Origin of the sequence: Tumebacillus amylolyticus (assembly GCF_016722965.1) — a bacterium.
Classification (GTDB): domain Bacteria; phylum Bacillota; class Bacilli; order Tumebacillales; family Tumebacillaceae; genus Tumebacillus; species Tumebacillus amylolyticus.
The window spans coordinates 57,672-114,760 of sequence record NZ_JAEQNB010000007.1; the positions used below are offsets into that span (position 1 = coordinate 57,672).

56 protein-coding genes, 1 pseudogene and 1 riboswitch (2 of these 58 cut by a window edge) are annotated in these 57,089 nt (G+C 56.4%); of the genes and pseudogenes, 44 read left to right on the forward strand and 13 right to left on the reverse strand.

The features are described from left to right. The 6 genes from JJB07_RS19520 to JJB07_RS19545 form a co-directional block, all read left to right on the forward strand. On the forward strand, positions 1 to 881 hold the 3' portion of the coding sequence (locus JJB07_RS19520) for a hypothetical protein (RefSeq protein WP_201637785.1). Its footprint begins 799 nt before the window's first position; 881 of the gene's 1,680 nt are visible here — the last part of the coding sequence; its start codon lies beyond the left edge, outside the window; the stop codon is at positions 879 to 881. Positions 882 to 898: 17 nt separating this feature from the next. Continuing rightward, positions 899 to 1,876 (forward strand): AAA family ATPase, encoded by a 978-nt coding sequence (locus JJB07_RS19525; RefSeq protein ID WP_201637787.1) that lies wholly within the window; start codon positions 899 to 901, stop codon positions 1,874 to 1,876. Beyond that, positions 1,873 to 2,754 carry a DUF58 domain-containing protein gene (locus JJB07_RS19530; protein WP_201637789.1) on the forward strand — a complete coding sequence of 294 codons (882 nt, stop codon included), beginning with the start codon at positions 1,873 to 1,875 and terminating at the stop codon, positions 2,752 to 2,754. Before JJB07_RS19525 ends, JJB07_RS19530 begins: the two co-directional genes overlap by 4 nt. Continuing rightward, positions 2,751 to 4,622: a vWA domain-containing protein gene (locus JJB07_RS19535; protein WP_201637790.1), complete on the forward strand. Its 1,872-nt coding sequence runs from the start codon at positions 2,751 to 2,753 to the stop codon at positions 4,620 to 4,622. Before JJB07_RS19530 ends, JJB07_RS19535 begins: the two co-directional genes overlap by 4 nt. Further along, positions 4,612 to 7,353, forward strand: coding sequence for a VWA domain-containing protein (locus JJB07_RS19540; RefSeq protein WP_201637792.1), 2,742 nt, complete (start codon positions 4,612 to 4,614; stop codon positions 7,351 to 7,353). Before JJB07_RS19535 ends, JJB07_RS19540 begins: the two co-directional genes overlap by 11 nt. Before the next feature lie 188 nt (positions 7,354 to 7,541). Next, entirely contained in the window at positions 7,542 to 7,928 is a 387-nt protein-coding gene (locus JJB07_RS19545; protein ID WP_201637794.1) for a DoxX family protein, read from the forward strand. Positions 7,929 to 7,996: 68 nt separating this feature from the next. Here JJB07_RS19545 and JJB07_RS19550 read toward each other — a convergent pair whose 3' ends face one another. Together JJB07_RS19550 and JJB07_RS19555 are read right to left on the reverse strand one after the other, a co-directional pair. Next, positions 7,997 to 8,158 (reverse strand): hypothetical protein, encoded by a 162-nt coding sequence (locus tag JJB07_RS19550; RefSeq protein ID WP_201637796.1) that lies wholly within the window; start codon positions 8,156 to 8,158, stop codon positions 7,997 to 7,999. 236 nt (positions 8,159 to 8,394) lie between these two features. Continuing rightward, the gene (locus tag JJB07_RS19555; RefSeq protein ID WP_201637798.1) at positions 8,395 to 9,381 is read right to left on the reverse strand and encodes an acyl-CoA dehydrogenase family protein; all 987 of its coding nucleotides are present in this window, start codon (positions 9,379 to 9,381) and stop codon (positions 8,395 to 8,397) included. 293 nt (positions 9,382 to 9,674) lie between these two features. On the opposite strand from JJB07_RS19555, the gene JJB07_RS19560 reads away from it, so the two are divergent. The 4 genes from JJB07_RS19560 to JJB07_RS19575 all read left to right on the forward strand — a co-directional run bounded on the left by JJB07_RS19560 (position 9,675) and on the right by JJB07_RS19575 (position 12,359). Beyond that, the gene (locus tag JJB07_RS19560; protein ID WP_347338377.1) at positions 9,675 to 10,013 is read left to right on the forward strand and encodes a DUF2500 domain-containing protein; all 339 of its coding nucleotides are present in this window, start codon (positions 9,675 to 9,677) and stop codon (positions 10,011 to 10,013) included. A gap of 125 nt (positions 10,014 to 10,138) precedes the next feature. Further along, entirely contained in the window at positions 10,139 to 10,468 is a 330-nt protein-coding gene (locus tag JJB07_RS19565) for a PadR family transcriptional regulator (protein WP_201637802.1), read from the forward strand. Then, the gene (locus JJB07_RS19570) at positions 10,465 to 11,739 is read left to right on the forward strand and encodes an FtsW/RodA/SpoVE family cell cycle protein (protein ID WP_201637804.1); all 1,275 of its coding nucleotides are present in this window, start codon (positions 10,465 to 10,467) and stop codon (positions 11,737 to 11,739) included. The genes JJB07_RS19565 and JJB07_RS19570 overlap by 4 nt, the downstream gene beginning before the upstream one ends. Then, positions 11,736 to 12,359: a hypothetical protein gene (locus tag JJB07_RS19575; RefSeq protein ID WP_201637806.1), complete on the forward strand. Its 624-nt coding sequence runs from the start codon at positions 11,736 to 11,738 to the stop codon at positions 12,357 to 12,359. Before JJB07_RS19570 ends, JJB07_RS19575 begins: the two co-directional genes overlap by 4 nt. Before the next feature lie 63 nt (positions 12,360 to 12,422). Here JJB07_RS19575 and JJB07_RS19580 read toward each other — a convergent pair whose 3' ends face one another. Next, a complete protein-coding gene (locus JJB07_RS19580) occupies positions 12,423 to 13,166 on the reverse strand; it encodes an alpha/beta hydrolase (protein ID WP_201637808.1) in 744 nt (247 codons plus the stop codon). Positions 13,167 to 13,292: 126 nt separating this feature from the next. Here JJB07_RS19580 and JJB07_RS19585 point away from each other — a divergent pair, with 126 nt between their 5' ends. Further along, entirely contained in the window at positions 13,293 to 14,912 is a 1,620-nt protein-coding gene (locus JJB07_RS19585; protein WP_201637810.1) for a hypothetical protein, read from the forward strand. A gap of 106 nt (positions 14,913 to 15,018) precedes the next feature. Further along, the gene (locus JJB07_RS19590; protein ID WP_201637811.1) at positions 15,019 to 15,831 is read left to right on the forward strand and encodes a YheC/YheD family protein; all 813 of its coding nucleotides are present in this window, start codon (positions 15,019 to 15,021) and stop codon (positions 15,829 to 15,831) included. A 55-nt stretch (positions 15,832 to 15,886) separates the two neighbouring features. Here the strand turns inward: JJB07_RS19590 and JJB07_RS19595 are convergent, their stop codons facing one another. The 6 genes from JJB07_RS19595 to JJB07_RS19620 all read right to left on the reverse strand — a co-directional run bounded on the left by JJB07_RS19595 (position 15,887) and on the right by JJB07_RS19620 (position 22,447). Then, on the reverse strand, positions 15,887 to 17,014 hold the full coding sequence (locus JJB07_RS19595) for a glycosyltransferase family 4 protein (RefSeq protein ID WP_201637813.1): 1,128 nt from the start codon (positions 17,012 to 17,014) through the stop codon (positions 15,887 to 15,889). 90 nt (positions 17,015 to 17,104) lie between these two features. Further along, positions 17,105 to 17,908, reverse strand: coding sequence for an ABC transporter permease (locus JJB07_RS19600; RefSeq protein WP_236588237.1), 804 nt, complete (start codon positions 17,906 to 17,908; stop codon positions 17,105 to 17,107). Positions 17,909 to 17,912: 4 nt separating this feature from the next. Beyond that, on the reverse strand, positions 17,913 to 18,713 hold the full coding sequence (locus JJB07_RS19605; RefSeq protein WP_201637815.1) for an ABC transporter permease: 801 nt from the start codon (positions 18,711 to 18,713) through the stop codon (positions 17,913 to 17,915). Then, the gene (locus tag JJB07_RS19610) at positions 18,688 to 19,713 is read right to left on the reverse strand and encodes an ABC transporter ATP-binding protein (protein WP_201637817.1); all 1,026 of its coding nucleotides are present in this window, start codon (positions 19,711 to 19,713) and stop codon (positions 18,688 to 18,690) included. Before JJB07_RS19610 ends, JJB07_RS19605 begins: the two co-directional genes overlap by 26 nt. 86 nt (positions 19,714 to 19,799) lie before the next feature. Then, a complete protein-coding gene (locus tag JJB07_RS19615) occupies positions 19,800 to 20,516 on the reverse strand; it encodes a CvpA family protein (protein WP_201637818.1) in 717 nt (238 codons plus the stop codon). Positions 20,517 to 20,689: 173 nt separating this feature from the next. Then, positions 20,690 to 22,447, reverse strand: coding sequence for an Rqc2 family fibronectin-binding protein (locus tag JJB07_RS19620; protein ID WP_201637819.1), 1,758 nt, complete (start codon positions 22,445 to 22,447; stop codon positions 20,690 to 20,692). Between the two features lie 222 nt (positions 22,448 to 22,669). Continuing rightward, a riboswitch (cyclic di-GMP riboswitch) is annotated at positions 22,670 to 22,770 on the forward strand. A gap of 223 nt (positions 22,771 to 22,993) precedes the next feature. Here JJB07_RS19620 and JJB07_RS19625 point away from each other — a divergent pair. The 20 genes from JJB07_RS19625 (at position 22,994) to spoVM (ending at position 43,416) form a co-directional block, all read left to right on the forward strand. Then, entirely contained in the window at positions 22,994 to 23,380 is a 387-nt protein-coding gene (locus JJB07_RS19625; RefSeq protein ID WP_201637820.1) for a DUF192 domain-containing protein, read from the forward strand. 47 nt (positions 23,381 to 23,427) lie between these two features. Beyond that, positions 23,428 to 24,885 (forward strand): aldo/keto reductase, encoded by a 1,458-nt coding sequence (locus JJB07_RS19630; protein ID WP_201637821.1) that lies wholly within the window; start codon positions 23,428 to 23,430, stop codon positions 24,883 to 24,885. Between the two features lie 115 nt (positions 24,886 to 25,000). Continuing rightward, a complete protein-coding gene (locus JJB07_RS19635; protein WP_201637822.1) occupies positions 25,001 to 27,730 on the forward strand; it encodes a calcium-translocating P-type ATPase, SERCA-type in 2,730 nt (909 codons plus the stop codon). A 34-nt stretch (positions 27,731 to 27,764) separates the two neighbouring features. Then, positions 27,765 to 28,601, forward strand: a complete 837-nt coding sequence (dapF, locus tag JJB07_RS19640; RefSeq protein WP_201637823.1) for a diaminopimelate epimerase — start codon at positions 27,765 to 27,767, stop codon at positions 28,599 to 28,601. 141 nt (positions 28,602 to 28,742) lie between these two features. After that, positions 28,743 to 29,621 carry a YicC/YloC family endoribonuclease gene (locus JJB07_RS19645; protein ID WP_201637824.1) on the forward strand — a complete coding sequence of 293 codons (879 nt, stop codon included), beginning with the start codon at positions 28,743 to 28,745 and terminating at the stop codon, positions 29,619 to 29,621. An 80-nt stretch (positions 29,622 to 29,701) separates the two neighbouring features. Continuing rightward, positions 29,702 to 29,968, forward strand: a complete 267-nt coding sequence (gene remA, locus JJB07_RS19650) for an extracellular matrix/biofilm regulator RemA (protein WP_201637825.1) — start codon at positions 29,702 to 29,704, stop codon at positions 29,966 to 29,968. 27 nt (positions 29,969 to 29,995) lie between these two features. Next, positions 29,996 to 30,610, forward strand: a complete 615-nt coding sequence (gene gmk / locus JJB07_RS19655; protein WP_201637826.1) for a guanylate kinase — start codon at positions 29,996 to 29,998, stop codon at positions 30,608 to 30,610. Beyond that, entirely contained in the window at positions 30,611 to 30,817 is a 207-nt protein-coding gene (gene rpoZ, locus JJB07_RS19660; protein WP_201637827.1) for a DNA-directed RNA polymerase subunit omega, read from the forward strand. A gap of 63 nt (positions 30,818 to 30,880) precedes the next feature. After that, positions 30,881 to 32,110, forward strand: a complete 1,230-nt coding sequence (coaBC, locus tag JJB07_RS19665) for a bifunctional phosphopantothenoylcysteine decarboxylase/phosphopantothenate--cysteine ligase CoaBC (protein ID WP_236588238.1) — start codon at positions 30,881 to 30,883, stop codon at positions 32,108 to 32,110. Beyond that, positions 32,107 to 34,596 (forward strand): primosomal protein N', encoded by a 2,490-nt coding sequence (priA, locus tag JJB07_RS19670; RefSeq protein WP_201637829.1) that lies wholly within the window; start codon positions 32,107 to 32,109, stop codon positions 34,594 to 34,596. The genes coaBC and priA overlap by 4 nt, the downstream gene beginning before the upstream one ends. Before the next feature lie 61 nt (positions 34,597 to 34,657). After that, a complete protein-coding gene (gene def / locus JJB07_RS19675; RefSeq protein WP_201637830.1) occupies positions 34,658 to 35,131 on the forward strand; it encodes a peptide deformylase in 474 nt (157 codons plus the stop codon). Positions 35,132 to 35,141: 10 nt separating this feature from the next. After that, on the forward strand, positions 35,142 to 36,092 hold the full coding sequence (gene fmt, locus JJB07_RS19680; RefSeq protein WP_201637831.1) for a methionyl-tRNA formyltransferase: 951 nt from the start codon (positions 35,142 to 35,144) through the stop codon (positions 36,090 to 36,092). Between the two features lie 13 nt (positions 36,093 to 36,105). Beyond that, positions 36,106 to 37,464: a 16S rRNA (cytosine(967)-C(5))-methyltransferase RsmB gene (gene rsmB / locus JJB07_RS19685; RefSeq protein ID WP_236588239.1), complete on the forward strand. Its 1,359-nt coding sequence runs from the start codon at positions 36,106 to 36,108 to the stop codon at positions 37,462 to 37,464. Positions 37,465 to 37,494: 30 nt separating this feature from the next. Then, entirely contained in the window at positions 37,495 to 38,571 is a 1,077-nt protein-coding gene (gene rlmN, locus JJB07_RS19690) for a dual-specificity RNA methyltransferase RlmN (RefSeq protein WP_347338378.1), read from the forward strand. 13 nt (positions 38,572 to 38,584) lie between these two features. Beyond that, entirely contained in the window at positions 38,585 to 39,334 is a 750-nt protein-coding gene (locus JJB07_RS19695) for a Stp1/IreP family PP2C-type Ser/Thr phosphatase (protein WP_201637833.1), read from the forward strand. Continuing rightward, positions 39,331 to 41,337 carry a Stk1 family PASTA domain-containing Ser/Thr kinase gene (gene pknB, locus JJB07_RS19700; RefSeq protein ID WP_201637834.1) on the forward strand — a complete coding sequence of 669 codons (2,007 nt, stop codon included), beginning with the start codon at positions 39,331 to 39,333 and terminating at the stop codon, positions 41,335 to 41,337. The genes JJB07_RS19695 and pknB overlap by 4 nt, the downstream gene beginning before the upstream one ends. Before the next feature lie 37 nt (positions 41,338 to 41,374). Then, complete coding sequence (rsgA, locus tag JJB07_RS19705; protein WP_201637835.1) at positions 41,375 to 42,253, forward strand: ribosome small subunit-dependent GTPase A; 879 nt, start codon at positions 41,375 to 41,377, stop codon at positions 42,251 to 42,253. Positions 42,254 to 42,268: 15 nt separating this feature from the next. Beyond that, positions 42,269 to 42,919 (forward strand): ribulose-phosphate 3-epimerase, encoded by a 651-nt coding sequence (rpe, locus tag JJB07_RS19710; RefSeq protein WP_201637836.1) that lies wholly within the window; start codon positions 42,269 to 42,271, stop codon positions 42,917 to 42,919. A 215-nt stretch (positions 42,920 to 43,134) separates the two neighbouring features. Next, a complete protein-coding gene (locus JJB07_RS19715) occupies positions 43,135 to 43,302 on the forward strand; it encodes a hypothetical protein (protein WP_201637837.1) in 168 nt (55 codons plus the stop codon). 30 nt (positions 43,303 to 43,332) lie between these two features. Continuing rightward, a complete protein-coding gene (gene spoVM, locus JJB07_RS19720) occupies positions 43,333 to 43,416 on the forward strand; it encodes a stage V sporulation protein SpoVM (RefSeq protein ID WP_038091732.1) in 84 nt (27 codons plus the stop codon). Positions 43,417 to 43,454: 38 nt separating this feature from the next. Here spoVM and rpmB read toward each other — a convergent pair whose 3' ends face one another. After that, on the reverse strand, positions 43,455 to 43,646 hold the full coding sequence (gene rpmB / locus JJB07_RS19725) for a 50S ribosomal protein L28 (protein ID WP_201637838.1): 192 nt from the start codon (positions 43,644 to 43,646) through the stop codon (positions 43,455 to 43,457). Positions 43,647 to 43,887: 241 nt separating this feature from the next. Here rpmB and JJB07_RS19730 point away from each other — a divergent pair, with 241 nt between their 5' ends. From JJB07_RS19730 to JJB07_RS19755, 6 genes are all read left to right on the forward strand, one after another. Continuing rightward, the gene (locus JJB07_RS19730) at positions 43,888 to 44,253 is read left to right on the forward strand and encodes an Asp23/Gls24 family envelope stress response protein (RefSeq protein WP_201637839.1); all 366 of its coding nucleotides are present in this window, start codon (positions 43,888 to 43,890) and stop codon (positions 44,251 to 44,253) included. A gap of 21 nt (positions 44,254 to 44,274) precedes the next feature. After that, the gene (locus tag JJB07_RS19735; RefSeq protein ID WP_201637840.1) at positions 44,275 to 45,966 is read left to right on the forward strand and encodes a DAK2 domain-containing protein; all 1,692 of its coding nucleotides are present in this window, start codon (positions 44,275 to 44,277) and stop codon (positions 45,964 to 45,966) included. A 74-nt stretch (positions 45,967 to 46,040) separates the two neighbouring features. Further along, a complete protein-coding gene (gene sdaAB, locus JJB07_RS19740; RefSeq protein ID WP_201637841.1) occupies positions 46,041 to 46,715 on the forward strand; it encodes an L-serine ammonia-lyase, iron-sulfur-dependent subunit beta in 675 nt (224 codons plus the stop codon). 14 nt (positions 46,716 to 46,729) lie between these two features. Then, on the forward strand, positions 46,730 to 47,620 hold the full coding sequence (gene sdaAA, locus JJB07_RS19745; RefSeq protein ID WP_201637842.1) for an L-serine ammonia-lyase, iron-sulfur-dependent, subunit alpha: 891 nt from the start codon (positions 46,730 to 46,732) through the stop codon (positions 47,618 to 47,620). A 13-nt stretch (positions 47,621 to 47,633) separates the two neighbouring features. Continuing rightward, positions 47,634 to 49,697, forward strand: coding sequence for an ATP-dependent DNA helicase RecG (gene recG / locus JJB07_RS19750; protein ID WP_201637972.1), 2,064 nt, complete (start codon positions 47,634 to 47,636; stop codon positions 49,695 to 49,697). 150 nt (positions 49,698 to 49,847) lie between these two features. Beyond that, entirely contained in the window at positions 49,848 to 50,069 is a 222-nt protein-coding gene (locus JJB07_RS19755; RefSeq protein WP_201637843.1) for an aspartyl-phosphate phosphatase Spo0E family protein, read from the forward strand. Here JJB07_RS19755 and JJB07_RS24315 read toward each other — a convergent pair. Together JJB07_RS24315 and JJB07_RS19760 are read right to left on the reverse strand one after the other, a co-directional pair. Continuing rightward, positions 50,026 to 50,148, reverse strand: a complete 123-nt coding sequence (locus JJB07_RS24315; protein WP_283809172.1) for a hypothetical protein — start codon at positions 50,146 to 50,148, stop codon at positions 50,026 to 50,028. The genes JJB07_RS19755 and JJB07_RS24315 overlap by 44 nt on opposite strands. A 20-nt stretch (positions 50,149 to 50,168) precedes the next feature. Beyond that, complete coding sequence (locus tag JJB07_RS19760) at positions 50,169 to 50,453, reverse strand: hypothetical protein (protein ID WP_201637844.1); 285 nt, start codon at positions 50,451 to 50,453, stop codon at positions 50,169 to 50,171. A 132-nt stretch (positions 50,454 to 50,585) separates the two neighbouring features. On the opposite strand from JJB07_RS19760, the gene JJB07_RS19765 reads away from it, so the two are divergent. The 6 genes and pseudogenes from JJB07_RS19765 to JJB07_RS24095 form a co-directional block, all read left to right on the forward strand. Beyond that, entirely contained in the window at positions 50,586 to 51,380 is a 795-nt protein-coding gene (locus JJB07_RS19765) for a polysaccharide deacetylase family protein (RefSeq protein WP_236588240.1), read from the forward strand. A 321-nt stretch (positions 51,381 to 51,701) separates the two neighbouring features. Then, a complete protein-coding gene (rsmD, locus tag JJB07_RS19770) occupies positions 51,702 to 52,283 on the forward strand; it encodes a 16S rRNA (guanine(966)-N(2))-methyltransferase RsmD (RefSeq protein ID WP_201637846.1) in 582 nt (193 codons plus the stop codon). Next, positions 52,280 to 52,756, forward strand: coding sequence for a pantetheine-phosphate adenylyltransferase (gene coaD / locus JJB07_RS19775; protein ID WP_201637847.1), 477 nt, complete (start codon positions 52,280 to 52,282; stop codon positions 52,754 to 52,756). The genes rsmD and coaD overlap by 4 nt, the downstream gene beginning before the upstream one ends. 49 nt (positions 52,757 to 52,805) lie before the next feature. Beyond that, positions 52,806 to 53,612, forward strand: a complete 807-nt coding sequence (locus tag JJB07_RS19780) for a patatin-like phospholipase family protein (RefSeq protein WP_201637848.1) — start codon at positions 52,806 to 52,808, stop codon at positions 53,610 to 53,612. Continuing rightward, positions 53,596 to 54,681, forward strand: coding sequence for a SepM family pheromone-processing serine protease (locus JJB07_RS19785; RefSeq protein WP_201637849.1), 1,086 nt, complete (start codon positions 53,596 to 53,598; stop codon positions 54,679 to 54,681). Before JJB07_RS19780 ends, JJB07_RS19785 begins: the two co-directional genes overlap by 17 nt. A 30-nt stretch (positions 54,682 to 54,711) precedes the next feature. Further along, positions 54,712 to 55,404, forward strand: a pseudogene (locus JJB07_RS24095) (pseudouridine synthase); the annotation flags it as partial. A gap of 794 nt (positions 55,405 to 56,198) precedes the next feature. On the opposite strand, the gene JJB07_RS19795 reads toward JJB07_RS24095, so the two are convergent. Continuing rightward, positions 56,199 to 57,089 carry the 3' portion of a nucleotidyltransferase gene (locus JJB07_RS19795; protein WP_201637851.1) on the reverse strand. 336 nt of this gene lie beyond the right edge of the window, so the window shows 891 of its 1,227 coding nt (coding positions 337-1,227); the start codon falls outside the window, past its right edge — the gene reads right to left on this strand; the stop codon is at positions 56,199 to 56,201.

A 57,089-nucleotide genomic window follows, 5' to 3' on the forward strand; every position in this document is an offset into this window, starting at 1 on the left:
CTTTGAAGAGCGGGGATTCGAAAAAAATGGCTGAAGCCATGCAGAATTTGAAGGAACAACTCGCGAGTTTGAGCGAGGAGCAGAAACAGCAGTTGGGAGAGGCGTTGGCGAAAGCGGGGGCTGAGGCGAAGAGCGGCTTGAAGCAAGCGTTGAGCCAAGCGGCGACGGCGATGCAGAGCGGAGACCTGTCGCAGATGCAGAGTCAGATCGGCAACTTGGCAGACCTGATGCAACACGGCAACAACGCCGCTACAAGCGTCGGGAATGTCGGCAGCGCCATCGCCAAAGCCGGCGGGGTTGCAGACCCCAACGCCACGGCGGACGGCTCCACCAACTCGGGAGACAGTGCTGACAACGGACAGGGCTCACAAGGACAAAACCAAGGCTCTGGACAGGGCCAAGGCTCAGGACAAGGCCAAGGCTCAGGACAAGGCCAAGGCTCCGGACAAGGCCAAGGCCAAGGCCAAGGCCAAGGCCAAGGCCAAGGCCAAGGCCAAGGCCAAGGCCAAGGCCAAGGCCAAGGCCAAGGCCAAGGCCAAGGCCAAGGCCAAGGCCAAGGCCAAGGCCAAGGCTCGGGCTCGGGCTCGGGCTCGGGCTCGGGCTCCGGGTGGGGCTCCGGCCACGGGGACCGCTCGTTGGTGATGGTCCCTGCGGGAGAGTTCGGAGTCGGCGAAACGGGCCACGACACGGGCGGCTCATCCAGCGGCGGCAGCAGTCAAATGACCGACGGCCAAGGCCAAGTCACCCCCGGCGTTGCTCGCCCGTACCAAGAAGTCTACCGCCAATACGAAGAAACCGCCCGTCAAAGCGTCGAGCGCAACAACCTCCCGCTCAATGAGCAAGAACTCATCCGCGACTATTTCACAGGAATCGCACCCTAACCCAAGGAGGCCCACGCATGAGCACCGAACACCTGAATGCCTACCGCGCCCGCATCACCCAAGTGCGGGAAGCGATCGCCCAACAAGTCATCGGACAGGACGATGTCGTCGAAGGCGTCCTGCTCTGCATCCTCGCCGGGGGCCACGCTCTCCTCGAAGGCGTCCCCGGCCTGGGAAAAACACTCCTCGTTCGCACGATGTCGAGCGTTCTCGACCTCCACTACTCGCGCATCCAATTCACGCCCGACCTCATGCCCGCCGACATCGTCGGCACCGAAATTCTGCGCGAAGAACCGGGCCACGGCCTGAAATTCGTCTTCCAACCGGGCCCGATCCACGGCAACCTCGTCCTCGCCGACGAAATCAACCGCGCCACACCGAAGACCCAATCTGCCCTGCTCGAAGCGATGCAAGAAGCCTCCGTCACCGTCGGCGGTCAGACGCGCCGCTTGCCGACGCCGTTTTTTGTCCTCGCGACGCAGAACCCGTTGGAACTCGAAGGCACATACCCGCTGCCGGAAGCACAGCTCGACCGTTTTTTGCTCAAAATTCACGTGCCGTTCCCGACACGTGCCGAGTTGCTCGACATCGTCTCCACGACGACGAGCAATGCCCAAACGCAACTCGAAGCCGTACTCTCGGCGGATGAGATCCTCGCCATCCAATCCACCATCCGTGAATTGCTGATTACGCCCGAATTAATCGGGTACGCCGTCGATCTCATCCTCCACTCGCAACCCGAGGGCGAGCACGCAAGCGACGAAGTCCGCCGCTATGTCCGCTATGGAGCTGGCCCGCGTGCTGCACAAGCGATGGTAAAAGTGGCGAAGGCACGCGCTTTTCTCCACGGTCGATTGAACGTCGCCCCGGAGGACCTCCGCGCCGTCGCCATTCCCGCCCTGCGCCATCGGATCGGGTTGAACTTCGAAGCAGCAGCCGACAACTACAGCGTGGAACATCTGATTGAGCATCTCTTGGGACGAGTCGGCTTATGAGCCGCCAGACCCTTTTGAGCCCGGCGTTGCTCGCCCGTTTGGAACGTCTGCGCCTGCAAGCGCGTGAGACCCCGTCACTGCGCGGAGGCTCTCGACGGACTCGGCAGATCGGCACGTCCATCGAATTTGCCGAATATCGTCCCTACATGCCGGGCGACGATTTGCGCCATCTGGATTGGCGGGCGTACGCACGATTGCAACGCCTGTTTCTCAAAACGTTCCTCGACGAACGAGACGCACTGCTCTACCTCTACGTCGACGTCTCCCAATCGATGGCGTTCGGCGGCAAGCTCGACCTCGCCCGCCAACTCGCCGCCGCGCTGGGCTATCTCGCACTGGCAGGTGAAGATCGGGTGGAGGGGGCCGTTTTTTCCGAAAAGGTGCTCAGCAGAACCCCTCGATTAACGGGTAAGCCCTCTGCATATCGCCTCTTTGAAACGTTGCAGATCGTGCAAGCGCGAGAGGCGGGGGAGGAAGGAACCCTCTCGTGGATGTTGCGAGGAGGAGTTCCGAGAGAACCGGGGCTTGTCGTGGTGCTGTCCGATTTTCTTTTTGCAGACGGGTATCAAGAAGCCCTGCGTCGGTTGCAGGCGGCTCGTCATCAAGTGGTCGTGGCACAAATTCTTTCCGCAGAGGAGTTTGACCCCGCGTTTGCCGGCGATCTTCATCTGATCGACTCTGAGACTGGAATCGGTCGTGACGTCTCAATCTCCCCGCACGTCGTCCAGAAATACAAGCAAGCCGTCTCTCACTACACAGGGGGCTTGCAAGACTACTGTCGTCGCCGAGGCATGCACTACGTTTTGCTGTCGGCAAAGGACAGCGTGGAGGACGCGGTATTTCGGAAGTTGTTGCCCACGGGGGTGGTTTCGGGATGAAGTTCCTGTCTCCGTACATGCTGTTCTGGCTGTTGGAGCTCCCGGCCATCGCGGCGCTGTACTTGTTGAAGCGAACCTACGAGAACCAGACTGTCCCGAGCGTCCTGCTCTGGCAGAAATTGCTCCGCGAGATGGAAGCAAACCGTCCGTGGCAAAAACTTCGGCGCAACTTGCTTCTGCTCTTGCAATTGCTCTTGGCAGCTCTGCTGGCGTTCACTTTGGCTCGACCGGCACTCACCGGCCAGCTCGGACCCAGCGCCGACCACACCATCGCCGTGCTCGACCTCTCGCCCTCCATGGCGGCTCTCGTCGGCACAAGCGGCAACCAAACCGCACTGGACAGCGCGAAAAAACAAATCTCCGACCTCCTCGACCATCTCGCACCGAGCCAACGGCTCACCCTGATCTCGATGGGTCGAGAAGCACGGGTGCTGGCGTCAAGCAACGACCCGTCCGACTTGCAACGTGCGCTGGACGATGCCAAGCAAGAATACGGCAAAGCGGACTACGAAAGCGCCCTGTCTCTCGCCGCCGCACTCTCTACGCAAGAACCGGACAGCGACGTCCGCATCTACTCCGACGGCAATTGGAGCCTCGACCCCAACCTGTACCCGCGCTTCGGAAGTGTCCCGCATCTCATCCAATCCGAACCACGTGGCAAAAACGCCGCCATCCGCCACGCGGCTGCCATCGACGCGGGAGGTCACACGGCACTCGTCGCGACGATTCAGAATTTCAGCGAGGAAGCGGACACCGTTGATGTTCAAGTGCAAGGAGCGGACGGCAACGTCTTGCAAGCGATCGCCGCCTCGTTGAAACCAAATGAACAGGCGACGCTCTCCTGGGACGACCTCCCGACAAGCGACACCTACACCGTAAAACTTGTCACCGAAGACGCGCTGTCGATCGACAACCAAGTCATCGTACTCCCTGAGCGAGCTTCCACCGCGAAGGCATGGCTTGTCACGGAAGGAAACCAAGGCAACGTCTTTCTCGAAAAAGCGCTGGGTCTCGGGAGTCGGCTCACCGTAGAGCGAGGCACCGACCCTGACGCACCGCCGCAAGACGCGGCGTTATACGTCTACGATGGCGTTCTCCCCGAGGCATGGCCCTCCGGCTCCGTGTTGCTCGTCAATCCACCCGTTGGCTCGCCGCTTTTGCAAGTCGCAAGCGCCGTCGAAGCAGGCAAACTGCATGTGCTGACCCCCGATGCCGCGATTCTGCAAAACGTAGATCTCAGCAACCTGCACTTACAATCCGCGAATCCTCTGATCGGGACTCCGTGGCTGCAACCGCTGGTCAAAAGCGGCGGCACCCCGATTCTCCTGACAGGGGAGCAAGACGGCAAACGATTCGCCGTCCTCCCGTTCGACTTGCACCAATCCGATCTGCCGCTGTTGCCCGCGTTTCCGATTCTCGTCAAGCACCTGCAGGAGTTCCTCCTGCCGACGACGGGAGCGGGACTCGGCGACATTCAAGTTGGGGAAAAAGTCGCGCTCCTGCCGCCGATCCGCGAAACAGGCTGGCACTACATCGACCCGTCCGGCAAGTCGCACGAAGTCACGAAAGACCTGCTCGCCCAAGGCTTCCAACCTACAGAGCCCGGTCTCTACAACTTCCAAAGTGAAGATGGCAACACGCACCAAGAGCTCACCGCGACGTTGCCACCCAACGAATCACTTCTCACGCCAAAACTCGTGAGTCTGCCAAGCGGCGGTCATGGCTCTGAACAAAACGGCTCAGGCACGTCAGACGCAGGTGCATCGTCCGCCTCTCATGCAGGCGAATTGGAAATCTGGCGTTGGCTCGCGGCTGCCATCTTACTGCTTTTGTTCCTTGAATGGGGGGTGTACAAACGTGGGATTTAGCACGATGCACCCGTGGGTTCTCCTCGCGCTCTTGCCCGCCGGCTACACGATCTACCGCTGGTACCGCGACGAACGCCGCCTGCACGGGGCACGAAAAAAAACAGTCGCTGTCCTCCGGTCGCTCCTGTTCCTCTTTCTGACCCTCGCCGTCGCAGGCACGGCGTTGTTGGCGCCGGTTACGCAGCAGGCGGCCGTTTTCGTCATCGACGAGTCGAAGTCGATTGACTCCCCGAAGGAGGCAGTCGCGTTTTTGAGGGCGGCTGTTGAAAGCAAGAAGCCTGATGACGGCTATGCGGTGCTCGGACTGGGCGAACGCCCGTCGGTCGAGTATCCATTGACTCAGCAAGTGCGCTCGAATTTAGAGCTCAGCGGCATCACGAATCCGAACTACACCAATCTCGCGTCGGGCCTGCGTCTCGCCGAAGGACTGGTGGAGCCGGGCTATCGTCCGCGCGTCGTCCTGCTGACAGACGGGGAGCAAAATGTCGGCGATGCCGTCGCTGAAGCGGCGTTTTTGAAACAACGAGGGGTCCTTGTCGATGTCGCTCCGCTCAAACGCGACGTCACCCGCGAAGTTCTCGTTCACTCAGCTTCGACGCCGACGACCCTCTACCAAGGTGAATCGTTCGCTCTGAAAACGACCTTGGAGAGCACCCTCGACACCACCGCAGAACTTCGCATCTATGAAGACAACCGGCTCGTCTCCACCCAGAACGTCGCGTTGCAAAAAGGCGAGAACCCGTTCTCGCTCCCGCTCAAAAGCGAGCAGCCCGGCTTCCACCGCTACAAAGTCGAAGTCCAATCGGCAGACGACAGCATCTCGGCGAACAACACCGCCTACGCATTTGGCGAAGTGGCAGGCCGTCCGTCCGTGTTGATCTTGGAGGGCACCCCCGGCGACGCCAAGTCGCTGACCTCCGCTCTGCAAGCATCCGGATTGCAATACGAAGTTCGACCGGGCACTTCTGCTCCCGAGAACCTCGAAGACTTCCGACGCTATGCCGCCGTCGTGCTCGCGAATGTCTCCGGCACCGATTTGCCGGAGCACGTCCAACAGCTCTTGGAGATTGCCGTCCGCGACTTCGGGGTCGGTCTGATGATGACCGGGGGCCAAGATTCCTTCGGCCTCGGCGGGTATTTCGGGACGCCGGTGGAGAAAGCGTTGCCCGTTTACATGGACATCCGCAGCAAAAAGGAAATCCCGTCACTGGGCCTCGTGCTCGTCATCGACCACTCCGGTTCCATGGACGGGCAGAAAATGGAGCTGGCCAAGGAAGCCGCCCGCCGTGCGGCGCAGATGCTCACTCCCCAAGACACACTTGGCGTGCTTGCGTTTGACGACCAGCCGTACTGGGTGGTTGAACCGGCGCATGTGACCGATGTGAAGGGCATTCAAGACACCGTGTCCTCCATTCGGGCAGCAGGCGGCACCAGCATCTACCCGGCGTTGGTCGCGGCGTACGACCGATTGAAAACGGTCGAAGCCAAGCGCAAGCACATCATCTTGCTGACAGACGGTCAATCGCCAAACGGGGCGTACGATTCCATAACCGGCATGATGAACGACAGTGCGATCACGATGTCCACCGTCGCCGTGGGCGCAGATGCGGATCAAACTCTGCTGAAATCGCTGGCGGAGAAAGCGAAGGGACGTTTCTACAGCACGACAGACAGCCAGAACGTCCCGCAGATTTTTTCCAAAGAAACGGCGCTCGCGGGCAAGACGTACATTCAAGACCAGCCCTTTACGCCGTTGATTGGAACGGGAGGCGATCTCGCGCCGCTTTTTGCCAACGGGTTGCCGCAGATCAACGCGCACATCGCGACGACGGCAAAGGAAACGGCCGACACGGTGTTGGCGAATCCATCGGGTGAACCGCTGCTCGTTCGCTGGCAGTACGGGCTCGGCCGGGCGGTGGCTTGGACGTCGGACGCCAAGGGTGTCTGGTCGAATCAGTGGGCCGCTTGGGATGGTTCGAGCGCAGTCTGGAACCAACTCATGACGTGGTTGTTGCCGCAATATCAGGCGGGCGATCTCGATGTGCGCACCGGAATAGCAGGGTCGCAGGGCCAAGTTGAAGTCCAACTGAAACAACCGCTCGCAAACGGAGCGGTGTTGAAGGCGAAAGTGATCGGCACCGACTTGAACGAGCAGGAGATTCCGTTGCTTTTGCAGGCACCGGGACGCTACACGGGAGATTTCTCGTCGGCGACACCGGGGACGTACATGGTGACGGTGAACGAGCAAGCGGGAGAAACCGTACTTCACAGTTCGACCACGGGTGTCTCCGTCCCGTATTCTCCCGAGTACAGCCTTCCAAAAAACGGCTCCGACATCATCGCAAGGATCGCCGAAGCCGGAGGGGGAGAGGTGCTGGAAGACCCTGAGGACGTTTTCCGAGACAACCTGCCGTCCAAATGGCAACGTCGAGACCTCTCGATGGTACTCCTCTGGCTCGCCACGCTGCTCTGGCCGTTCGACATCGCCATCCGTCGGGTCAGCCTCACTTGGAAATGGAAACTCGCGCGCAGAACCGGCGGTGGAGCTTCAGCCCTTGTCCCATCAGGGTCGAAGCCAACAGCAAAGCCAATGTCAAAACCATTGCCTACGAATTCTCATCCACCAACGTCATCCAATCCATCGACGACAGTTCCACCCTCGACACCTACGACACACGCACCGACCTCAGACACGATCTCCAAGCTTCTCGAAAAAAAACGCAAGAAATAGCGAAAAGCAGTTACCCGTAAACAGACCGATGAATCGAACTGATTCATCGGTTTTTTGTTGCGCGAAAAAAATTGGGCTTGTCACATAGATTTTCCTCTTGACGAGACAAGCTAACTTAGAATAATATACTTACATAAAGTAAGTGACTAACAAAACATCACCCAACTGGGAGAGGAGCAATACACACAATGATGAATCTTGGACTTTTGGTCATCCGTCTTATTATCGGTCTCACGTTTGCAGGACATGGTACGCAAAAACTGTTTGGTTGGTTTGGCGGGCATGGTTTGAAAGGAACCGGAGGTTGGTTGGAATCGATCGGGTTGAAACCGGGCGTGCTGATGGCGTTCCTGGCAGGGCTCGGAGAATTGCTCGGCGGGCTGCTGTTTGCAGCAGGGGTTTGGACGCCGATCGGTGCCGCTCTGATCGTGATCACGATGCTGATCGCCATCTTCACGGTCCACGGCAAAAACGGCTACTGGGTAACGCAAAATGGATTTGAATACAACCTCGCCTTGATCGCCATCGCGGTCGGCGTCGCTCTGATCGGCCCGGGCGCGTGGGTGTTGCTCTAAGAAAAAAAGCGAGTCAGGCCCCTTGGGGTCTGACTCGCTTTTTTATATCCGAATGGGCCCTGCCTTCATCACCAGTCCATCCACTTCGCCGTCTCCACGAGTCCATCGAGATCAACGCCAAGTTTCACCGCGTGATCTGGGCGGCCTCCGGCAACCCTCAGTTGCCGTCGATGCTGGAACGATTGATCGTGATCCCGCTTACCTACAAGTCCTACCACAAATATAGCCATGAGCAAATGGGCAACTCCTGCGAGCTCATGAGATCATCGAGGGCGCGATTCTGAAGCAAGACCCCACTCGCGCTGAAATTGCGATAAAAGAACATATCTTGGTCGGTCGCGACCATGCCTTTTCCATTGCATAAGCCCTTCCTGTTGAGGAAGGGCTTTTTTTTTATTGATAGCTGATCGCGCATGAGGATAGGAAACACGGCAACCTCGTTTCCCGTGTTGGTGTAGCCGTGGAACTATCCCAAGATTTTTTCCAAATGTGTAATCGTCGGGGTTACGATGGCCAGAAAGTAGGCTTCTCGGAGACGGCGGGCGAACGGGCTGTCGACTTGATAGCCGGCACCTCCGCTGTGCAGCATTCCGGTATGTGCGGACTCGAGAGCAGCATGGGCGCCATCCAAGCGAAGTTGGAAAATCTCTTTCATAATCGGAGGTGTCACCGTCGTCACTTGGGACAAGCGTTCCGCCTGATGGTGAAGTTCCGTCAATCGCGGGTCTTTCCGTTCTCCGAGAGCCTGATTCGTGGCGCTGACCAAACCGAGTGCGATCCCGACTTGTGTCAGGACCATGCCGGGGCGAAAAGCGGCGACCATGAGATCGCCCTCCGTGCTGAGGACAGACTCGAAGGGGAGCAAGACATTGTTGAACCGGCAACTGTAGGTCGCCGTCGCGTTCATGCCCAAGAGATTTTTTCGTTCGGTCAGAGTCAGACCCTCTTGATAACCGGGCAGGATGCCCATGATCCGTCGTCCATCGTCGGTTTGGAACAGAAACGCAAACCAGTGCGTCTCTCCTAAGTTGGAGACAAACGGCAGGGTTCCGTTGATTCGGAAGCCGTCCGAGGTTTGGGTTGCGTGCAGTTTCAATTCCTCGATGCCGGCGTAGTATTTCATCGCGTTGGACAACCCTGTCGCGCCCATGACTTCTCCTCGTTCCATGCGCGGCAACAGGTCTTGTTTCAAATGTTCACTTTGGCCTCTGCGAACATAGTCAATCGCCATGAGATGACACCACAGGACGAATGCCGTAGAGCCGCAAAGGGTTGCCACTTCCTGAATCAAACTCAGGTTAAACGGCGTATCGTGAGAAAAAAACCGGTGCTCTCCCAGAGCTTTCATGACGTGCTCAGGATACACGCCTTTCACGTCAATTTCAGAGACAAAAGGCTTGAGGTGGTGCTGAAGTATGTCTTGAAGCAATTCTCGATCTAGGCATGTACTCATTTCGATTCGCTCCTATCAATGGAACATTATACCACGACATGCTTCAAACGCGATAAATAGCGGGAGCGAACCACCAAGAAATGCACCAGTTGCAAGGCCCAACGAATCCACGACCTCGACGACCAGAGGGACCATGTCGAGTACGCGGAGCTTGTCCAGCAAACGGTCGCGAGAGACGACACGGCCGTTTCGTTCCATGAGGGTGGCGAGCACCTTGGAATGGGTTTGTTCGAGGCGGCTTTTGTGCTACGATTGTAAGTGTTTGGAAAATAAAGAAAAGGCAGGGGATGGCTGTGGGTTTTGGATCGCAGATTCTCTTTGGGCTTGTATTTATCGTCGTGATTGGGGTGTTCGGATTTGTCGTCTTGCGGGGAGTGGCAACTTGGGCTTCCAACAACGCCTCGCCTGTCGTGACGCAAGCAGTTACCGTGATTGGAAAGCGCACCGAAGTGAGCGGAGGGGCGATGAATACTTCGGCACACACCGACTATTTTTTGACGTTTGAGTTGGCGAACCAGAGACGGATCGAACTTTCGGTCAGCGGACGGGTGTTTGGGATGCTCGTTCCAGGAGATCGTGGGGAATTGACGTCGCAGGGGACGAGGTTTAAGCATTTTAAGAGAGAGATCTAGAACATGCGGAGCGGGAGACAAGACGGGGTCTGCCGCTTTTTTTATTGCATATGGGAGATTTTGTGCTATCATAATACCTAGATATCCGATGCATCGTAATCCGATACGAAATCGAGGGGTCCGTGATGAACAAAGAGCTTTTAAAAGGCAGTACTGCAATCTTGGTTCTCTCTCTGCTTGAGAAACAAGACCTGTATGGGTATCAAATGATCAAAGCGATGGAACAAGCTTCGAACGGGCTGTTTCTATTTAAAGAGGGGACGTTGTACCCGCTTTTGCACACGTTGGAATCCAATGGAGACGTTGAATCGTATTGGAGCGACGGCGAGGGGGCGCGTAAACGGAAATACTACCGGCTTACGGAAGCCGGGCGGCTGCAAGTTCGGAAAAAGCGAGAAGAGTGGCAGACGTTTCGCAACGCCGTGGACTTGGTGATCGGGGAGGGGAACGCATGAAGCAGCAGTACCTCAACCGAGTCTGCGAAGAAATCCGCTGCCAAGAGATTCACGACGAAGTGCGTTTGGAACTCGACAGTCACCTCGAAGACCTTGCCGCAGAGTTCATGTTGACCGGAGTGCCTGAACAAGAGGCGATGGAACGTGCCATCTCCCAGATGGGAGACCCACGGGTCGTTGGACGTCGTCTGGATCAGGTTCACAAGCCGAGATGGGAGTGGGTATTGCTGCTCACGGTGATTTCGTTGCTTGCGTTTGGGATGCTCGTGCTCTATCGAATGGGGGTCAGCCAGTCCACGTCTTGGGATGTGTTCTCCAACAAAGTTTGGACCACACTTGGCGGGCTTTTGATCGGGGCGGGGCTGTTCTTTTACGATTATCGGAAAACCAAGGCGTTCTCGAAAAAGCTGTTCTACGGAACCTTGATGCTGTTGTTGATGGCGAAGTTCTTGGGAATTTCCGTGAACGGGATTCCGTACTTGAATGTTGGGTTTGCGAACCTCAATATCAGCGCGTACGCTCCTTTGTTGCTCGTCTTCGCGATGGCGGGGATTTTTTCGGAGTGGGATTGGAAACGGCGCTTTGCTTGGGTACAAGCGCTGGGGTATTTTGTGGGGCCGACTTTTTTGCTCATGATGTTTAGAAGCCCGTTTCCGGTGTTGGAGTATGCGCTGTGTGTTCTGGTCCTCCTGCTTGTATCGAAGGCCGGGTGGAAGTTCGTCATGCTTTACGGTGTTGTAGCGTTTGTATTGTCAGCTTTTCTGACGGTTGTTGCGTGGCAGAATCAACTGGTGGAACGATTTACGTATTTCCTTCATCCCTATCAAGATCCGGGTGGGATGGGGTATCAGTTGGTTCAGTCGCTGGAAGCGATCAAACATGCAGGGTTGTGGGGACACGGCGTAGAACAGTTGTCGATGTTGCCTGAATTGGAGACCGGTTTCGTCTATTCCTATGTGATTTTCACATTTGGCTGGGTCGGGGGCGGTGTTTTGGTCGCGTTGATCGCGGTCTTTCTCATGCGGATGTTCCGGACAGTACGATTGATTCGGGAATCGTACGGGACGTTTTTGGTTGCTGTTTTGACGACGTACTTTACACTGCACTTTGTTTGGGGCGTATTTATGACCTTGAGCTGGCTACCTCCCGCTCCGTTTTCATTGCCTTTTCTCGCGCACGGAGGGGCGCAGACAATTTTGCAGATGGCTGTAGTGGGAGTCTGTCTCTCCGTGTATCGCCGAAAAGACATGATAGGAGAGGTTCGAAGATGAGCATCCTGGAGCAACTATCCTCCCAAGTGGGAGATTCAACCGAAGCTGCAAACCGCCGTGTGGTGGTGGATTGTATCGAGAACCCGGAGCTGTTGGAGCAGATCGCGCAAGGTCTGACGAGCAAGGATAAAAAACTCGTCGGCGACGCCGCAGAGGTGTTTACGATGGTGGCGGAGAGCCATCCGGAGTACGTGGTGCCTTACGTGTCGGCACTGCTCCCATTGCTTCAACACAAAGCCACCCGTGCCCGCTGGGAAGCCATGCACGCGTTGGCCTTGACGGCGCATCTCGTGCCGGATGTGGTGCAGAGCGACCTGCTTGTGCAACTGCCGACCCTGTTTGAAACGGAGACGAGCACGATCGTCCGCGATTATGCCGTAGATTTGTTGGGGAACTATGCCAAGGTAGGGGAGAGTGCGGCGCTGCAAGCCTATCCATTGCTCACGGACGCCCTCTCCACCAAACAAAAAGGCCGCGCCCTCACCGGCCTGCTGGCCGTCTACTCCCAAGCCCCGCAAGTAAAAGAAGACCTACATACCCTCGCCCTCCAACATACCGACGACCCCAAAGCCGTCGTGAAAAAAGCGGCGAAGGCGCTTCTCAAAGCCACTCAATTGTAAACATGAACGTAAAAAAGCGACCCTTCGCCACTTGGCAGGGTCGCTTTTTCTCACTGTAACGCTTTAAAAAGCCGTGTGTCTAACGAAATGATCCAGCGCACGCGGGAGGTCTTCTTGCCAGAAGCCCCAGGTGTGGTCGTGGTCGTACTCGGCGTATTGGACGTCGACGCCCTGCGCTTGCAAGAGATCGCGCAGGCGGCGGTTCAGGGCGAGGATGTCGATGATCTTGCCGTTGCCGCTCTTGAAGGTAGCTTCCTGCAGCCCGACCACTTGATACACCGGCACGGTGGCCAGATCGCGGCGGCCTTCCAGTTCGGCGAAGGTCGATTCTTTGAACGCCCCGGATTGCAACGCCACGTAGTGGAATTTCTTCGGATACTGCAACAGGGTATGCAGCGCCGCCGTCGCTCCGAGCGACGAGCCCATGATCCCGCGCGCCGGACCCATCGGGAACGCGGCAAAACGATCTTCGATCGCCGGCACCAACTCGTCAGCAAAAAAGCGCACGTACCCTTCGTGACGCGCACCTTCGGGATGGTATTCGTCCGAACGCAGAGCTTTGTCGACCGGCACAAACACCACGAGGAATCGACCGGCCGTTCGGTCTTGGAACCTCTCGTTCAAGAGCGTGATCATCCGACCCATCATCATGTAGTCGGAGCCGTCGTTGATATACAGAACCGGGTATTTATAAAGCGGAGAGTAGTTATGCGGCAGATACACGTGTACTTCGCGTGTCTCGCCCAAGAACTGACTCTGAATCTCCACGCGCTCAACGGTACCGGTTAGCTGTTCCGTAGATGACATGCAACATTCCTCCTCGTTCAAGTCCTTTTTATTATACCAAATCATACCGCCGATGAAGTATGGCTTTGCTACTTTTCAAATGATCTCCCATGTAGTAATCTGGAAAAATGTGAGGAGGCTCCACGGATGAAGAAATTTTTGCGAATACTTCCTTTTTTCTTAGTTTTTGTCGTGGTCTATGGACTGATGACGTATTGGGAAACAACCGCCCAAGTAAAACCGTTCCTCGAACCGTTCGGCCGTTCCGCCAAAGTCGGCACGATGACCCCGAACCGTCCGGTCGAAGCCATAGGCGACAACCGCTATGCGTATCTCAATGAACAAAACATCGTGCTCGCGACCCTCGACCCGGCCACCCAGCAGGTTCAAGAGGAGAAGCGTCCGCTTCCCAACCAAGATATCTACTCGTACACCAATTACAAATTGCTTGGCGACGATCTGTTCTGGATCGGCAAAGGCCAGACGCTGAAATGGGCCAAGTGGCAAGGTACGGCTTGGAGCCAAGCGAAAGAAATCGCAACGAAAGTGACCGCGATCCGACTGCAAGAAGCGGGAGGCAAGAAACTGCTTTTCGCAGGTGGAGAAGGATCACTCAATATCTATGAGGTCGGCACCGACTCTCTCAACGTGTTGAAAACCTTCCCGCAGGCAAGAGTCTCCGATCTCACCGCCACCCTCGACGACAAAGGGGTCGACCACATCGGCATCGTTGACCAAATCAGCGGCGAAATCTACAAATTGACCTATGCAACGCTCGACACCAAGACGTGGCAGAGCACGGCGCCTGTTCTCGTCACGGATTTGTCGATGAACACCGATTCCAGCGTGGACTCCTCTTCGTTTGGCTTGGACCAACTGGACGGCTACTTCCTCATCTCGATGAAGATCGGCAAGTTGGGCACCAAAACGCTGAATCTGTATTCGTTCCCGCTGAGCGATCCGTCCAAAGTGAATCATTCGAACATCGTGCCGATGACGCAGTTGGGCGAAGAAGCGAAATTCGTCTACGGCCCCGTGGTTCTGCCGGGCGTGGAGCAAGACGGTTTGAAGTTTGCGTTTATTGCCAGCACCGCCACCTCTCCGCGGTTTAGCGGCAACGAACTGTACCTCGGCACCCTGCAAAACGGCGCTTGGAAACAGGACGCCACCCGCATCTCCAACATTCACAAAGTCGCTCTCAACCCTGTCGTGCAGAAAAAGGGCTCGGAAATCACCACGATCTTCACCGAAGAGACGACGTATGAAACGTTCGACATCTACGCAACCAGCAACAACCCGACGTACGCCGCCGCTTCGAACCAGTTGACGTCCGACGACTTCAAGACGGCTGCGATGCAAGTGCCGGTCTACCTCGGTTCGGCGATCATTCAGTTCTTCGTGGCACTCGCTTGGCCGTGCCTCTCGTATGTCTACCTGATGTACTTTGTCCTGCGCCGCGAAGATGAACTCTACGAACGCGCGTCCCGCCATTTCTGGATTGCGGTGCTGCTGTACCTGGCGTCGCAGATCTACATCTTCTTAAGCTACGGCAACTTGGCCAATTGGCAGGTCTACGCACCCGAGTGGCTGCACTCGAACTTCGCCATCGCGCTGTTGTTCCTTATATTCGGGCTGATCTGCTACCTGTTCACCTTGATCTTCCGCAAGACGATCTACGAGCGCAATGCCATCGTGGAATTCAGTTACTTTACGATGCTCAATCTCTGGCTGTCTCTGATCGGTGTCGCCTACTTCATGTCGTACTAATTTAGAAAAAGGCAACTCGACCCCCTGTGGGCCGGGTTGCTTTTTTTTGACAACCTCCATAGTATGAATCGAAATCAAGACTCAGGAGAGAGGGGCGACCGCCCTCATGAGCACGAAACCATTGGCGCCCGGCAGCAAGTGGGTCAAACATCGGATCGTCGTCAAGTCGAAGGAGTTGCGCGGCAATTTGCCCGACACGGCGCTGTATTCCTATGATCGTTTGAAGCAGTATGTGAGTCGGTACGGGACGGTGTTTGTGAAGCCGACCCTCGGCGGTGGAGGGCACAACATTTTTTGCGTAAAAAAATTGGCGGAGGGCGGGTATTTGGTCAAGATGCAACGGTCTCGGTTGCAGACGAACTCTCTGTCTCGCGTTCACGACTGGATTGCGCGCACGACTCGGCAGAAGGGTCGCGTTTTCATGATCCAACGGGGGATCGACCTCGCCCTGTGGCGGGGACGGCCTGTCGATCTGCGGACCATCGTGCAGAGAAACGAGCGTGGCGATTGGGAAGTCACCGGCATGTTCTCGAAGATCGCCGGCAAGGACCTCGCTGTCACGAACGTCAGCGCCGGAGGAACGGCGCACTCCGTCGAAGAGTACTTGACGGCGCTCGGGTACAAACGCGAAATTTCACAAGCGTTGATCCGCCGTCTGCGCACGCTGTCGCTTGGCATCGCATCTCAATTCGGAGCCCGCTACCGGAACGCGATCTACGGGCTCGACATCGGGCTGGACCGGCACGGCAAGCTCTGGCTGATCGAAGCGAACACGGTGCCGCGCATCGACATTTTTCAGATCCTCAAGATGCCGCGCAGCTTCGAGCGTTCCACGAAGCTCTGGCGTCTGCATGCCCGTACGAACGCACAAGCCAAGAGTTTGGTCCAAGTGCGAATTCGAAACGACCGTCGGAGATAATTTCCGACATGGAAAAAGAGGCTTGGTTCGCAAGGGCGAATCCAAGCCTTTTTTCTCAGAGTCTGCGGTACAACGCTTCGAATTTGCGGGCCGTCCTGTCCCAAGAGAAGTGGCGCGCGACCCAGTGGCGGGCGCTTTTGCCAAGTGCTTCGAGGCGGGCGGGGTTGTCGAGCAGGCGGTTGATCGCCGTGGCGAAGGCAACCGGAGATTTGTAGTTGGTGACGAGAGAGCCGCTGATGCCGTCGGCGACGGCCTCGCGAATGCCCCACGCGTTGCTGGCGACGACCGGCAATCCGCAGGCGGCCGCTTCGGTGTTGACGAGGCCGAACGCTTCCGGGGCCTGTGACGGACAGACGAAGAGATCAGCGGCGCAGTAGTAAGCAGGAAGTCGGTTCTGGGGGATGAACCCGAAGAATCGTACCGGCAACGCCTTGGACTTTGCTCGGATCGCTTGGTGAAATGCGGACGATCCGTGCGGGCGTCCGCCGATGATCCAGAGTTCGGTGTTGCGGTGTTTTTTCCGAACTTGGCGGAAGGCGTCGAGCAGGAGGGTGATGCCCTTGCGCTCGATGAAGCGTCCGACGAACAGCAGGACCCGACGGTCGCCGGGAACGCCTATGCGTTTGCGGGTGGCTTTGCGCAGGGCTTGGCCTGTTGCGGAGAAACGGGAGGGAAAACGGCGGACATCGAGACCGGGGTGGATGACGTGAATTTTTTGCGAGGGAAACGAGGGATAGCGTTTGACGAGAAAGCGTTTCAAATACTGGCTGTTCACCACCAATGCGTCGAGATTGCGCAGGCTTTTCTGTACGGTCGTTAGCGGAGTGGAAGAGATCAAGACGTTGGAATGGAGGTTGAGGACGATCGGGGTCTTGGGAAATGCGGTACGGAGGATGGGGACGAATGCGATGCGGTTTTCCACATGCAGGATGTCAGGTTGAGCTCCGCGGGCCTTCAGGTCGCGCACAGTTTGGCGAGCATAAGGCACCCCGCCTTGGGTGATCAAGCGGCGGATGGTCAGTTTGCCGGTCTGTCGGGTGAGGTTCTGGTTGGATTTGGCGTAGAGGGTGACGTAGTGGCGACGGGAGAGGGACGTCGCGATCTCCTTGGAGTAGATTTCAACCGAGGTACAGGGGGCGGGGGGCAGAGGGACAGAACCGGGAGACAGATAGCAGATGTGCATAAAATCGGCTCCTCGCAGAATGTGTCTCCTACAAGTTATGGGGAGCGATGCACATTTGCTATCCGCGCGGTGTCTGTTTTTAGGACGAATTTACGAGCCGGAGCTCTGGTAGCGCTTGATCCCGAAGTTCCACATCGAGATGGCGAGGTAGAGCAGAATCAAGGCGACGACAGGCGCGTACCACGTGAGGAAGCCCCACGGTACGAGGTCTTGCTTGCCGAGGAACAACAGTGACGGGTAATAGTTCATGAACGCAAACGGCAGGGCGATGGTGACGACGCTGCGCACGAGTTTGCCGAACATGTCGACCGGATACTGTTGCACGACGCCCCACGAGAACAGCGAGGCGGAGTTGACCAGCGCCCGAGAGCGAGTCGTCAAGAACGAAGTCGAGACGAGCAACAGCGTGATCGCCATCTCGACGATGGCGCTGGAGAGGGCAATGACGACCAGCCAACCAAACATCCACCAAGCCCAGTGCATGTTGAGGTTCTGGTAGGCGAGCACCAGCATGAAGATCGAGAGCAGGACGTCCCCGACGCCGAGGTAGTGAACTTCGCGACCCAAGAACTGCACCAACGGGTTCGCCGGGCGCGTCAAGATCTGGTCGAACGTGCCCTCCACGATAAATTGTTCCAACATGTTGATGTGACGGAAGAAAACGGCACGGATGCCGTGCCCGAGCAACCACAAGTTGTAGAGAAAGACGATTTCCCAGAACGTCCAGCCGTGCAAGTTCTGGAACCGGCTGAGCAGCACCCACGAAGTCGCGAGCGTCCCGGCGTTGAGGATGAAGACGCCGATAATGCCCATAACAAAGTCGGCGCGGTATTCGAGTCGCGTCAGCACAGCGGCGCGGATCATCGTCAGGTAAATGGTCATGTTGTCACGCATGGGCTCAACCTCCTTGCACGATCAAGCTGTTGTGAATACGGCCCCAGATCAGACGGGCGACCACAAACAACCCGACCATCCAAACCGTTTGCGTCAAAAGCGCCGAGGGCAACGCCGAATTGCCAAGCACGCCGTTGTAGATCGCAAGCGGGGTGTAGAACACCGATTTGAACGGCAGGAAGTTCAAGACCGGCTGCAACACGTCCGGATACATCCAGAGCGGAACGATCTGCCCCGATGCGAAACGGACGAGTGCAAAGTAGGTGAACGAGAAACCCATGAGGTCGAGCGTTTTGAACGAGATGAGTCCGAACATAAAGTTGCAGAAGAACAGAATCATCCACGCCTGCGCCACCGCCAACAGGAACGCCAAGATGCGAAGCGGGGACGTCGGCACCACCATGTCAAACAGCAGGTACGAAATCACCATCGGCGGCACGAGGAAAAACACCAGACGGGTAATCATCGAACCGAAGTCGCGCGCCATCATGTGCAAGATGAAATCGACCGGCTTCATCAAGTCGGTCGTAATCTGCCCCATCCGCACTTGTTGCTGAATGTAGGTGTGAACGCCCTCGCTGGTGTTCAAGATCGAGCCGATGAGCATCCCGAGAACGGCATACGTAATCATCTGCGGCAGGGTGATCCCGGCAAACGATTGCGGGGTCTGGTCGAACAGCACGTTCCAGAGTTTGTAGACGACATAGATCTGCAACAGGATTCCGGCGATCTCCAGCCAGAAGTTCAGACGATACGCCGACTGTTGATAGAAGTTCTGTCTACTGAAGATCCAAAACAGGGACATGTTCATCCTCCCTCTTGCGCCCGTGACTGCCTTCGTAAATTTCGCGGACGATCGATTCAATCTCCGGTTCCTCTACGGTCAAGTCACGGATGGTATGGTGCTCTGCGACTCGCATCATGATGTCTGATGCGGAGAACTGGTCACGGTTGAACGCAAGCCATACACGGGGGCCTTCTTCGCGCAGAACGCGGGTGCCCGGCAAGTTCAAGCGGTACGGGGCGTCATCGAGTTCGATGACCAAGGTGCGCTCGTTGCCGAACTTCGATTTCAGTGCATCGATGGAGCCGTCGTAGAGGATGTTTCCGTCGTCGATGATCGCCATGCGGTGGCAGAGCTTTTCAATATCCTGCATGTCGTGCGTCGTCAGCAAAACGGTGACACCGCGAGTGCGGTTGATTTCCTTGATGAAGGTGCGCAGACGCTCCTTCGCCAGCACGTCGACGCCGATCGTCGGCTCGTCGAGGAACAAAATCTTCGGATCGTGCAAAAGCGCTGCGGCTAAGTCCGCACGCATCCGTTGCCCGAGCGACAGTTGGCGGACCGGGGTGTTCTCGAACTGGTCGAGTTCAAGCAGGTCGCGGAACTGGTTGAGGTTCTTGGTGTAGAGGTCATCGGGAATTTTGTAGATCGTCTTCAAGACGCGGAAGCTCTCAATGACGGGGATGTCCCACCAAAGTTGGGTCTTCTGGCCGAACACGACGCCGATGTTCTGGGTGTGTTGGCGGCGGTCTTTCCACGGGGTCAGACCTGCGATCTTGACGTCTCCTGACGTCGGGACGAGGATGCCGGTCAGCATCTTGATGGAGGTGGACTTGCCGGCGCCGTTCGGGCCGATGTAGCCGAGCAGTTCGCCTTCCTCAACTTGGAACGAGATGTCGTCGACAGCGACATGCGTGTGATAGTCGGTATTCCAGAGATTGCGGATTCCGGAGAGGAAGCCTGTCTTGGGAATGATCCGTTTGAATTCTTTGCGTAAATTGTTGACTTCGATAAGTGCCATTCCTGTTATCGCCTCCCAAAGTGTGATCATACCACAAAAAGAGACTCCCAAACTGTGACGGGAGTCTCGTACGGCTCCCCCTGCCATTAGAGTTGCGGCGGCAACGCAGGCGATTGCAGCACCGGAGGGAGCAATCCCTTGGCCCCCAAGCCTTGGAGCAGGGTGTGTGCGAGGTTGTTGAGCGAGGGAAGCAGTTGTGAGTCATGAATGGCGGTCTTCACAGCGGGTGACAAATTCGGCAAGTCGTACAGTGTGGTGAGAAACAGGGCGAGGAACGACAGTTCCAAGAGCGTGAGCACGGCGCCAAGCGCAAGCCCTCCGATTCGGTCGAGCACCCACGGGAACACGGCACGAAGCATTCCGACCAGCGGCGAGATCAAGATTCGAATCACCCAGTAGAACAACGTGGTCAAAATCACGAGACCGATCATCGCGGAAATCCAGTGCATGTACGTGTCGGAGATGGCGTTGAGCAAGGTGGAGTGCTTGAGGTTCTCCAAGATCTCCGTCTGGTAAAACAGCGGGACATTGGCTTGGTCGAGCAGAGGTTTGGCTTGCTCTGCAGAGATGTGGGCCGTTTGCAACGGCTCGGGAATCTGCTTGGCGAGCATCTCGCGCACGACTTTGTCGATTCCGAACCATTCGCAGATGCGCTTGCCCACCGGTTCAGCAAATCGCGCTGCGACGGCCGCGGCGATGATGTACGAAAGAAGTCGGGCGATTCCGTTGACAAAACCGGAAAGGAAGCCGGTGATCAAGCCGATGAAAACCATCAGCAAAAAAAGAATGTCGAGCAGCGACATCACGTCACTCTCCTTGTCAGTGGACGGGTCAGATCGGGATTCATGAATAATTTCAGTTGGTACAGGATACTCCCGGAGCACGTCCGTTTAGTCACGACGCCGAGGAATGAGGGGGCGTTTTTTTGAAAAAACGGCCCGCTGCGTGGAAAACGGGCCGTTTTTGCCAAGGTTGATTAAGATTTGGTGTGGGAAGCGTTCGCGCTCAAGCGTTCGGTAATCCGCTGGTCGGGCGTGACGTAGAGGGTCTTCTGGTTGTCGTAGAGCACGAAGCCCGGCTTGGAGCCGTTGGGCTTCCAGATGTGTTTGACCAGCGTGTAGTCAACCGGAACTTGGCTGGATTCGCGTCCCTTGGAGAAGTAGGCGGCGAGTTGGGCCGCTTCAAGCAGTGTGGTTTCGGAGAACTCGCGCGCGCGAATGACGACGTGAGAGCCCGGAATGTCCTTGGTGTGCAGCCATGTGTCGCTGTTGGAGGCGTGCTTCATCGTCAGGAATTCATTTTGCTTGTTGTTCTTGCCGACGAGGAGCTCGATGCCTTCCGAGGAGAGGTAGCGCTCCGGTTTGATCGGAGTGTTTTTCTCCTTGGGGGCTTTTTTGCCTTTGGGCAGAGGCTTGCGCTTGATCTTGAGGTAGCCTTCCGCCGCGAGTTCTTCGCGAATTTCTTCGATATCGGTCCACGAAGCGGTCGTCAGTTGTTGAAGCAAGTTCTCCAAGTAGTTGATCTCCGCAATGGTTTCTTGAATTTGCTCTTGGAGGATCGGGATCGACTTTTTGACTTTGTTGTATTTCTTGAAGCAACTTTGGGCGTTTTCGTTGGCGCTGTACGCCGGGTCGAGCGGGATCGTGATGTCCGCCATATTCTCGTCATAGAAGTTCTGGACGGTTACTTCTGTCATGCCGCGCTCGATCTGGTGTTGGTAGGCGGTGATCAACTCGCCGTAGATGCGATGAATCTCCGAAGAGTCCGCTTCTCGAATCTGCTGTTCAAATTTCCCGAGTTTCCCGACGTTGCGTTCCAATTCGTTGGTGAGCATTCGTTCGAGGTCCTGGGACTTTTGTCGCAGCGTGTCTCGCCAAGACTTCTCGGCGTAGAATTGGTGGATCGCTTCGGAGATGGAAGCGAATGTTTTTTTCTCCCCGTCGAGATGCGTCAGGTCAAAACAGGAGAACGCCACGGGGCGCTCGTCTTGGTAGACGATCGTCGGCTGGTAGCGGTGATGGCGGGCGTCCTCGATCAAACCGGCGAAGGCTTGCCATTCGAAGTCCGCATTACCTACTTCTTGCACACGGGCCGCGATCTCCCGAGAGAGCAGGGGAGAGAGGCCGGTGAAGGAGTTCAACAGAAATTTGTCGTAGGCAAGCTCCGCCGCCGCGCTGCGCAGAGCTTGGAATTCGCCGAAGGAGAGCTCGAACGGGCTCTTTTTCTCCTGTTCCGGCGGTGCCACATAGGTGCGGCCCGGCAGAACTTCGCGGTGGCGGGACGTGCCGTAGTTGACGTGAACCAGCGAGTCGAGGATGCGATTCTCTTGCGGGTCGAGCAAGATCACGTTGGAGTGCCGGCCCATGATCTCGACCACCAGCACGCGCTCCGTCAAGTCGCCCAATTCATCGCGGTTCTCGACGGCGATATGCAAGATGCGTTCGTTGCCAAGCTGCTCCACGCGGGTAATTCGCCCGCCCTCGCAGTGTTTGCGCAGAAGCATGCAGAACATCGGCGGTTCGGCAGGGTTCACGCCCTTGTAGTCGTGGGTCAGTTGCGCGCGCGGGTAGGACGGATGTGCCGTCAACAGCAGTTTGTAGTTGTTGCCAAAGCCTCGAATCTGGAACAGCAGGTCGCGTTCCAACGGTTGGTAGATTTTATCAACCCGCCCTCCGAGGAGCAGGGTGTGCAATTCGTGCGTCACAGCACGGAGTACAAGGCCGTCGTATGCCATTGGGTAGTCACCTCTTCGAAATGGAAAAAAAGGCACTGACTCCCGAGGGGGAGAGTGCCATTGTTCCTATCTATCCAGCACATTTGTGCCTAAAAGTTAGCAGAAAACTAATACAAAAGTCTGCCCCAGAAAAGGCATTCCGACCTATTCCGCCCAAATTCGACAACGGTGTATAGTGAAGACAAGGAATTAAATTGAAATTCCGGTAAAGCAAGATTGAACAATCAAAAAAGGCAAACCCGCTCGAAAGACGGGGACGCAAAGCCATGGGTCTTCCTCAAGCACGAGAATCGTGTGCCGGAGATGATCGCCAGGTTGCTGATTGAGGGACACATCTGCCCACAACCCGAAACAGGGTGGTAGAACCTCTGCGCAGCGGCGACTGTGTAGAGGTTTTTTCGTACCGAAAAAAAGCACGACCCCCACACCACTACTAGTAATTATTGTGAACATTGTCATTATACCCTTCAAGGTACTGGAAATCAAGGTTGCACCAAGGCGGAACCTTTGCAAGTAGAAAATGAGAAAACGAGAGGAGGAATTCAGATGATGGAAGTGTGGAACCAAAGCTTGGGTGTTCGGTTGGCATGGGAAGTGGAGACGGCGGAGTCGTTCTGGTCGCGGTTGCGCGGATGGATGGGGCGTCGAAATGTCCCGGTGGGAGCGGCGTTGGTGTTTCGATCTTGCAACGGGATTCATACGTTTTTTATGAAAGAAGAGATCGACGTGGCGTTCCTCGATGACGAGCATCGCATCGTGCACATGTTGCATCGGGTTCGTCCGAATACGATCGCTCCTTTTGTTCGCGGGGCGATGCATGTCATCGAGTTCCCGGCGGGGACGTTGTCGGCCAGCGGCACGCAGTTGCGAGATCGGTTGGTGGTGGAGACAGAGCCGCATTTGTACGCGTTTATGATCGGAAGGGGCGCCTGAAGGAGGGCGCTCCTTTTTTTGGTATACTGGTGGGGAGGTGATAACGGATGTTTCTACAATATAATGCGCTCGGTCAGACCGGCTTGCAGGTCAGTCAGGCCGGGTTTGGTTGCTATCGGGTGGATGTGTCGGTTTCGGAGCATCGGGAGGCCATGCGCAAGGCGTTGCTTGGCGGTGTGAACGTACTGGATACCAGTTCCAACTACTCGGACGGCGGATCGGAAGAGTTGGTGGGCAAGGTATTGGCCGAGATGACATCGGCGGGAGAGATCGACCGTGAGCAGGTGGTGGTCGTGTCCAAGGCGGGCTATCTGCAAGGGCATAATTACCGCTTGAGTCAGCAGAGAAAGCGGGAAGGCATGCCGTTTCTCGATTTGGTGCTGTATGGGGAAGGCTTGGAGCATTGCATCCATCCGGAGTTCTTGGAAGATCAGTTGACGGCGAGTTTGGAGCGGCTGCAGATGCAGGCGTTGGATGTGTATTTGTTACATAACCCGGAGTATTACTTAGGCTTTGCGAAACAGAACGGGATGCAGTTGGACGAGGCTCGCGAGGAGTATTACCGCCGGATCGAACTTGCGTTTCGGCATTTGGAAGGAGAAGTGGAGCGCGGGAGAATTCGTTGGTACGGGATTTCTTCGAATACGTTCCCGGCCCCGGCGGAGGAGTATCTCTTTACCTCGTTGGAGCGAGTTTGGGAGATTGCCGAGTCGATCTCTGACACTCATCACTTCCGCGTGATTCAATTGCCGATGAATTTGTTGGAGCGCGGCGGTGTCATACAGGCGAACCAATCGAATGGGCAGAGCGTTCTGAAGTTTGCGCGGGACAAAGGCTTAGGGGTGCTGATCAACCGCCCGTTGAATGCATTTGTCGCGAACTCGCTCGTGCGTTTGGCAGATCTGCCAATGCCGGATGTCGATGCAGCGGCTTCGGTGACAGAGTTGATTGAAAAAGTCGTGGCGGCAGAGGCGCTTTTTCGTCAGGATATCTTGCCGTTGGTCGAGGCGGATGACGAGGTGCGGGCAAGCCTTGCCGACAAGTTGACGGCAGGGGCGCTTTTGCAAGAACACGGGCGCAAGTTTGCTTCCTTGGATCATTGGCAAGAGGTGGTGCAACAGTTTTTCGTGCCGACGGTTCAAAGTGGTGTGCAGAAGTTGCTTGAGACTCCGAATTTGCCCCCCGAGGTCGGCGCGTGGTTGGAGGGCTATGTGAACGCCGTGAACGAGACGTTTTTGGCGGTGACGGAGATGTACAAGCAGCGGGCGGCCGAAGTTTCGCAGGAATTGAAGCGGCGTGTGGCGCAAGCAGACGCCCAATGGGGCGAGGCTGGAACTCTCAGCGGCATGGCGTTGCGGGCGTTGCGTTCGACAGACGGCGTGTCCTCGGTGCTCGTCGGCATGCGGCGTGAGGCGTACGTGGAGGATGTGTTGGCGGAGTTGCAGGTGCAAATCGACGTAAAGGATCGGTTTGCAAGTTGGGAGGGATTGGGACAGAAGTTCTGAGGCGCCACATGTAAATTCTGCTCACAACGTGACTTGTCAGGCTTGGTCTACGCCATAGAGTACAGGCATAGACATGTCTACAGGACAAACGATGTGAAAGAAGGGGTGGCACCTGGTGCAGAAAAAACTTTGGCACACAATGGACGTACAAGACGTACTCCAGCTGCTCTCCGTCTCGCCAAAAGGCCTTGAGAACCAAGAGGCTGACAAACGGCGGGAACAGGTCGGGGAGAACCGACTGAATGAGGCAGAGAAGACTTCCTTGTTGACGTTGTTTTTCAATCAATTTCGCGATTTCATGGTCTTGGTGCTGCTGGCCGCCACGCTTGTCTCCGGTCTGCTCGGTGAACATGCAGATGCGATTACGATCATCGCGATCATTATCGTAAACGGCGTTTTAGGCTTCTTCCAAGAACTGCGGGCCGAGAAATCCCTCGCTTCGCTCAAACAACTGACCGCCCCCACAGCTACCGTCCTGCGCGATGGAAAAAAAACCTCCATCCCCGCGCTCGACATCGTGCCGGGGGACATCCTCTTCCTTGAAGCCGGCGACCGTGTCCCGGCTGATGTGCGCGTCCTGGAAAGCGCCTCGCTCGAAGCGGAAGAGTCCGCCCTCACCGGCGAATCGCTCCCGGTTCAAAAAAGCAACCCCATCATCGGCGACCCGAACGCTACACTCGGGGACCGCAAAAACATGTGCTACATGGGCACGCTGATCACACGCGGCAAAGGCATGGCTGTCGTCTGTGAAACCGGTATGAACACCGAAATGGGCCTGATCGCCGACTTGATCCAAACGGCCGAAGATACGGAAACGCCGCTCCAACGCCGTCTCGAACAGCTCGGCAAAATTCTCGTTTACGTTGCGCTTGGCATCACCGCTGTCGTTGTGGCGACCGGCGTTTTTCACGGCAATTCGCTGTACACGATGTTCCTCGCCGGCGTCTCGCTTGCCGTCGCTGCGATTCCGGAAGGGTTGCCTGCGATCGTCACCGTGGCACTCGCGCTCGGTGTCCAGCGTATGATCAAGCGCAAAGCGATCGTCCGCAAACTGCCGTCCGTTGAAACGCTCGGTTGCGCGACCGTCATCTGCTCCGACAAAACGGGAACCCTCACGCAAAACAAAATGACCGTTCAACGCGTTTTCGTCGGCGGTCAATTTTATGAAGTGACAGGAACCGGCTACAACCCCCAAGGCGAGTTCCTCTTTTCCGGCAAAGGAATCGACCCGCATCGCCGCACCGACTTGAAACGTTTGCTCGAAGTCTCCGTACTCTGTAACAACGCCTTGCTTACGCAAGACACGTCCAAAAAACATCCCGATTGGATGATCCAAGGCGATCCGACCGAAGGCGCACTGATGGTCCTCGGGGCCAAAGCGGGTTTGTTTGGAGAAGAGATGGACGCTGCACAACCTCGTTTGGACGAATTGCCGTTTGACTCCACTCGCAAGATGATGTCCGTTCTGACACGCGACCAAAAAGGCGAGCTCTACATGCTCACCAAGGGCGCCCCGGACGTTCTGCTCGACCGTTGCGGGTACATGTTGATCGACGGCAAAGTGACGCCGCTGACCAACTCGCTTCGCAAAGGAATTCTCAACGCCAACCACGCGATGGGCACCGAAGCGCTGCGCTGCTTGGCGCTTGCGTACCGCCCGCTGAAACAGGAACAGCAGTTCCATGCACCGGACTCCGAACGCGATCTGGTTTTCATCGGGATGGTCGGGATGATCGACCCGCCGCGCCCGGAAGTGTACGACGCGATCCAACGTTGCAAAAAAGCGGGCATCAAGACCGTCATGATTACAGGCGACCACCAAGTCACCGCCGAAGCGATTGCTCGCCAGTTGGGGATCGTGCCCAAGGGCGGTTTGACAGTGAATGGATACGATCTCTATAATATGTCTGATAGAGAGTTGCAAGAGCGCGTCGAGGACATCTATGTCTACGCCCGCGTCTCGCCGGAACACAAATTGCGCATCGTCAAAGCCCTGCAAGCCAACGGGCACGTGGTCGCGATGACCGGGGACGGTGTCAACGACGCACCGGCGATCAAAGCGGCCGACATCGGGATCTCGATGGGCCAAGGCGGCACCGACGTCGCGAAGGACGCTTCTGCGCTGATCCTCTCCGACGACAACTTTGCCACCATCGTGGCGGCGATTGAAGAGGGCCGCTCGATCTATGACAACATCCGCAAGTTCATTCGTTATCTTCTCGCGTCGAACGTCGGCGAAATCATCACGATGTTCCTCGCGATGATCTTAGCACTGCCGCTGCCGCTCGTCCCGATTCAGATTCTTTGGGTCAACCTCGTCACCGACGGTCTGCCGGCGATTGCGCTGGGTGTCGACCCGGCGGAGAGAGGGATCATGAACCGTCCGCCGCGCAATGTGCGCGAATCGATTTTTGCCCGAGGTTTGGGCTTTAAGATCCTCTCGCGCGGGATTCTCATCGGCGTTGCGACCTTGGCTGTGTTCTGGTTCTCGCTCCAAATGGAGCCGGACAATCTGATCAAGGCGCAATCGATGGCGTTCGTCACCCTCGTGATGGCACAGCTGATTCACGTGTTCGACTGCCGCTCTGTTGAAGGCGGGATTTTCTCCCGCAACTTGTTTGAGAACAAGTGGCTGATCGGCTCGGTGCTTTCGTCGGTGGTGTTGCTGTTGGGCGTCATGTACATCCCGGCGTTCCAACCGGTCTTCCGCACGGTGCCGCTCGGCGGTATGGATTGGTTGATCGTGCTCGTCGCTGCTGCCGTCCCGACTTTCGCACTCGCGGCAGGTCGCGGCGTCAAGAAGCAGAAAAAAACCACGACCAAGATCAATTTCTCCCGTCGCTAAGAGGTTGAACCTCCTCAGGAGGCTTCTGCACTTCATGAAATTCACAAAAATGCATGGTCTCGGCAATGACTTCGCGGTCGTTGCCGAGTTTTTGTCCGTTCCGGAGTCTGTGTCCGATCTTGCGAAAAACGTCTGCGACCGTCACTTCGGTGTCGGTGCCGACGGCTTGGTGTTCATCTTGCCAAGTCAAATTGCAGAGTTCCGCATGCGCATCTTCAATTCTGACGGGAGCGAGTCGGAGCAGTGCGGCAACGCCGTGCGTTGTGTCGGCAAGTACCTCTATGAAAGCGGCCGCACCCACTCTACCACCGTTACGTTGGAGACCGGCGCGGGCCTGCAAACGCTGGAGTTGCACGTATCGGAAGGTCTCGTCTCCCACGTCACGGTGGACATGGGCGAGCCGAAACTTGAAGGAGCGGTGATTCCGACCACGCTGTCCGGGGAAACGGTCATCGAGCACGCGATTTCGATCGCATCCGGTCACAACTATGAATTCACCGGCGTCTCGATGGGGAACCCGCATGCGGTCATCTTCGTGGATTCGTTGGCAGACGTTGACCTGCACCACGTCGGGCCGCAACTTGAGACGCATCCGTACTTCCCGCGCAAAACCAACGTCGAGTTCGTCGAAGTTCACGCTCCAAACGAAGTCACGATGCACGTCTGGGAACGCGGGGCGGGCGAAACGCTTGCTTGCGGGTCGGGTGCTTGTTCCGTCGGAGTTGCGGGTGTGTTAACGTCTCGTACGGAGCGTCGTGTCACCGTCCATCTCAAAGGCGGCGACCTGCTGATCGATTGGAAAGAAGTCGACAACCGCGTCTACATGACAGGTCCGGCCGCCAAGGTCTACGAAGGAACTTGGCTTCTGTAAAAGAGAAGGGCGCCTCCTTTGGCGAGCTTTTTTGCCGGGGCAGGTGCCTTTTTGCTTGCATCTTCGCGAGAAATTGCGTAATATGAGCAGGAAAAGCCCGAAAAACGGCGAAAACTAGAGGGCGAAAGAAGGGAATCTCCTATGATCAAGAGTATGACCGGATATGGCCGTGCCGAAGTCTTGCAGGACGGCTACCGCATTCTCGTTGAGATCAAGGCGGTCAACCATCGCTACGCCGAAGTTGTCGTCCGCCTGCCGCGTGAATACTTGCAATTCGAAGACGGGATGAAAAAAGCCGTCTCCGAACGCATCTCCCGCGGAAGGCTTGACGTGTTTCTGACCGTCGAGCGCACAGGGCCTCTTGGTCGTGCCGTTACTGTGGATCTAGAACTGGCTATGCAACTCAAACGTGCGGCCGATGAGTTGGCTGCCCATCTTGGGCTTTCCGAGACCCTTCAGTTGGAACAAATCTTGAAGCAACCCGGTGTCCTGAGCGTTGCGGAAGCGGTGGAGAACCCTGAGGAATTGGGGAACTTGCTGCTCGCCTGCACGGCACAGGCTGCCGACAACCTCGTGGAGATGCGCGAACGCGAAGGACAACGCCTCTACCACGACTTTGTGGCGCGCCTTGAGAAGTTGCGCGGATTCACCTCCCGCATCGAAGAGCGCAGTCCCGTCGTCGTGGCCGAGTACCGCGAACGGTTGGAGAAACGGTTGCGAGATTTGCTGGACGGGCAAGGGGTCGAAGAGGGGCGTCTGCTGACAGAGGTCGCGGTCTTTGCAGATCGTGCGAGCATCGCAGAGGAATTGGTGCGACTGACGAGCCACTTCGAGCAGTTTTTACACATTGCAGAAGCTCCGGAGCCGGTTGGACGCAAGCTCGATTTTTTGGTGCAGGAGATGAACCGGGAAGTGAACACGATAGGTTCAAAAGCCAATGATTTGGGGATCGCCCAACTCGTCGTGGAAGCGAAGAGTTTGCTGGAGCAGATCCGCGAACAAGTACAAAACATCGAGTAAGCACGAGCCAGACCGTATTTTCAAGAGCCGGAATGGTAAAAATGCAAGGCAGAGAGTTGTGATTTTAGGAGGAATGGGTTGTGAGCATCAAACTTATCAATATCGGATTTGGCAATATCGTATCGGCCAACCGAATCGTTTCGATCGTCTCGCCGGAATCGGCGCCGATCAAGCGGATCATTCAAGAGGCGCGCGATCGCGGAATGTTGATCGACGCAACCTATGGACGCCGCACCCGCGCGGTGATCATCACCGACAGCGACCATATCATCCTGTCGGCCGTCCAACCGGAAACTGTCGCTCACCGACTTGTGGCGAAAGATAACAACCAGGACGAAGAAGAGTAAGATCACGCGATCCGGAGGGGTAGAGAAATGGTTCAAAAGGGTTTGCTGATCGTCTTGTCCGGTCCGTCGGGCGCCGGCAAAGGGACGGTCTGCAAGGCGATGCTGCCGACGATGAAGACGACGCATTACTCCGTTTCTTGCACCACTCGTGCGCCGCGCGAAGGGGAAGTAGAAGGGGTTAATTATTTTTTCAAGTCTGTAGATCAGTTCAAGACGATGATCTCCAACGATGAACTGCTGGAGTGGGCGGAAGTCTACACCAATTACTACGGCACACCGCGCAAGTATGTCGATGATATGCTCAACGCCGGTGAAAACGTGCTGCTTGAGATCGACATCCAAGGCGCGTTGCAGGTCAAAAAGAAATTCCCGAACGGCGTGTTCATTTTCCTCATTCCGCCGTCCCTGCAGGAACTCAAGACCCGCATCGTCGGACGTGGCTCGGAAACGGAAGAGTCGCTGAACATCCGCTTTGGTGCCGCAGCAGAAGAAATGAGTTACATAAGCGAATATGATTACGTTGTCGTCAACGACGAAGTGGAAAAAGCCGCCGACCGCATCCGTGCGATCATTACCGCAGAGCAATGCTCGGTGCAACGCAATCTGGAATACTATACGAGCTTGATTAAGGAGGGGCAGTAGATGATCTATCCTTCCATTGACAAATTGATGGAATTAGCAGACAGCAAATACACCTTGGTGGTCGCGGCTTCGAAGCGCGCTCGCCGCATTCAAGATGGTGCCGAGAAACTGTTGCACGTCAACACGAACAAAAACGTCACCGTCGCACTCAACGAGATCTCCGAAGGCAAAGTTTCGTTCGTTCGTACCAAAGAAGGAATCAAGTAAGACGTGGAGAGAAACAACCCTTTTGCTTTGGGTTGTTTCTTTTTATGAGAGGAGATGGAGCGCATGTTGAAGGGGAAATCAATCGTGCTCGGCGTATCCGGAGGCATCGCGGCATTCAAAGCGGCGTCGGTGGCCAGCGCATTGACCAAAAAAGGCGCACAGGTACACGTGATCATGACGGAATCGGCACAGAAGTTCATCACGCCGCTGACGTTTCAGAGCTTGACGAAACATCCGGTCGTGACCGACATCTTCATAGAGCCCGACCCGTCTGAACTGGCGCACATCGCGCTCGCAGACCAAGCGGACCTCATCGTAGTCGCTCCGACAACGGCCAATGTCATCGGCAAAGTTGCACACGGAATTTCCGATGACATGCTGACGACGACGATTATGGCGTCGAAAGCTCCCGTTCTGTTTGCACTGGCGATGAACGTCAACATGTTCGAGAATCCAATCGTGCAGGAGAACGTCGAATACCTGCAGAGCAAAGGGTACCTGTTCGCCGAGCCGCAGGAAGGGTTGCTTGCGTGCGGGTGGACAGGCAAGGGACGACTGATGGAACCGGAAGATCTCGTGGCGTACATCGAGGGCTTTTTTGCACAAGGGTCTGTTGAGTCGGGTAAAAAAGACCTGCTGGGTCTGCGCCTGCTCATCACGGCGGGAACCAACGTCGAAGCGCTTGATCCGGTTCGCCTCGTGACCAACCGTGCAACGGGGCGAATGGGCTATGCAGTGGCAGAAGCGGCAGTTGCACGAGGGGCGGAAGTGACGCTCGTGACCGGGCCGACACAGTTGGACCTGCCGACGGGGCTTGCCGCTGTGGAGCGAATCAACACCGGGCTTGAGATGTACGAAGCTGTCATGAAGCATTTCAGTGAGTCGGATGTCTACATCGGAGCCGCCGCCGTGTCCGATTACCGTCCGAAAGAAACGCACAAACAAAAATTGAAAAAATCGGACGGCCCGTTGCTCGTCGAATTCGTGCGCAACCCGGACATCATCGCGACCTGCGGGGAGAAACGCGCGCCGCACCAAGTCTTGATCGGTTTTGCGGCGGAGACGGAGAACGTATTGGAGAACGCCCGCGGGAAGTTGATTCGCAAGAAATGCGACCTCTTCGTGGCGAACGACGTTACGCAACAGGGGGCGGGGTTTGGCGTGGATACCAACATCGTCACATTCGTCTCGCACGAAGGCGACGAATCGCTCCCGATGCTCCCCAAGTCCGAAGTTGCCAACCGCATCCTGGACAAAATGCTGCAGCTCCGTGAAGGACGTTTCGTAAAATGAACGCGCACGACAACGCGGCGGTGACGGAGCGAAACGGCGCAAGATACGCCGAAGTGATCGTGGAAGTGAAGTCTGCCTCTGTAGATCGTCCGTTTCACTATGAGATTCCGAGCCTGCTTGCCGAGCGCGTACATGTGGGGACGCGCGTATTGGTTCCGTTTGGACCTCGTCGGGTCGAGGGATACATCGTCGGCTTCTCTGCCACCACCGAAGTTCCGGAGAAGACGAAACCGCTCCTTGAAGTGCTCGACGACGACCCGCCGTTAACCCCGGACTTGGTTGAACTTGCGAGATGGCTTTCGGAACGCTACCTCTGCACAAAAGCCGCCGCCGTCCAAGCCCTGCTCCCAAGCGGGATGCGTGCGAAGGCGACGACTTTTTTGCGAATTCAAAACGCACCGGACAGTGTCTATCTGCCGGGCTCTTGGGAATATGATTTGTTACAAGAACTGTACCAGTCCCCCAACAAGACCAAGGAGCAACTTCTCTCCGAACACCCCGAATGGCGGCCGTTGATCCGCACCTGGGTGGAGGAAGGTGTGCTCCAAGAACTGCATGGCGTGAAGCACGGCATCCAAATCAAGACGATGACCTATCTCTCCACTGGGCTCACAGAGTCTGAGTTGCAAGGAGCTCTCGACGAGATTTCCAACCGCGCCAAGAAGCAAAAAGAGCTGCTCACCTACCTCTACGAGGCGGGAGACGCTCTGCTCATGAAGGATGTCTTTGCCGAGACGGGGGCTTCCTCGGCGACGTTGAAACCCCTGCTTGAAAAAGGGTTTGTCGTCAAGGAAGACCGGGAAGTCCATCGTGACCCCTACGCTTCGAAGCACTTTGAGCCGTCACAACCGCTTCCGCTCACCCCGATGCAGGACAACGCCTACCAGACGATCAAGAACGCCGTGGACAGCGATGCCCCGCAAACGATCTTGCTCCAAGGTGTCACCGGCTCCGGCAAGACGGAGGTCTACCTCCAATCGATCGCCGCCTGTGTCGCCCAAGGTCGTCAAGCGATCATGCTCGTTCCCGAGATCTCGCTGACCCCGCAGATGGTTGAGCAGTTTAAAAAGCGCTTCGGTGACGAAGTGGCCGTGTTGCACTCACGCCTCTCCACCGGAGAAAAATACGACGAGTGGCGGCGGATCCGTCACGGGGAAGTCAACATCGTCGTCGGCGCTCGGTCGGCGATTTTTGCTCCGTTTCGCTCGATTGGTCTCATGATTATCGACGAAGAGCATGAGAATTCCTACAAGCAAGACGATCATCCGAAGTACCTCGCACGCGAAGTTGCGATGTACCGCGCACGTCAACACAAAGCCACAGTCGTGCTCGGCTCGGCGACGCCGGCGCTTGAGACGCGCTGGTGGGCGCATCAAGGGATCATCCAGCGTGTGGAGATGCCGGAGCGGGTGCGGGGACAGAAGCTGCCAAAAGTTCGTGTCCTCGACATGCGCAACGAATTGCAGAGCGGCAACCGTTCGATGTTCTCCAATGCTTTGAAGACGGGCATCGAAGAACGGATGGAGCGCGGAGAGCAGATCATCCTCTTTTTGAATCGCCGGGGGTTTGCAACGTTTGTACTCTGTCGATCTTGCGGGTTTGTGGCGAGATGCCAAGACTGTGAGATTCCGCTGACGTATCACAAGGCACGCGGGCTCGAACAGCTCCGTTGTCACTACTGCGGCTATGCGGAGCGGATGCCGGAGACCTGTCCGGATTGTCAAGGCGATCATGTTCGGCACTTTGGCACCGGTACCCAGCGCGTCGAGGAGGAACTCTACAAAGTCTTCCCGGACGCCAAAGTGATCCGAATGGATGTGGACACAACATCCGGCAAGGATGCACACGCCACGCTCTTGCAACGCTTCCGCCAAGGCGAAGCGCAGATTCTGCTCGGCACGCAAATGATCGCCAAGGGTCTCGACTTCCCGAACGTCACGTTGGTCGGCGTCATCTCGGCGGAAACTTCCCTGTACTTGCCGGACTTCCGTGCAGCGGAGCGCACGTTCCAGCTGCTGACACAGGTAGCGGGGCGGGCGGGACGGCACGAGTTGCCGGGCGAAGTGATCGTGCAGTCGTACAACCCGCAACATTATGCGATTCAGTTTGCGAAGGACCAAGAGTATGAGAAATTTTTTGAACATGAAGTTCGGCACCGCTATTCGCTGAACAACCCGCCGTTTTTTGAATTGACGGCGTTTACCTCGGTCAACGAGGACGAGATGAAAGCGCTGCATCTGGCCAGACATCTCGAAGACCTGTTGCGCCGCTCCTTGGGGGGGCGCGACGATGTGATCATACTGGGCACCTCACCGGCGCCGTTGGCGCGGTTGCAGGGAAAGTACCGATTTAATGTGGTGCTGAAATACAAGAAATTCAAACCCGTAAGCAAGCCGATCCGCGAGGCGTACCAAGCCTTGCAGGGGGAGGCTCAAAAACTCGGAGGGTACCTCACAATTGACGTGAACGCGCAAATGATTCTCTAGAAGGCTTTTAGTTCCTTGACGCGTTTGGTAAGATTGTGTAGATGAGGAGGTTTTACAAAACATGGCGATTAAGATCGTCCGGAAGGAAGGCGACCCCGTTTTGCGGCAGGTCGCAAAGCCGGTTCCGGAAGTGACTTCGAATATACAGAAACTCTTGAACGACATGGCGGACACGATGTATGAAAACATCGGCATCGGTCTTGCCGCCAACCAGATCGGCATCCTCAAGCGTTGTATCGTGGCAGATGTCGGCGAAGAGTCCGGCTTGATCAAGTTGGTCAACCCGGAAGTCGTGCATGCCGAAGGGGAACAACTCGGTCCGGAGGGGTGCTTGTCGATCCCCGGTGCGACGGGCGATGTCTTGCGCGCCGCTCGAGTGACCGTCAAAGGTCTGAATGAAGAGGGCAAGGAAGTCGAGATCAAAGCGGAGGGCTTGCTGGCTCGTTGCTTGTTGCATGAAATCGACCATCTCAACGGAATTTTGTTCACCGACCACGTCCGCCGCATGGGCGGGAGCGGGAAATACTCCAAATAGAAGCTGGGTGTTGACACAGATGCGTATTTTGTTCATGGGTACTCCGGATTTTGCTGTGCCTTGCTTGGAAAAATTGATCGCGAACGGGTACAACGTCGTCGCGGTCGTCACCCAGCCCGACCGTCCCAAGGGTCGCAAGGGCGAACTCGCACCGCCGCCTGTCAAAGAAGCGGCGCTCCGACTTGGTCTGCCGGTCTTGCAACCGGAGAAAGTCCGTGCGGAGGAAGCGCTGATTGAACTTGAGAAGTACGACGCAGACCTGCTCGTCACCGCCGCATACGGGCAACTGCTCCCGAAGCGCTTGCTTGAGATGCCGCGTCTCGGTTGCATCAACGTTCATGCTTCTCTGCTCCCGCGCTGGCGGGGCGGGGCTCCGATTCACCGCGCCATCATCGAGGGCGACCAAGAGTCGGGCGTCACGATCATGCGCATGGTGATGGCATTGGACGCGGGGGATATGATCTCGCGGGTGGTTGTGCCGATCGACGAGGCCGACACGGCAGAGTCGCTTTTCCATAAACTTTCGGAAAAAGGTTCCGATCTGTTGATCGAGACCTTGCCGACGATTGAAGCGGGCACGTTTACCGAAACGCCGCAGGACGAGTCGCAAGTGACATTTGCCCCGAACCTCTCGCGCGATGACGAACGGATCGATTGGACGAAGGACGCTCGCCGCCTGTACAACCAAGTGCGCGGGATGAATTCGTGGCCGGTGGCGTTCACGTCGTTGGATGATAAAGTCATGAAGATATGGCAAGCTAAGGTTATGGAAGAAACTAGCGAGCCGACGAAGTATGAACCTGGCATGGTAGTCACCACGACGAGCGATTCGATTGTGGTGCAGTGCGGACGCGGACAACTGGCTCTGACGGAGATTCAACCGTCCGGCAAGCGCCGTATGCCCGCATCCGATTACCTGCGTGGAGTAAAGCTCGCACCGGGAACCCGATTTGGCGAGTAGGAGGCAGACAGATTTGACAACGAGAAAAGCGAACACAGCACGAGACCTCGCCTTGGACGTGCTTTTGTCCGTGGAGACGCGTGGGGCTTACAGCAACTTGGCATTGACCAACGCTTTGCGTCATACGCGATTGGACTCACGTGATGTGGGGCTGGCAACAGAATTGGTGTATGGAACGATCGGGCGTTTGAACACGATCGACTTTTATTTGACCCCGCTTTTGAAGACTCCGCTTCACCAGTTGGAGGACTGGGTTCGCAACTTGTTGCGCCTGACCGTGTACCAATTAATGTACCTCGACCGCGTGCCGCCGTTTGCGGCGATCAACGAGGCGGTGGAGATCGCCAAGCGTCGCGGTGCGAAAGCGAGCGGGTTCGTCAACGGCGTCCTGCGCTCTTTTTTACGGAAAAAAGACGACATCAAGATGCCGTCTCGCGAACGCAACTGGGTGAAGCGAATCTCGCTGGAACACTCGCATCCGGAATGGATGGTCAAACTGTGGGAAACGACGTACGGACGGGAGACGGCGGAAGCGATCTGCATCGCGAACAACGTCCGTCCGAAAGTCACGTTGCGTGTGAATTCCCATCGTCTGACGCGGGACGAGTTGTTGCAACAACTGCTGGACGCCGGGGTGCAAGCGCATGCGTCCGAGGTTTCGCCCTATGGCGTTCTGCTCGATCAGGGCTTGGATGTAGCCAAGCTTCCTGCTTTTCAAGAGGGGCTGTGTACCGTGCAAGATGAGAGCTCGATGCTGGTCGCTCAAGCGTTGGCTCCTGAAAAAGGGATGCGCGTGTTGGACTGCTGTGCAGCACCGGGTGGCAAGACCACGCATCTGGCAGAGTTGATGGGTGACGAGGGCGAAGTGTTCGCCGTGGACATCCATGAGCACAAAATCGAACTGATCTTCAACGTTGCAGATCGTCTGGGCCTCCAATCGATCACCGCTCAGGCGGGCGACATTCGCGATGTAGTCGGGGAGGCAGGGCAATTTGACAGCATCCTGCTCGATGCGCCGTGCAGCGGACTGGGTGTCATTCGCCGCAAACCCGATCTCAAATGGGGCAAAGTCCCCGGTGACATCGCCGAGATTGCCGGGATTCAGCGAGATTTGTTACATACGGTGGCGGGGGCGCTCAAACCGGGCGGCGTGCTGGTGTATTCCACCTGTACGGTGGCACCGGAAGAGAACGAAGCGATGATCGCGGAGTTTCTCGCACTGCATCCGGAGTTTTCCGGAGACCCGCTGCAACCACATCTGCCTGCCGAGATCATGGCGGGAGCGTCTCCGGACGCTTTTTCCGTGCAGATTTTCCCGCAGCAGTATGAAAGTGACGGATTTTTTATCGCGCGTTTGCGTCGAAATTCATAAGGCCCGTCCTTTGAACATAATGGAAAGAGGGTGAGTCGAATTCAAGACTTGGAACTTTTTGAAGCGAAGCAACCGGTTCAATTGCTCGACATGAAGTTGGAAGAGTTGGAAGCGTACGTGAAGGAGCTCGGACAACCGAAGTTCCGCGCGAAGCAGATTTTTACGTGGCTGCACCAACAACGCGTCACTTCCGTAGACGAGATGACCAATTTGCCTCAGGCATTCCGCGAGCAGTTGAAGGAAGTCGCGGTGGTCACCACGATGAAGGAAGTAACCCGTCAAGAGTCGGTGGACGGGACGATCAAGTGGCTGTGGGAACTCCACGATGGTTCTACGATTGAGACGGTGTTGATGCGCCATGACTACGGCAACTCGGTATGCGTGTCCAGTCAAGTCGGGTGCCGCATGGGCTGTACGTTCTGCGCGTCGACGCTCGGCGGGCTCGTTCGTCATCTGTCCGGCGGCGAGATCGTCGAACAGTTGTTGAACGTCCAGCGTTTTCTCGATCCGTCGGAGGAGCGCGTCTCAAGCGTTGTGATGATGGGGTCGGGGGAGCCGTTGGAGAACTACGACGCGGCGATGAAGTTCGTTGACTTGATCAACGACCCGAACGGTCTCGGCATTGGGGCGCGACACATCACGATCTCCACGGTGGGTCTCGTTCCGGCAATTCGCCGTCTGGCAGACGAAAAGCGCCAGATCACGCTCGCGATCTCGCTTCATGCGACTCGTGACGAGATTCGCTCTTCGATGATGCCGATCAACCGGGCGTTCAGCATCGATCAATTGCTGGACGCTTGCAAGTATTACTTCAAACAGACGGGCCGTCGCTTGTCGTTTGAGTACGCGTTGGTCGGGGGGCAGAACGACAAAATCGAGCACGCTCGAGAATTGGCCGGCCTGCTCGGACATTTGGACTGCCATGTCAACCTGATTCCGGTTAACTATGTCCCAGAGCGCAACTACACGCGTACGCCGAAGGATCAGATCCGCGCATTCGTCGCGGAGTTGCAACGTCTCGGCGTCAATGCGACCGTCCGACGGGAGAAGGGCCACGACATCGCGGCCGCCTGCGGGCAATTGCGCGCAGAACAGGGGAGAAACTAAGAGGTGATTGAGGATGCAAGTTGCGGCGAAGACCCATGTGGGTCTCGTACGTCAGTTGAACGAAGACTCCTATGCGATTGTGGCACATCAGCAACCGCACGGGGTCGCGGTCCTCGCTGACGGAATGGGGGGCCACCTTGCGGGTGAGGTGGCCAGCGCCTTGGCAGTGGAAGCGGTTGTCAAGCATATCACCGAGCATACAGAGGGCGGGAGCGACGACCCGCAGGACTTGCTGGTGGCAGCGATCAAACAGGCCAACCAAGCGGTTCACGACCGTGCTTCCTCTCAACAAGGGTTGAGCGGCATGGGGACGACGTTGATCGTCTCGCTGTTCAACCAAGAACAAATCTATCTGGGGCACATCGGAGACTCACGGGTCTATCTGTTGCAGGGCGGTGAACTCCGTCAAGTGACCGAAGACCATACGCTGGTCAACGAATTGTACAAAAACGGGCAGATCACGCTCGAAGAAGCGCTGCACCACCCTCAACGCAACATCGTGACCCGCGCCGTCGGCACCGATGAGCGTGTGCAACCGGACCTCTTGCAGTTGGAATGGGGGGAGGGTGATCTGTTGCTGATCTGCTCAGACGGGCTGTCCAACATGGTGGAAGAACGGCTGATGTCTGACATCTTGCGCGCGGAAGTACCGGTCACCGCCAAAGTGGACGCTTTGCTCGACAAAGCGATCTATGCCGGCGGTCATGACAACATCACGATCATCCTCGTACAAAACCAATCGGATCGAGGTGATGCAACGTGATCGGTCGAAAACTCGGCAATCGGTATGAAGTGATCGAGAAAATCGGCGGCGGCGGGATGGCGGTTGTCTACCGTGCTCTGGACACGTTGCTCAACCGCAACGTCTCGATCAAAGTGTTGCGTGCGCAATTCTCGATGGACGAGGACTTTGTTCGCCGTTTCCGCAGAGAAGCGCAAGCGGCGGCCTCGCTCTCGCATCCGAACGTGGTAAACATTTACGACGTCGGCGTGGAGGGCGAAGACTACTACATCGTCATGGAGTTTGTAGACGGCTTGACGCTCAAGGAGATCATCCAAGACCGTGCGCCGTTGCCGGTGGCGGAGGCCATCGACATCGGAAAGCAGATTTGCGCAGCTCTTGGTCACGCGCATGAGAACAACATCGTGCATCGTGACATCAAGCCGCACAACATTTTGATCGGCAAGGACGGACGCGTCAAAGTCACCGACTTTGGCATTGCACGGGCCATCACTTCGAACACGATTACGCAGGACGGCTCTGTGCTCGGTTCCGTTCATTACTTCTCACCGGAGCAGGCGAGAGGCGGAATCACCGACGTGAAGTCGGACATCTATTCTCTGGGCGTGGTGCTCTATGAGATGGTGACAGGCGAATTGCCGTTCTCCGGCGAGACTCCGATCTCGGTCGCGCTCAAGCACTTGCAAGACCACTTCGTAGAGCCGCGTGAGATCAACCCGTCGCTTCCGCAGTCGGTCGAGAACATCATCTTGAAGTCACTCGCCAAAGACCCGCTCATCCGCTACCAAACAGCTCGCGAGATGTACCGCGATCTGGAAAAAGCGCTGCTCTACCCGAACGTCGCCAAGTTTTCCATCCCCGATGTCGATGAGCAGCAGACGATCCAGATGCCGGCCGTCGGCTTGCGTAACGCCGGGATGGACTCTCTGCCGTCGCGCGGTCAAAAACCGCCGGAAGCGGTGGACGCGACGTCTCTGGAAGCGGAAGAGTCGATGAAGAAACAGGATGAAACGTCTCCGGAAGGCAAGAAAGAACGCAAGTTCTGGCGGCCGGTCGTCTGGTTGTTTGCCATCTTCCTCCTGCTTGGCGTCGGCGCGGTCACCGCGTATTCGCTGGTCACCAACTTCATGGGCGAGCCGGATGTCACGATGCCGAAAGTCGAAGGCATGAAGTACGACGATGCCGTGAAGGAACTCGTCCAAGCGGGGCTTGATATCAACAATATCAAGCGAACAGACGAACCGAGCAATGACGTGGCGCCAAACGTGGTCATGAAACAAGACCAGTACGCAGGCAAAACGATCAAAGCCAACCGGCCTGTCGAACTGACCGTCTCCATCGGCGCGGAGAAGTTTAACATGCCAAACGTCGTCAAGATGAACGTCAACGACGCGAAATCGGCACTTCGAGCGAAGAACTTCGAAGAATCGAACATCACCGTCACCGAGAAGGAAGACCGCGACAACTCGCCGGGAACCGTCCTCAGTCAGTACCCGGATGCGGACACCAAAGTGGACCCCTCTGTCAAAGTCAAACTGACCATTGCCAAGGGTGTACAGAAAGTCAAAATTCCGGACGTGGCGGGCAAAACGCTCGACGACGCAAAAAATGCGCTCGAAAGCGCAGGACTGAAACTCGGTCAAGTGATCAACATGCAAAGCGACAGCGTTCCCAAAGACAACGTCATCTCCACCTCGCCGTTCAAAGCGGGCGATGAGGTTGAAAAAGGAGAAACGGTCGGTCTGATCCTCTCGGCCGGTCCGACCAAAAGCGACTCCCAGACCCAACCGAAAAAGAAAAACGTCAACGTGACCGTTGAAGTCAAAGACGGCAAGAAAGTGTCCGTCAAGATCGTCCGTAACGATTCCCGAGGGGTCTCGAACGTCGTGGACGGCGATGTGATCACAGCCACCAAGGTCTACACCATTGAGTGTATCGTGACGCCGGATCATATCGCAGCGATCGATGTCTACCAAGACGGGTCGCCGTCCAAGACCATCCCGGTACCGTACGAAGACGAATAAACTCACGAATCCAACACGTAGCGGCAGGAGGTTCTACATGCCGGAAGGGATTATCACCAAAGCCATTTCAGGCTTTTATTACGTGCAAGAAGGAGACGTCGTGCGCCAATGTCGGGCGCGCGGCGTTTTTAAGAAAAACGGAATCACTCCGCTGGTCGGCGACCGCGTGCTGTACGAGCCGATGGGGAGCGAGGGCATCGTCAATGAAGTGCTTCCCCGCAAAAACGAATTGGTCCGACCTCCGGTCGCCAATCTCGACCAATCGGTGCTGACGTTTTCAGCCAAGGAACCAGAGTTCAACGCGAAATTGCTCGACCGCATGCTGGTTCATGTGGAACGAGAGAGCTTGCCGGCTGTGATTATTTTGACCAAGGTCGATTTGCTCGACGATCCATCTGTTGCGGAGAACTGGTTGCAACCGTACCGCGACATGGGCTATGAAACGGTTCCCGTTGCGACCAAGCAGGGAGCGGGGCTCGAACGTGTTCGCGAGTTGTTGCAAGACAAGCTCTCCGGGCTTGCGGGCAACTCCGGCGTCGGCAAGTCCACGCTGCTCAACGCCCTCGTGCCGGGCTTGAACTTAAACACCGCGGAGATTTCGCAGAAGTTGGGACGCGGGAAGCACACCACGCGTCACTCGGAGATCTTCCGCGTGTTTGACGACACGTTCGTCATCGACACGCCGGGTTTCTCAACTCTTGAGTTCACAGGGATGGAGCCCGAAGACCTCTCCCAATACTTCCGTGACATCTGGGATGTCGGTATGGACTGCAAGTATCGGGGCTGTCTCCACGAGAGCGAGGACGGCTGCGCGGTTCGACCGGGTTCGGAAACGGGCCGTGTGAGCGCAACCCGCTACCGTCATTACCTGGAGTTCCTCGCAGAGCTCAAAGAAGCAAAAGAGTACCGCTACTAAGAGGAGGTCACCTTCATGGACACCCGAATCGCGCCTTCGATACTCTCAGCCGACTTCTCGAAGTTGGGCGAAGAGATCGCTTCTGTGGAAGCGGGCGGTGCGGACTGGTTGCACGTCGATGTCATGGACGGGCATTTCGTCCCGAACATCACCATCGGCCCGCTGGTCGTGGAAGCCATCAAGCCGCACACCAAGTTGCCGCTCGACTGCCACCTCATGATCACCAACCCTGACACCTACATCCCGGCGTTCGCCAAGGCGGGGGCTGATGTAATCACCGTGCATGTGGAAGCGTGCCCGCACTTGCACCGTACCTTGCAATTGATCCGCTCGCTCGGCGTCAAAGCAGGTGTCGCACTCAACCCGCACACGCCGCTTGCGATGATTGAGAACGTGCTGACAGAACTCGATATGGTGCTGTTGATGACCGTGAACCCGGGCTTTGGCGGCCAGAAGTTCATCGAGAACGTCGTGCCGAAGATCAAAGACCTGCGCCAGAGCCTCGACACGCAAGATTTGCAACACGTCGAGATCGAAGTGGACGGCGGGATCAACGAGGAGACCTCGCGCCTCGTGCGTGCTGCCGGTGCCAACGTGCTTGTGGCCGGGAACGCGATCTACAATGCCCCGGACCGTGCAGATGCCATCCGCCGGATTCGTGGGTAATGGTTTGAGAAAAAACAAGGCTCGTCCCGCATTCTAAAGTCCATCCGTGACCCATAGGATGTACTATTCGGGAGAGCCCAAAGAGAAATGGCCGCTCCCGTCAGTGCGACGGAAGCGGCCGTTTTTTCGTGGCACAAAATGCACTCATACGAATATATTGTACCGTAAGAGATGGGCGGGAAGCCCACTCGACGAAGAGAGGTGCGCTCAGGTTGATGGGATACCGAACGCGGGGGTGGAAGATTACAGCCAAACGAAGTAGCGGCGTCATCCTGGCGAGTGCCGGACTCTTCGTCGTCGCCCGTTTTCTGCCGCCCGAGATGTGGGTTGCAAGCCTCGGGGTGGTGCTGGTCTGGGTTGGATGGGTCCTGTTCAAAAGCTAAACCAATGAAAAGCAAGAAGGAGGGGTCACTTTGCGCTTTTACACGATAAAGTTGCCTCGTTTCTTAGGCGGGATTGTCAAAGCGATGCTGAATGCGTTCCAAAAGGAAAAATAAAAAAGCACCCTCGCAGGTGCTTTTTTATTTCTCTCACATTAGATTGCACGTTTGATCTTACCAGCCTTCAAGCAACGGGTGCAGACATTGACGCGCTTCACAGTGCCGTTGACGTTTGCACGAACTTTTTGGATGTTCGGCAGCCAGCGACGCTTGGTCAGAATATGGGAGTGAGAAACTTGGTTCCCGGTCTTCGGGTCTTTCCCACAGATCTCGCAACGTTTTGCCATCGTATTTGCACCTCCTTACGACGATTCCTAAGTCCCGTGACTTGTGCATCCCTTGATAAAATGCGTACAAGTCGCAAACACTCACTTATATTACCATAGCAATTCCTAGCTTGCAAGCGTACCACCCCAAACTCTCGACAATATTTTTACTAGGACAGGCACTGGACTTTTCCTTTGGAAGGTTCTGTAGTACACTGTTGGTGCTAGCTGTCCGAGAGTTTACAGGAGGTGTGTTTGGTTCATGCCAAAAGTAATAGTAACGGAACTTGGGAAGATCGAGATCGCGGAAGACGTCATCGCGATGGTCGCAGGTCATGCAGCGCTTGACTGCTACGGCCTCGTGGGCATGGCGTCCCGGAAACAGGTCAAAGATAGCATCACCGAACTACTGGGTCGAGAAAACTTGAGCCGTGGTGTACAAGTTCGCACCGAAGGCGAGGAAGTCATCGTCGATATGTACATCATCGTAAGCTATGGAACGCGTATCTCCGAAGTCGCACACAATGTGATGGACAAGGTGAAGTATACCTTGGAGAACTACCTGGGGCTCAAAGTGGAACGAGTGAACGTAATCGTTCAAGGAGTCCGCGTCACCGGGGAGAGGTAACAAAGGAGGTTTTTACACTCTATGAGTCAACACTTAGATGGGACTATGTTCGTACAGATGGTTATGGCCGGACATCGCAACTTAGAGACGAACAAGGACACGGTAAACGCGCTGAATGTTTTCCCTGTCCCGGACGGGGACACCGGTACGAACATGAGCTTGTCGATGACATCCGGTGTGAGCGAGCTTCGGAAATACATAAACGAACCGCTGTACCGTGCTACGGAGGCGGTCTCTACCGGCCTGCTGATGGGCGCGCGCGGCAACTCGGGCGTGATCCTGTCTCAATTGTTCCGCGGCTTCTCGAAAGCGGTTACCAAGCAAACGTCCGTTGACGCCGTTAAATTTGCAGACGCACTGCAAAACGGTGTGACGACCGCTTATTCTGCGGTGGTCAAGCCGGTTGAAGGCACGATCCTCACCGTCGCCAAGGATGCGGCGAAAGCGGCGCAAGCGGCGGCCAAGCTCCCGCAGGCGACGATTGTTTCCGTTATGGAAGCTACGTTGAAGGAAGCAGAAGCTTCGCTCAAACGAACGCCGGACATGCTTCCGGTCTTGAAGCAAGCGGGCGTCGTCGATTCCGGCGGTCAGGGACTCGTCTGCATCTACCGCGGCTGGTTGGCGGGGATGACGGGAGTGGAAGTTACGGAAGCTCTGGAGGTCACTGCGCCTGCTAAGGAGAAAGTTATGACTCCGGCTGCCTCTTACTCACACGGTGACGGGGATTCGGAATATGGATATTGCACGGAGTTCATCATTCGATTGGAAAAAGCGGCTGCCGATGAGCAAGCCATGGAGAAGTCGGTGCGTGATGCGCTGATGGAACTGGGCGACTCCATGTTGGTGGTGGCAGCAGACGAGTTGGTCAAAGTTCACATCCACGCGTTGCAACCGGGGAATGTCCTGAACGCGGCGATGGGCTTCGGCGCACTGACTCGCATCAAGATCGACAACATGACGGAGCAGAACCACAACCTGCGCCTCATGGATTCCGAGGAAGCGGCGGAGGCGGCAGCAGAACAAGCGGCACCGCTCACCGAAGAATCCACTTCGAACAAACCGTACGGCATCGTGACGGTCACCACCGGCACCGGGCTTGTAGACGTGTTCAAATCGTTGGGTGTGGAAGGGATCATCGAGGGCGGACAGACGATGAACCCGAGCACGGAAGACATCGTGAACGCGGTGAAGCAGCTGCACGCCGATCGCGTCTTCATCTTGCCGAACAACTCCAACATCATCATGGCGGCAGAACAGGCCAAATCGGTCTTGGGTGACGTCGTGACGGTGATTCCGACCAAGTCGATTCCGCAAGGGATCGCGGCCGCGCTGTCGTTTGATGCAAACGCAGCGGCTGAAAGCAACGAGAGCGCGATGAAATCGGCGGTCTCGCGTGTGAAGTCCGGTTCGATCACGCAAGCGGTGCGCGATTCCGTGTACCAAGACTTGGAGATCAAAGAGAACGACTTCATGGGCATGCTTGAAGGCAAAGTCGTAGCGCTTGGGAAGGAATTGGATTTGACCGGCATCGCCTTGCTTGAGAAAATGGTAGATGAGGAGAGTGAGGTCGTCACCGTGTTCTACGGCGACCAAATTTCCGAATCGGAGGCGCAAGAACTGATCGAAGCGGCACAAGCGCAATTCGATCATTGCGAGTTTGAACTTCATGAGGGCGGGCAACCGCTGTACTCTTATATCTTCTCCGTCGAATAGGCGGAAGGGGACCGACGGCCCTGTCGCACTGCGGCAGGCCGTTTTTTACGGTAAGGCTTAGGGGGAACTTGAGCATGTCTTCATCATTTCGCCATTCATTTGACATCATCGGGCCGATTATGATCGGTCCGTCCTCGTCGCATACGGCCGGAGCAGCCCGCATCGGCCGCATTGCGCGCAACCTGTTTGGAGAGGAACCGGAGGTTGCGGAGATTTTGCTGTACGGTTCGTTTGCGAAGACGTACCGAGGTCACGGCACCGACGTCGCGTTGGTAGCCGGTCTGATGAACTTTTCGACGCATGACGACCGCATTCCGAAATCCTTGCAGATTGCACAGGAGTCCGGTTTGCAGGTCACGTTCAAACCGGGGCCGCCGAATCCGGATTATCACCCGAACACGGTACGCATCAAATTGCTTCGTGGTGAGCGCAAGTTTGAGATGCTCGGTGTCTCGATTGGCGGCGGAGCGGTGGAGATCTTGGAGATCGACGGGTTCAAAGTCAAGTTGACCGGACAGTATCCGACGCTCGTCATCCCCCATGCGGATCGCTTTGGCGTGGTGGCTGCGGTGACGACGATTCTGTCAAAGCACCAACTGAACATCTCGTTTATGGAAGTTTCCCGCCGTGGTCGCGGGTCGGAGGCTCTGATGTTGATTTCGACCGACGAGCAACCGCCGGCTGAAGCTGTGGACGAAATTCAGCAGTTGGAAGCGGTCAAGCGAGTCGCTCGCATCGACGCTTCCTGAGGAGGAACGACATCGTGAGATTTACCAATTTGGCTGAAATGGTTGCGCTTTGCGAGCAAGAAGGCAAGCCGATCTACGAACTGATGATCGACGAGCACGTCCAAGAGACGGGCGCATCGCGCGAGACGGTTTTGCAACAAATGACCGAATCGTTCGACGTGATGATGAAATCGGTTCAACGCGGTTTGACGGAAGACATCAAATCGTTCTCCGGATTGACCGGTGGAGACGCCAAACGCGTCTACGAGTACGCACAAAAAGGCAAGACCCTGCTTGGCAAACAAGCGACCGAGGCTGTCGCGATGGCGTTGTCCACTTCGGAAGTCAACGCCGCGATGGGTCTCGTCGTTGCAACGCCGACAGCAGGTTCCTGCGGTATCTTGCCGGGCGTGCTCTCGTCGTTGAAAGAGTCGCTTGGAGCGACGGAGGAGCAATTGGTGCTCGGCATGTTCACGGCTGCTGCTGTCGGCTACGTCGTAGCGAACAACGCCTCGATCTCGGGAGCGGGTGGCGGCTGTCAGGCGGAAGTCGGTTCGGCAACCGCCATGGCGGCGGCTGCTGCGGTGGAATTGGCAGGCGGTACGCCGTCTCAAGCAATTCAAGCGGCAGGCTTGGCACTGAAAAATGTCCTCGGCCTCGTCTGCGACCCGGTCGCCGGACTTGTTGAGATCCCGTGCATCATCCGCAACGGTTTCGGCTCTGTGCTGGCGTTGGCAGGTGCAGATATGGCGCTTGCTGGCGTGCGCAGTGTGATTCCGCCGGATGAAGTGATCCTCGCGATGTACAACATCGGCAAACAGATGCCGGTCGAACTGCGCGAAACGGCCCTCGGCGGCCTCGCCGACACCCCGACCGGACGTCGACTTGAAAAACAAATCTACGGAGACGACACGAAAGAAGCGTGACGTAATCGTGACAATGAATCTAGACCTTTCCACAACGCCAATCAGCGTTTTGCCCGGTGTCGGCCCGCAACGGCTGAAAACCTTGGCGCTGCTTGGCATCGAGACGGTACACGATCTGTTGGAGTACTACCCGTTCCGCTACGAAGACCGCAATGCGCAACCGGGTCGGGAATTGGCTGATGGTACGCGCGTGACGGTGCGCGTAACGGTGGACGGCATGGCGGGGGTCAAGTACAAGGGCCGCCGCAACTCCACAACGATTGTGCCTGTGGTTACAGAGGACTACAAGAGACTCCATGCCGTCTGGTTCAACCAACCTTATCTCAAGGACCAACTCATACCCGGTCGGAAGTTGACAGTCACCGGCAAGTACGATGAGCGCCGTCGAAGTATCGCCGTGGCGACGCACGACTTTGTGATCGCAGGGGAGACGGTACACAGCGACCGCATCGTCCCTGTCTACAACGTCAAAGCGGACATTACCCCGAAGATGCTGCGCAACTTGCTGTCTTCCGCTGTCAAAAAATACGGCGATGACGTGCCGGAGCGATTGCCGCAAGGAATCCGTCAGCGCTACAAACTGATCGACCGGCGCCACGCGATGAAGGAAATTCACTTTCCCACCAACGGCGACGGCTTGCATCAAGCACGGAGACGTTTGATCTTCGAGGAGTTTTTTCTGTTCCAACTCAAGCTCCAAGCCTTTCGTTGGTTGCACCGACATGAACAACCGGGGGTCGCACACGGCGTTCCGGATGACATCTTGGAGCAATTCTGTAAGCGGTTACCATTTGCGATGACGGGGGCTCAACGGCGCGTGGCGGAAGAAGTCGTTCGCGACATGACCCAGCGTGTGCCGATGAACCGCCTCATCCAAGGGGACGTCGGCTCCGGCAAGACCGTTCTAGCGTTTTTGGCGCTCTACCTCGCTGTTGCGTCGGGTCATCAAGGTGCGATCATGGTGCCGACTGAGATTCTCGCGGAACAGCATTTCCGCGCAGCTACGGAACTGTTGGAACCCCTTGGATGCAGAATTGGGATGCTGATCGGCTCACAAAAGGACCGTGAACGTCGCGAGGCGCTTGCCAAATTGGCCAGTGGGGAGATCAACGTCGTGATCGGGACGCATGCCTTGCTGGAAGAGGGCGTGCAGTTCCAATCGCTCTCCGTGGTCGTCACAGACGAACAACACCGCTTCGGTGTGGAGCAACGCTCCATTTTTCGGCAAAAAGGACATGCGCCCGATGTCTTGTTCATGTCGGCGACTCCGATCCCGCGCACGCTTGCGATGTCGGTGTTTGGCGACCTCGACGTTTCGATTGTCGACGAACTTCCGGCCGGACGCCAACCGATTCAGACCTTCTGGGTCACGCCGGACAAAGAAGAGCGCGCACTGCGTTTTGTCCGCAACGAGTTGGTCAAAGGCAGACAGGCCTACATCGTCACACCGCTTGTGGAAGAGTCGGAGAAAGTCGAGGGTGTCGTAAACGCCACCGACCTCTACCTGATGCTCAAGGAGTGGTTTGCCGGGTACGAAGTAGGACTGCTGCACGGCAAGATGCGCCCGGCGGAGAAGGAAGAAGTCATGCGCAAGTTCACCAACAACGAGATTCAATTGCTCGTCTCCACCACCGTCATCGAGGTCGGCGTGAACGTGCCGAACGCAACGGCGATGATGGTCTACAACGCCGAGCGGTTCGGTCTTGCCCAGCTTCACCAGTTGCGCGGACGCGTTGGACGGGGGGAGCACGCCTCGTCTTGCATCCTCATGTCGAAGCCTGACAGTGAGGCGGGGCAAGAGCGGATGAAAGCGATGGTGGCCACACAAGACGGTTTCGTGTTGGCGGAGAAGGACTTGCATTTGCGCGGGCCCGGTGAGTTTTTCGGCGTTCGTCAGAGCGGCATCCCGGAATTCAAGATCGGCGACCTGTTGCAAGATGCCAAGATCATGGCCGTCGCCCGCCAAGAAGTGCAGACGTTGATCGCAACGCCTGACTTCTGGACGTTGCCGAGCTACCAGCCGCTCGTCGAGTTTTTGAAGTCGGAAAAAGTTCTGTTGCAACGGGCGGGAGACTAAGAACGGCAACGAATAAGCAAATAGGACGGTCCCTTTAGAGGATCGTCCTTCTTTTTTTATGAAATTTTTGAGCTAGATCTTACAAAAAGAGGCAGTTTGATTTATAGTGTATTTATGGAAAATACGTTGAGGAAAGGACAGGGTGCGCCGATGAACGGTATTGCTGGACAGATCGAGAGCTTACGACAACAACTCCTCGAAATGGTTGACTCCTGCAGCGGAGATTTTTTGCACCCACATGTCCTGCGTGTTTCTCAAGAGTTGGACGAATTGATCGTGCAATTTCAACGGCTGCAAGTGCTGGAGCACAAGAGCCGTCGTGAATTGTCTATTTACGATGCTTGTCTTTCGGAGGCATCAGGATCTGGATGAAGAATTGAAACAGCACGATGGCGATGAAGATCAACGAAGCAAAAATCGCCACTTCCGTCTCTGTGAATTTAAATTCCATGGTCGATCCCCCCGCTTTCTCTAAATCTGCGAAATTTCCTGAACGGCCACTTGTACCTTCATCCCCAGATCCCGCTCTTGCTGGGATTTGGGAAGAACCCCTTGCGCGGTTACGTACTCGATGTTCTGAAGTTCTTTTTCGATCTGTGTGAGGATTCCCTCCAACCGTTGACCCCACTTTTGGCTGTCCGTTGGCCCCGCGAGCAGGGCGTTTTTGACCCCTTCGAGCTCGCCGAGCGAATACGTGATCTCGTCGGTCGACTGCTGAATGGCCATCAGCTGTAACTGGGCGCTCATGTTGGACATGGCAGGCTCACGCTCCTCTACGTGTAGGATGTGTGAAGAATTGCTCTTACATGCTGGTTCATTCTTGCCAAAGTGACAAGGTCATGGTACATTCGGACACGAGATGAAACAGGAAGGAAGACATCTGTGCGAATGAAATTTGTTTCTCCAAGTCCCCGCGCGGTCGGCTCTTTGCTCGTGCTTTTTGCTGTCCTTTTGGTCGTTGTCTATTCGGTTGCGTATGTGCGGACTCATTCCCGGCCGGTCACGACGGTTCCGGCGTATACGGCCTTAGAGAAGGTCCCTATTTTGATGTATCATTCGATTTCGAAACCGGGTCAAGGGTTGAGCGTTTCACCCAAGGACTTTGATGCCCAGATCGAATGGCTTGTTGACAACGGGTATACCCCGATCACGCTCGGTCAACTGAAGCGTTATTGGGATGGAGAATTCAATGTGCAAGGCAAGGTGGTTGTCATCACGTTTGACGACGGGTATTTGGACAACTACACCGATGCGTATCCGATCTTATTAAAATATCATGCGCCCGCCACGATCTTTGTGATCACCGATTCGATCAAGCGGGACAATCATATGAAGTGGAGCCAAATGCAAGAAATGCACAAACACGGCATTGAATTTGGTTCGCACATGGTCTACCACTCTAATTTCCTCCACACTTCACACGATCAAATTGCGTGGGAGCTCAAGATGAGCAAGAAGGACTTGGAAGCGGGCTTGAACTCGCCGGTGACGACTTTTTGTTACCCAGGCGGCGGTTTGATTCCGGAAGCTTCAGATCTCGTGCGGGAAGCGGGGTACACGATGGCGGTGACCACCCGAGACACGTTGGCCGATCGAAGCGAGGATCACCTGTTGCTTTCGCGCGTGCGCGTCGTCGGAGGCGAATCGCTTCAAGAATTCGCTTCGAAATTGCAAACCCCGTAATTCGATAAAAAACCCGTGCCAGCGAGTGCCGCTGCACGGGTTTTTTGCATGACAAATCAAAAACCCGCGTCCGGGTATACGCGGGTTTTTGCCTACCGTTTGCACGATAGGAACTGGGAGAGGAGAAACCGGAGGAAGAGCTTATGGGGAAACCTAAGTCTTCTCCGCGGTTGCCTGCAACAGCTCACGCCGTTGCTACTACCTATCTTGGACACGGGACGGGATGCTTATACACGGGAGCGATGAAAAATTTTCTTCGATTGGCCGAAGTTGGAGCCATTCGCGTTCTATGGTAAAGTAAGGACGAGGAGTTGAAACAACATGCGTGTGATCTCAGGAGAGTTTCGTGGCAGACGACTGGCCGCCGTACCGGGTCAGAATACGCGCCCGACGACCGATAAAGTCAAGGAATCCATGTTTAACATCATCGGCCCGTACTTCGAGGGTGGCACGGCGTTGGACTTGTTCGCCGGAACGGGAGGATTGGGACTGGAAGCTCTGTCCCGTGGCATTGAGAAGGCGGTGTTCGTCGACGCGGACATCAAAGCATTCTCCGTGGTTCGCGAGAACGTGCGGACGCTCGGATTGAGCCAAGCCCGTGCCGAGGTCTACAAAAACGACGCCCGCCGTGCTCTCGATGCGCTGGCCGCACGCGGGATGAAGTTTGATCTGGTCTTTTTGGACCCTCCTTATAAATTGACCGGACTCTATGAGGAATTGATCTTGAAAATGCAAGAGCACAACCTCTTGGAGCCGCGCGCGTATGTGATTGCCGAACATGCGGCGGACGTGCAGTTGCCGGATTCGTACGGGAACTTGGTCCGCTGGCGGCACGTGACATACGGAGAGATCGGGATCAGTTTTTATGAACTGGAAGCAGAAGGAGATGCAGAACTAGGATGAGGATCGCAATTTATCCGGGCTCGTTTGACCCGTTGACGCTTGGGCATTTGGACATTGTCGAGCGCAGTTCGAAAATTTTTGACAAGTTGATCGTGGCGGTCATGGTCAACCCGCACAAGAATCCGCTTTTTACAGAAGATGAGCGCAAGGAATTGATCCGCGAAGCTGTCAAGCATCTGCCGAACGTGGAAGTGGATTCGTCCCCTTTGCTGCTCGTCAACTATGCACAGCGCATGGGTGCGAGCGCGATCATCAAAGGGTTGCGCTTTGTCTCGGACTTTGAAACGGAGTTGCAGATGGCGGCACTCAACCGTCAGATGTACGAGACGGCCGAGACGCTGTTCATGCCGACGTCGCAGAAGCATTCGTTCTTGAGTTCGAGCATCGTGAAGGAAATCGCGCGCCACGGGGGCCCGGTTACCGAACTCGTCCCGGCACACGTGGAGAAGGCGATGCGGGCAAAGTTTGAATAGAGACTTCGAAGTTTTGTAAGGAGATCGTTGCACAAGGAGGGGAGAGCCTGTGCGGACACCAAGAATCGGGTTGGCACTGGGCGCCGGGGGCGCAAGAGGCTTTGCGCATGTGGGCGTTTTGCAGGTTTTGGAGAAGATGGGCATCCAGATCGACTCTATCGCCGGGAGTTCCATGGGATCGATGGTCGGTGCTTTCTATTGCAACGGGATGGACACCAAGTATCTTGAACAGCTCGCCATCAACCTGAAACGCCGCCATTGGATTGATTTTACCGTGCCGAAGATGGGCTTTGTCAACGGCACGCGGATCATGGAGATGGTGAAGTTTTTGACCAAAGGGCAGAACATCGAAGACCTCAAAGTGCCGCTGGCGATCGTCGCCACCGACGTGGAGAAAGGCGAGCGAGTGGTATTTCGCGAGGGGCCGATCGACCAAGCGGTGCGGGCGAGCATCTCCATTCCGGGCATCTTCATCCCGCATCGGTACCAAGGGCGGCTGTTGATCGACGGCGGTGTGATCGACCGTGTGCCGATTCATGTGGCTCGGGAGATGGGGTCGGACATCGTGATCGCGGTGGACGTCGGGTTGTTCGACCGGGAGACGCAGGTGAAGAGTATTTTTGACGTGATCTTTCAGTCGATTGAGATCATGGAGCGTGAAATTCTGCGCTCGCGGATGCTTGACGCCGACGTGGTGATTCGCCCGGATGTCGGACACATTTCTTCGACTGCCTTTACGCAGATTGATGAAGCGGTGAAACTCGGTCGTGATGCGACGGAGCGAGTGGCCGAGTTGATTCGCAGCACCATAGATGACTGGAAGGGAGGGGCCTATTCTGATGTCACAACCTCATGACGACAAGCCCCGCCGCTATTGGACCCGCAAAAATATCACAGGCGCGCTGATCACGGTCGTGGTCGCCGCGTCTTTCCTCATCCCGACGCCGTACTACTTGAACCAGCCGGGCACCGCCGAGGTGCTGGCTCCGAAAGTTACGGTACAGGGCGGGGCCAAGGATGAGAAGGGGAACCTCATGTTGACGACGGTCCTCTCCATGCAAGCGACGAACATCTATTATCTTGCTTACGGATATATCTGGCCGAACACGGAGATCAAAAAAGAAGAGGACGTGCGCGGCAACATGTCGGACAACGAGTACGACCGACTGTTGAAGCACATGATGGACTCTTCGCAACAGTGCGCGGTGATCTCCGGGTTCCATGCGGCGGGTCTCGCGGTGGACATCACCTATGACGGGGTGTTTGTCCGAAGCATCGTGGAGAATTCCAAAGCGGCAGGTTTCTTGCAAGTCGGGGACGTGATCACGGAAGTCGACGGGCATGCTGTCGTGAAGTCGGATGACTTGATCAAGTACATCAACACGTCGAAAAAACCGGGCGATGTGGTGAATGTGAAATTCACCCGCTTCAAAGATGACAAGCAAGAACAAAAGGAAGCGAACATTCCCCTGATGGACTTGACCGACCCCAAGGACCCGAATGCGCAGAAACGCGTGGGGTTCGGGGTGTACCCGGAGAACGAAATGAAGATCAAACCGCCGCAGGACGTGCAGATTCATGCCGAAGACATCGGCGGGCCGTCGGCGGGGTTGATGTTCTCGTTGGAGATTTACAGCCAGTTGACGGAGGGCGACTTGACCAAAGGGTACAAGATCGCCGGAACCGGCACGATCGACATCGACGGCCATGTGGGGCAGATCGGTGGGATTCAGCACAAAATCGTCGCGGCGGACAAGGCGGGGGCGGAGATCTTTTTCGCACCGGCCGATCTCACGTCGGATGACAGCAATACGCAGGTGGCGAAGCAGGAAGCAGAGAAGATCGGGAGCAAGATGAAAATCGTCTCGGTCAAAACGTTGCAAGACGCCCTCGACTATCTGCACAGTTTGCCGGACAAGAAGTAAGGAAAAGTCTTACTCGTGAGGGATGACAGCATGAGAATAAACAAGTACATCGCGGAGACGGGATATTGTTCCCGGCGCGAGGTCGACCAACTGATTGCAAAACGGCGGGTCACGATCAACGGCAAGGTGGCGGAGCTTGGCAGTGTGGTCGGAGAAGATGACGACGTACACATCAACGGGAAGTTGGTGGGTCTGAACAAGCCGGCTCTCGTGTACATTGCGTTGAACAAGCCGGCGGGGATCACCTCGACGACCGATGCAGACGTTCATGGGAACGTGGTGGATTACATAGGTCACAAGGAGCGGATCTTCCCGATTGGTCGTTTGGACAAGGAGTCGGAAGGTTTGATTCTGTTGACAAACGATGGGGACATCGTCAACTTGATTTTGCGCAAGGAAGGCAAGCATGAGAAGGAGTACCTCGTCTCGGTGGACAAGCCGGTTACGCAGCAATTCCTGCGCCAGATGGCAACCGGCGTACGCATTTTGGGGCAGAAGACGCTCCCGGCAAAAGTTTCGCAGGAAGGGGAGCGGATGTTTCGCATCGTGCTCACCCAAGGGTTGAACCGTCAGATTCGCCGGATGTGTGAAGCGTTGGGGTACGAGGTGCGCCGTCTGCAGCGCGTGCGGGTGATGAACATTCACTTGGGCGGCTTGCAGAAGGGGGAGTACCGCAACTTGACGGAAGACGAGTTGCAGGAACTGTTCGCGGCGCTGGACTACCAACCGGAGCGGGAGATTGCCAAGCAGAAGTCTGCACCGGTACCCAAACCGCCAATCAGCACCAACCCCCGCCGCCAAGGACGCACCCAGCAGTCCGGAAGAGGCAAGGGCAAGGACAAAAGCAAAGCAAACTACCAAAAACCAGGCACTCCCGAACGCTGGGAACGCCAAAGCGAAGGCGACCGCCCGAACCAAGGGAATCGTCCTCAGCAGGGTGAGGGCTCGTATCAAGGGAATCGCTCGCAGCAGGGCGATGGTTCTTACAAAGGGAACCGTCCCCAGCAGGGCGAAGGCTCGTATCAAGGGAATCGCTCTCAGCAGGGCGGTGGTTCTTACAAAGGGAACCGTCCCCAGCAGGGCGAAGGCTCGTATCAAGGGAATCGCTCTCAGCAGGGCGGTGGTTCTTATAAAGGGAACCGTCCTCAGCAGGGCGAAGGCTCGTATCAAGGGAATCGCTCTCAGCAGGGCGGTGGTTCTTACAAAGGGAACCGTCCTCAGCAGGGCGAAGGCTCGTATCAAGGGAATCGCTCGCAGCAGGGCGGTGGTTCTTATAAAGGGAACCGTCCTCAGCAGGGCGAAGGCTCATATCAAGGGAATCGCTCGCAGCAGGGCGGTGGTTCTTATAAAGGGAACCGTCCCCAGCAAGGCGAAGGCTCGTATCAAGGAAACCGCCCGCAACAGGGCGGTGCTTCTGGTGGCCGGAAGCCGCAGGGTCGTTCCGGGGGTCCAGCAAAGCCCGGCAAGCGTAGATAAAAAAAAGCACCTGTGCCACGTATGGCACAGGTGCTCTTTTTCTAGATCCGAATGACAGGAGTGGTGTAGTCCCACAGGGCTGCTCCCGGCTGCGGGCACGCGTACCCTTGGGAGTACACGCGGGTCGCACGCAGGTCGAGTTGGAGCATCGGAGATTGCGATTGTTCACGGGGCATCTTGGTGAGAATAGGTACTACAGCGCGGGAAGAGGCTTTGCGCAACACCTCACGCCCCCGCTCGTTGAACCCCAACACGCGGATGTACTCCGGACCTCTTTCAATGTGTAACTCCGCCTGCTCCTCGCGGGTGACTCCCAGCAGAATCGACGTGAGCGCCCGTTGAATCTTGGTCCACGTGTATCTCTTGGTCTTGGCATACGCGATCAACTCTTGAACAGAGTTCACCCGCCGTGCGCCCTCGATCAACCGCGCTTCCAAGCCTTCATCGACTCCGACATACCGCGCCAATTCCTCTGCCGTGGCCCGGTGCAACAACGTAAACAGCGCTTGCCGGAAGTTCTCCCATCGCATCGGCCCGCGCCCAGCCGCGAATTCCTCGCGCAAGATCGCATACGACAATTCCGGCAAAAGCGGCTCTGCCGTCTCAATGCCCCTCTCAAGCGTCGCTTTGCGAATCGCTGTGGCACTGGCGATCTTGGGATGTGTGATGGTTTCCTCGTTGTACCCGGCTGCAATGCGAGTAATCGTCGCCGGCTTGATCGTAGAATGCAACCGTCGCAGAGCTGCCAAGTATTCCAGCCCCAGCATGTTGTTCGGCTGCCCGACCACATGTTCGTCCAATTCCGGGTCTTGCTCGGCATACCGGACGAGTGCGGCACCGGTTGCGCGCGGGTAGGAGACCCCTTTTTGCAATTCTGACTGAATGTAGGATTGCAGAAGCGGGGGTTCATCGACTATGATGGAGCAGAGCCG

Excerpts from the sequence above, each read along its gene's own strand:
- JJB07_RS19625 (WP_201637820.1), top strand. The coding sequence starts at position 22,994 with ATGATGGAAGTGTGGAACCAAAGCTTGGGTGTTCGGTTGGCATGGGAA.
- JJB07_RS19735 (WP_201637840.1), top strand. The coding sequence starts at position 44,275 with ATGAGTCAACACTTAGATGGGACTATGTTCGTACAGATGGTTATGGCC.
- JJB07_RS19620 (WP_201637819.1), bottom strand. The coding sequence starts at position 22,447 with ATGGCATACGACGGCCTTGTACTCCGTGCTGTGACGCACGAATTGCAC.
- rsmD (WP_201637846.1), top strand. The coding sequence starts at position 51,702 with ATGCGTGTGATCTCAGGAGAGTTTCGTGGCAGACGACTGGCCGCCGTA.
- JJB07_RS19730 (WP_201637839.1), top strand. The coding sequence starts at position 43,888 with ATGCCAAAAGTAATAGTAACGGAACTTGGGAAGATCGAGATCGCGGAA.
- gmk (WP_201637826.1), top strand. The coding sequence starts at position 29,996 with ATGGTTCAAAAGGGTTTGCTGATCGTCTTGTCCGGTCCGTCGGGCGCC.
- JJB07_RS19785 (WP_201637849.1), top strand. The coding sequence starts at position 53,596 with ATGTCACAACCTCATGACGACAAGCCCCGCCGCTATTGGACCCGCAAA.
- dapF (WP_201637823.1), top strand. The coding sequence starts at position 27,765 with ATGAAATTCACAAAAATGCATGGTCTCGGCAATGACTTCGCGGTCGTT.
- sdaAB (WP_201637841.1), top strand. The coding sequence starts at position 46,041 with ATGTCTTCATCATTTCGCCATTCATTTGACATCATCGGGCCGATTATG.
- JJB07_RS19605 (WP_201637815.1), bottom strand. The coding sequence starts at position 18,713 with ATGTCCCTGTTTTGGATCTTCAGTAGACAGAACTTCTATCAACAGTCG.
- JJB07_RS19715 (WP_201637837.1), top strand. The coding sequence starts at position 43,135 with ATGGGATACCGAACGCGGGGGTGGAAGATTACAGCCAAACGAAGTAGC.
- JJB07_RS19530 (WP_201637789.1), top strand. The coding sequence starts at position 1,873 with ATGAGCCGCCAGACCCTTTTGAGCCCGGCGTTGCTCGCCCGTTTGGAA.
- JJB07_RS19610 (WP_201637817.1), bottom strand. The coding sequence starts at position 19,713 with ATGGCACTTATCGAAGTCAACAATTTACGCAAAGAATTCAAACGGATC.
- JJB07_RS19545 (WP_201637794.1), top strand. The coding sequence starts at position 7,542 with ATGATGAATCTTGGACTTTTGGTCATCCGTCTTATTATCGGTCTCACG.
- JJB07_RS19525 (WP_201637787.1), top strand. The coding sequence starts at position 899 with ATGAGCACCGAACACCTGAATGCCTACCGCGCCCGCATCACCCAAGTG.
- JJB07_RS19590 (WP_201637811.1), top strand. The coding sequence starts at position 15,019 with ATGAGCACGAAACCATTGGCGCCCGGCAGCAAGTGGGTCAAACATCGG.
- JJB07_RS19570 (WP_201637804.1), top strand. The coding sequence starts at position 10,465 with ATGAAGCAGCAGTACCTCAACCGAGTCTGCGAAGAAATCCGCTGCCAA.
- JJB07_RS19615 (WP_201637818.1), bottom strand. The coding sequence starts at position 20,516 with ATGTCGCTGCTCGACATTCTTTTTTTGCTGATGGTTTTCATCGGCTTG.
- rpmB (WP_201637838.1), bottom strand. The coding sequence starts at position 43,646 with ATGGCAAAACGTTGCGAGATCTGTGGGAAAGACCCGAAGACCGGGAAC.
- JJB07_RS19555 (WP_201637798.1), bottom strand. The coding sequence starts at position 9,381 with ATGAGTACATGCCTAGATCGAGAATTGCTTCAAGACATACTTCAGCAC.
- JJB07_RS19575 (WP_201637806.1), top strand. The coding sequence starts at position 11,736 with ATGAGCATCCTGGAGCAACTATCCTCCCAAGTGGGAGATTCAACCGAA.
- rpe (WP_201637836.1), top strand. The coding sequence starts at position 42,269 with ATGGACACCCGAATCGCGCCTTCGATACTCTCAGCCGACTTCTCGAAG.
- coaD (WP_201637847.1), top strand. The coding sequence starts at position 52,280 with ATGAGGATCGCAATTTATCCGGGCTCGTTTGACCCGTTGACGCTTGGG.
- recG (WP_201637972.1), top strand. The coding sequence starts at position 47,634 with ATGAATCTAGACCTTTCCACAACGCCAATCAGCGTTTTGCCCGGTGTC.
- JJB07_RS19645 (WP_201637824.1), top strand. The coding sequence starts at position 28,743 with ATGATCAAGAGTATGACCGGATATGGCCGTGCCGAAGTCTTGCAGGAC.
- coaBC (WP_236588238.1), top strand. The coding sequence starts at position 30,881 with ATGTTGAAGGGGAAATCAATCGTGCTCGGCGTATCCGGAGGCATCGCG.
- rsgA (WP_201637835.1), top strand. The coding sequence starts at position 41,375 with ATGCCGGAAGGGATTATCACCAAAGCCATTTCAGGCTTTTATTACGTG.
- JJB07_RS19760 (WP_201637844.1), bottom strand. The coding sequence starts at position 50,453 with ATGTCCAACATGAGCGCCCAGTTACAGCTGATGGCCATTCAGCAGTCG.
- JJB07_RS19630 (WP_201637821.1), top strand. The coding sequence starts at position 23,428 with ATGTTTCTACAATATAATGCGCTCGGTCAGACCGGCTTGCAGGTCAGT.
- JJB07_RS19765 (WP_236588240.1), top strand. The coding sequence starts at position 50,586 with ATGAAATTTGTTTCTCCAAGTCCCCGCGCGGTCGGCTCTTTGCTCGTG.
- JJB07_RS19535 (WP_201637790.1), top strand. The coding sequence starts at position 2,751 with ATGAAGTTCCTGTCTCCGTACATGCTGTTCTGGCTGTTGGAGCTCCCG.
- JJB07_RS19585 (WP_201637810.1), top strand. The coding sequence starts at position 13,293 with ATGAAGAAATTTTTGCGAATACTTCCTTTTTTCTTAGTTTTTGTCGTG.
- JJB07_RS19595 (WP_201637813.1), bottom strand. The coding sequence starts at position 17,014 with ATGCACATCTGCTATCTGTCTCCCGGTTCTGTCCCTCTGCCCCCCGCC.
- JJB07_RS19580 (WP_201637808.1), bottom strand. The coding sequence starts at position 13,166 with ATGTCATCTACGGAACAGCTAACCGGTACCGTTGAGCGCGTGGAGATT.
- JJB07_RS24315 (WP_283809172.1), bottom strand. The coding sequence starts at position 50,148 with ATGGAATTTAAATTCACAGAGACGGAAGTGGCGATTTTTGCTTCGTTG.
- def (WP_201637830.1), top strand. The coding sequence starts at position 34,658 with ATGGCGATTAAGATCGTCCGGAAGGAAGGCGACCCCGTTTTGCGGCAG.
- JJB07_RS19550 (WP_201637796.1), bottom strand. The coding sequence starts at position 8,158 with ATGGCTATATTTGTGGTAGGACTTGTAGGTAAGCGGGATCACGATCAA.
- JJB07_RS19695 (WP_201637833.1), top strand. The coding sequence starts at position 38,585 with ATGCAAGTTGCGGCGAAGACCCATGTGGGTCTCGTACGTCAGTTGAAC.
- JJB07_RS19755 (WP_201637843.1), top strand. The coding sequence starts at position 49,848 with ATGAACGGTATTGCTGGACAGATCGAGAGCTTACGACAACAACTCCTC.
- priA (WP_201637829.1), top strand. The coding sequence starts at position 32,107 with ATGAACGCGCACGACAACGCGGCGGTGACGGAGCGAAACGGCGCAAGA.
- JJB07_RS19600 (WP_236588237.1), bottom strand. The coding sequence starts at position 17,908 with ATGCGTGACAACATGACCATTTACCTGACGATGATCCGCGCCGCTGTG.
- rpoZ (WP_201637827.1), top strand. The coding sequence starts at position 30,611 with ATGATCTATCCTTCCATTGACAAATTGATGGAATTAGCAGACAGCAAA.
- JJB07_RS19565 (WP_201637802.1), top strand. The coding sequence starts at position 10,139 with ATGAACAAAGAGCTTTTAAAAGGCAGTACTGCAATCTTGGTTCTCTCT.